This window comes from Streptomyces sp. NPDC007157 (genome assembly GCF_040634235.1).
Classification (GTDB): Bacteria; Actinomycetota; Actinomycetes; order Streptomycetales; family Streptomycetaceae; genus Streptomyces.
Map to the genome: position 1 here is coordinate 1 of NZ_JBEYFE010000002.1, position 55,888 is coordinate 55,888.

51 protein-coding genes and 3 pseudogenes (1 of these 54 cut by a window edge) are annotated in these 55,888 nt (G+C 71.2%); 19 read left to right on the forward strand and 35 right to left on the reverse strand.

Annotated elements, in window-relative coordinates; all coding sequences use genetic code 11:
• The 6 genes and pseudogenes from ABZ642_RS02900 to afsQ1 all read right to left on the reverse strand — a co-directional run.
• Positions 1-127, reverse strand: a pseudogene (locus ABZ642_RS02900) (type I methionyl aminopeptidase); the annotation flags it as partial.
• Positions 121-318 carry a PspC domain-containing protein gene (locus ABZ642_RS02905; RefSeq protein ID WP_360476099.1) on the reverse strand — a complete coding sequence of 66 codons (198 nt, stop codon included), beginning with the start codon at positions 316-318 and terminating at the stop codon, positions 121-123. The gene ABZ642_RS02905 and the pseudogene ABZ642_RS02900, both read right to left, overlap by 7 nt.
• Before the next feature lie 111 nt (positions 319-429).
• Positions 430-981, reverse strand: coding sequence for a VanZ family protein (locus tag ABZ642_RS02910; protein WP_360476102.1), 552 nt, complete (start codon positions 979-981; stop codon positions 430-432).
• A gap of 187 nt (positions 982-1,168) precedes the next feature.
• Positions 1,169-1,771 (reverse strand): hypothetical protein, encoded by a 603-nt coding sequence (locus tag ABZ642_RS02915; RefSeq protein WP_360476105.1) that lies wholly within the window; start codon positions 1,769-1,771, stop codon positions 1,169-1,171.
• Positions 1,771-3,336: a HAMP domain-containing sensor histidine kinase gene (locus ABZ642_RS02920; RefSeq protein WP_360476108.1), complete on the reverse strand. Its 1,566-nt coding sequence runs from the start codon at positions 3,334-3,336 to the stop codon at positions 1,771-1,773. Before ABZ642_RS02920 ends, ABZ642_RS02915 begins: the two co-directional genes overlap by 1 nt.
• The gene (gene afsQ1 / locus ABZ642_RS02925; RefSeq protein WP_174855921.1) at positions 3,333-4,010 is read right to left on the reverse strand and encodes a two-component system response regulator AfsQ1; all 678 of its coding nucleotides are present in this window, start codon (positions 4,008-4,010) and stop codon (positions 3,333-3,335) included. The genes ABZ642_RS02920 and afsQ1 overlap by 4 nt, the downstream gene beginning before the upstream one ends.
• A gap of 254 nt (positions 4,011-4,264) precedes the next feature.
• Here afsQ1 and ABZ642_RS02930 point away from each other — a divergent pair, with 254 nt between their 5' ends.
• Positions 4,265-5,002: a SigE family RNA polymerase sigma factor gene (locus tag ABZ642_RS02930; RefSeq protein WP_360476111.1), complete on the forward strand. Its 738-nt coding sequence runs from the start codon at positions 4,265-4,267 to the stop codon at positions 5,000-5,002.
• A gap of 221 nt (positions 5,003-5,223) precedes the next feature.
• On the opposite strand, the gene ABZ642_RS02935 is transcribed toward ABZ642_RS02930, so the two are convergent.
• The gene (locus ABZ642_RS02935; protein WP_360476114.1) at positions 5,224-5,868 is read right to left on the reverse strand and encodes a uridine kinase; all 645 of its coding nucleotides are present in this window, start codon (positions 5,866-5,868) and stop codon (positions 5,224-5,226) included.
• Positions 5,869-5,995: 127 nt separating this feature from the next.
• On the opposite strand from ABZ642_RS02935, the gene ABZ642_RS02940 reads away from it, so the two are divergent.
• Positions 5,996-6,403 carry a hypothetical protein gene (locus ABZ642_RS02940; RefSeq protein ID WP_360476117.1) on the forward strand — a complete coding sequence of 136 codons (408 nt, stop codon included), beginning with the start codon at positions 5,996-5,998 and terminating at the stop codon, positions 6,401-6,403.
• A gap of 95 nt (positions 6,404-6,498) precedes the next feature.
• Here ABZ642_RS02940 and ABZ642_RS02945 read toward each other — a convergent pair whose 3' ends face one another.
• Genes ABZ642_RS02945 through deoC form a run of 3 tightly spaced genes read right to left on the reverse strand, consistent with a single transcriptional unit; the run spans position 6,499 to position 9,819 of the window.
• The gene (locus ABZ642_RS02945; RefSeq protein WP_360476120.1) at positions 6,499-7,413 is read right to left on the reverse strand and encodes an aldehyde dehydrogenase family protein; all 915 of its coding nucleotides are present in this window, start codon (positions 7,411-7,413) and stop codon (positions 6,499-6,501) included.
• Positions 7,406-8,842 carry an aldehyde dehydrogenase family protein gene (locus ABZ642_RS02950; RefSeq protein ID WP_360476123.1) on the reverse strand — a complete coding sequence of 479 codons (1,437 nt, stop codon included), beginning with the start codon at positions 8,840-8,842 and terminating at the stop codon, positions 7,406-7,408. The genes ABZ642_RS02945 and ABZ642_RS02950 overlap by 8 nt, the downstream gene beginning before the upstream one ends.
• 20 nt (positions 8,843-8,862) lie before the next feature.
• Entirely contained in the window at positions 8,863-9,819 is a 957-nt protein-coding gene (deoC, locus tag ABZ642_RS02955; protein WP_360476126.1) for a deoxyribose-phosphate aldolase, read from the reverse strand.
• A 219-nt stretch (positions 9,820-10,038) separates the two neighbouring features.
• On the opposite strand from deoC, the gene ABZ642_RS02960 reads away from it, so the two are divergent.
• The gene (locus ABZ642_RS02960; protein WP_360476129.1) at positions 10,039-10,722 is read left to right on the forward strand and encodes a PH domain-containing protein; all 684 of its coding nucleotides are present in this window, start codon (positions 10,039-10,041) and stop codon (positions 10,720-10,722) included.
• Between the two features lie 213 nt (positions 10,723-10,935).
• On the opposite strand, the gene ABZ642_RS02965 is transcribed toward ABZ642_RS02960, so the two are convergent.
• From ABZ642_RS02965 to ABZ642_RS02980, 4 genes are all read right to left on the reverse strand, one after another.
• Positions 10,936-12,081, reverse strand: a complete 1,146-nt coding sequence (locus ABZ642_RS02965) for a hypothetical protein (RefSeq protein ID WP_360477557.1) — start codon at positions 12,079-12,081, stop codon at positions 10,936-10,938.
• Positions 12,082-12,606: 525 nt separating this feature from the next.
• The gene (locus ABZ642_RS02970) at positions 12,607-14,238 is read right to left on the reverse strand and encodes a phospho-sugar mutase (protein ID WP_360476132.1); all 1,632 of its coding nucleotides are present in this window, start codon (positions 14,236-14,238) and stop codon (positions 12,607-12,609) included.
• A gap of 647 nt (positions 14,239-14,885) precedes the next feature.
• On the reverse strand, positions 14,886-15,710 hold the full coding sequence (locus ABZ642_RS02975) for a purine-nucleoside phosphorylase (RefSeq protein WP_360476134.1): 825 nt from the start codon (positions 15,708-15,710) through the stop codon (positions 14,886-14,888).
• Positions 15,711-15,852: 142 nt separating this feature from the next.
• Positions 15,853-16,293, reverse strand: coding sequence for a gamma-glutamylcyclotransferase (locus tag ABZ642_RS02980; RefSeq protein WP_360476137.1), 441 nt, complete (start codon positions 16,291-16,293; stop codon positions 15,853-15,855).
• 97 nt (positions 16,294-16,390) lie between these two features.
• Between ABZ642_RS02980 and ABZ642_RS02985 the strand changes: the two genes are divergently transcribed.
• Both ABZ642_RS02985 and ABZ642_RS02990 read left to right on the forward strand, forming a co-directional pair.
• The gene (locus ABZ642_RS02985; RefSeq protein WP_360476140.1) at positions 16,391-17,839 is read left to right on the forward strand and encodes an NAD(P)H-quinone dehydrogenase; all 1,449 of its coding nucleotides are present in this window, start codon (positions 16,391-16,393) and stop codon (positions 17,837-17,839) included.
• A gap of 166 nt (positions 17,840-18,005) precedes the next feature.
• Positions 18,006-18,974, forward strand: coding sequence for a DeoR/GlpR family DNA-binding transcription regulator (locus ABZ642_RS02990; protein WP_360476143.1), 969 nt, complete (start codon positions 18,006-18,008; stop codon positions 18,972-18,974).
• A gap of 112 nt (positions 18,975-19,086) precedes the next feature.
• Here ABZ642_RS02990 and ABZ642_RS02995 read toward each other — a convergent pair whose 3' ends face one another.
• Entirely contained in the window at positions 19,087-19,623 is a 537-nt protein-coding gene (locus ABZ642_RS02995) for a helix-turn-helix domain-containing protein (protein ID WP_360476146.1), read from the reverse strand.
• Positions 19,624-19,697: 74 nt separating this feature from the next.
• Positions 19,698-21,470, reverse strand: a complete 1,773-nt coding sequence (locus ABZ642_RS03000; protein ID WP_360476149.1) for a biotin carboxylase N-terminal domain-containing protein — start codon at positions 21,468-21,470, stop codon at positions 19,698-19,700.
• Positions 21,471-21,845: 375 nt separating this feature from the next.
• Between ABZ642_RS03000 and ABZ642_RS03005 the strand changes: the two genes are divergently transcribed.
• On the forward strand, positions 21,846-22,385 hold the full coding sequence (locus tag ABZ642_RS03005; protein ID WP_360477560.1) for a hypothetical protein: 540 nt from the start codon (positions 21,846-21,848) through the stop codon (positions 22,383-22,385).
• On the opposite strand, the gene ABZ642_RS03010 is transcribed toward ABZ642_RS03005, so the two are convergent.
• The 4 genes from ABZ642_RS03010 to ABZ642_RS03025 form a co-directional block, all read right to left on the reverse strand.
• Positions 22,357-22,959, reverse strand: a complete 603-nt coding sequence (locus tag ABZ642_RS03010) for a nucleoside triphosphate pyrophosphatase (protein ID WP_360476152.1) — start codon at positions 22,957-22,959, stop codon at positions 22,357-22,359. The genes ABZ642_RS03005 and ABZ642_RS03010 overlap by 29 nt on opposite strands.
• Before the next feature lie 38 nt (positions 22,960-22,997).
• Complete coding sequence (locus ABZ642_RS03015) at positions 22,998-23,126, reverse strand: hypothetical protein (RefSeq protein ID WP_360476156.1); 129 nt, start codon at positions 23,124-23,126, stop codon at positions 22,998-23,000.
• Positions 23,127-23,235: 109 nt separating this feature from the next.
• Positions 23,236-23,445: an acyl-CoA carboxylase epsilon subunit gene (locus tag ABZ642_RS03020; protein ID WP_360476159.1), complete on the reverse strand. Its 210-nt coding sequence runs from the start codon at positions 23,443-23,445 to the stop codon at positions 23,236-23,238.
• Between the two features lie 9 nt (positions 23,446-23,454).
• Positions 23,455-25,050 carry an acyl-CoA carboxylase subunit beta gene (locus tag ABZ642_RS03025; protein WP_360476162.1) on the reverse strand — a complete coding sequence of 532 codons (1,596 nt, stop codon included), beginning with the start codon at positions 25,048-25,050 and terminating at the stop codon, positions 23,455-23,457.
• Between the two features lie 110 nt (positions 25,051-25,160).
• Here ABZ642_RS03025 and ABZ642_RS03030 point away from each other — a divergent pair, with 110 nt between their 5' ends.
• Both ABZ642_RS03030 and ABZ642_RS03035 read left to right on the forward strand, forming a co-directional pair.
• On the forward strand, positions 25,161-26,027 hold the full coding sequence (locus ABZ642_RS03030; RefSeq protein ID WP_360476165.1) for a biotin--[acetyl-CoA-carboxylase] ligase: 867 nt from the start codon (positions 25,161-25,163) through the stop codon (positions 26,025-26,027).
• Between the two features lie 281 nt (positions 26,028-26,308).
• Complete coding sequence (locus tag ABZ642_RS03035) at positions 26,309-27,418, forward strand: adenylate/guanylate cyclase domain-containing protein (RefSeq protein ID WP_360476168.1); 1,110 nt, start codon at positions 26,309-26,311, stop codon at positions 27,416-27,418.
• Here ABZ642_RS03035 and ABZ642_RS03040 read toward each other — a convergent pair.
• Positions 27,415-27,963, reverse strand: a complete 549-nt coding sequence (locus ABZ642_RS03040) for a hypothetical protein (RefSeq protein ID WP_360476171.1) — start codon at positions 27,961-27,963, stop codon at positions 27,415-27,417. The two genes, ABZ642_RS03035 and ABZ642_RS03040, sit on opposite strands and share 4 nt — an antisense overlap.
• Before the next feature lie 209 nt (positions 27,964-28,172).
• Between ABZ642_RS03040 and ABZ642_RS03045 the strand changes: the two genes are divergently transcribed.
• The 3 genes from ABZ642_RS03045 to hutH all read left to right on the forward strand — a co-directional run bounded on the left by ABZ642_RS03045 (position 28,173) and on the right by hutH (position 31,923).
• Positions 28,173-28,967 carry an enoyl-CoA hydratase-related protein gene (locus ABZ642_RS03045; protein ID WP_360476174.1) on the forward strand — a complete coding sequence of 265 codons (795 nt, stop codon included), beginning with the start codon at positions 28,173-28,175 and terminating at the stop codon, positions 28,965-28,967.
• A gap of 172 nt (positions 28,968-29,139) precedes the next feature.
• Positions 29,140-30,282, forward strand: a complete 1,143-nt coding sequence (locus ABZ642_RS03050) for a sensor domain-containing diguanylate cyclase (protein ID WP_360476176.1) — start codon at positions 29,140-29,142, stop codon at positions 30,280-30,282.
• 102 nt (positions 30,283-30,384) lie between these two features.
• Positions 30,385-31,923, forward strand: a complete 1,539-nt coding sequence (gene hutH, locus ABZ642_RS03055; RefSeq protein WP_360477563.1) for a histidine ammonia-lyase — start codon at positions 30,385-30,387, stop codon at positions 31,921-31,923.
• A gap of 103 nt (positions 31,924-32,026) precedes the next feature.
• Here the strand turns inward: hutH and ABZ642_RS03060 are convergent, their stop codons facing one another.
• Positions 32,027-32,809 carry a hypothetical protein gene (locus ABZ642_RS03060; RefSeq protein ID WP_360476179.1) on the reverse strand — a complete coding sequence of 261 codons (783 nt, stop codon included), beginning with the start codon at positions 32,807-32,809 and terminating at the stop codon, positions 32,027-32,029.
• 41 nt (positions 32,810-32,850) lie between these two features.
• Positions 32,851-33,168 (reverse strand): hypothetical protein, encoded by a 318-nt coding sequence (locus ABZ642_RS03065; RefSeq protein ID WP_360476182.1) that lies wholly within the window; start codon positions 33,166-33,168, stop codon positions 32,851-32,853.
• Between the two features lie 109 nt (positions 33,169-33,277).
• Between ABZ642_RS03065 and ABZ642_RS03070 the strand changes: the two genes are divergently transcribed.
• The 5 genes from ABZ642_RS03070 to ABZ642_RS03090 all read left to right on the forward strand — a co-directional run bounded on the left by ABZ642_RS03070 (position 33,278) and on the right by ABZ642_RS03090 (position 41,231).
• Positions 33,278-33,625: a hypothetical protein gene (locus ABZ642_RS03070; RefSeq protein WP_360476185.1), complete on the forward strand. Its 348-nt coding sequence runs from the start codon at positions 33,278-33,280 to the stop codon at positions 33,623-33,625.
• A 223-nt stretch (positions 33,626-33,848) separates the two neighbouring features.
• Positions 33,849-35,093, forward strand: a complete 1,245-nt coding sequence (locus tag ABZ642_RS03075; protein WP_360476188.1) for an Ig-like domain-containing protein — start codon at positions 33,849-33,851, stop codon at positions 35,091-35,093.
• 135 nt (positions 35,094-35,228) lie between these two features.
• On the forward strand, positions 35,229-36,719 hold the full coding sequence (locus ABZ642_RS03080) for an ABC transporter permease (RefSeq protein WP_360476191.1): 1,491 nt from the start codon (positions 35,229-35,231) through the stop codon (positions 36,717-36,719).
• A gap of 265 nt (positions 36,720-36,984) precedes the next feature.
• A complete protein-coding gene (locus tag ABZ642_RS03085) occupies positions 36,985-37,668 on the forward strand; it encodes an ABC transporter ATP-binding protein (RefSeq protein WP_360476194.1) in 684 nt (227 codons plus the stop codon).
• A 257-nt stretch (positions 37,669-37,925) separates the two neighbouring features.
• Positions 37,926-41,231, forward strand: a complete 3,306-nt coding sequence (locus ABZ642_RS03090) for a S8 family serine peptidase (RefSeq protein ID WP_360476197.1) — start codon at positions 37,926-37,928, stop codon at positions 41,229-41,231.
• Positions 41,232-41,360: 129 nt separating this feature from the next.
• Here ABZ642_RS03090 and ABZ642_RS03095 read toward each other — a convergent pair whose 3' ends face one another.
• Positions 41,361-42,257, reverse strand: coding sequence for a helix-turn-helix transcriptional regulator (locus ABZ642_RS03095; RefSeq protein ID WP_360476200.1), 897 nt, complete (start codon positions 42,255-42,257; stop codon positions 41,361-41,363).
• A gap of 170 nt (positions 42,258-42,427) precedes the next feature.
• Between ABZ642_RS03095 and ABZ642_RS03100 the strand changes: the two genes are divergently transcribed.
• Positions 42,428-43,471, forward strand: a complete 1,044-nt coding sequence (locus tag ABZ642_RS03100; protein ID WP_360476203.1) for an NAD(P)-dependent alcohol dehydrogenase — start codon at positions 42,428-42,430, stop codon at positions 43,469-43,471.
• A 1-nt stretch (position 43,472) separates the two neighbouring features.
• Here ABZ642_RS03100 and ABZ642_RS03105 read toward each other — a convergent pair whose 3' ends face one another.
• From ABZ642_RS03105 to ABZ642_RS03115, 3 genes are all read right to left on the reverse strand, one after another.
• Positions 43,473-44,438 (reverse strand): iron ABC transporter permease, encoded by a 966-nt coding sequence (locus ABZ642_RS03105; protein ID WP_360476206.1) that lies wholly within the window; start codon positions 44,436-44,438, stop codon positions 43,473-43,475.
• A gap of 296 nt (positions 44,439-44,734) precedes the next feature.
• A complete protein-coding gene (locus ABZ642_RS03110; protein ID WP_360476208.1) occupies positions 44,735-45,727 on the reverse strand; it encodes an iron ABC transporter permease in 993 nt (330 codons plus the stop codon).
• The gene (locus ABZ642_RS03115; RefSeq protein ID WP_360476211.1) at positions 45,728-46,786 is read right to left on the reverse strand and encodes an iron-siderophore ABC transporter substrate-binding protein; all 1,059 of its coding nucleotides are present in this window, start codon (positions 46,784-46,786) and stop codon (positions 45,728-45,730) included. It lies immediately after the preceding gene.
• Between the two features lie 82 nt (positions 46,787-46,868).
• Here ABZ642_RS03115 and ABZ642_RS03120 point away from each other — a divergent pair.
• Positions 46,869-47,247, forward strand: a pseudogene (locus tag ABZ642_RS03120) (VOC family protein).
• Here the strand turns inward: ABZ642_RS03120 and ABZ642_RS03125 are convergent.
• Together ABZ642_RS03125 and ABZ642_RS03130 are read right to left on the reverse strand one after the other, a co-directional pair.
• Positions 47,229-47,999: a hypothetical protein gene (locus tag ABZ642_RS03125; protein WP_360476214.1), complete on the reverse strand. Its 771-nt coding sequence runs from the start codon at positions 47,997-47,999 to the stop codon at positions 47,229-47,231. The pseudogene ABZ642_RS03120 and the gene ABZ642_RS03125 overlap by 19 nt on opposite strands.
• Entirely contained in the window at positions 47,996-49,102 is a 1,107-nt protein-coding gene (locus tag ABZ642_RS03130) for a serine hydrolase domain-containing protein (protein ID WP_360476217.1), read from the reverse strand. The genes ABZ642_RS03125 and ABZ642_RS03130 overlap by 4 nt, the downstream gene beginning before the upstream one ends.
• 194 nt (positions 49,103-49,296) lie before the next feature.
• Here ABZ642_RS03130 and msrA point away from each other — a divergent pair, with 194 nt between their 5' ends.
• Positions 49,297-49,809, forward strand: coding sequence for a peptide-methionine (S)-S-oxide reductase MsrA (gene msrA / locus ABZ642_RS03135; protein WP_351692951.1), 513 nt, complete (start codon positions 49,297-49,299; stop codon positions 49,807-49,809).
• Positions 49,810-49,922: 113 nt separating this feature from the next.
• On the opposite strand, the gene ABZ642_RS03140 is transcribed toward msrA, so the two are convergent.
• The 6 genes and pseudogenes from ABZ642_RS03140 to ABZ642_RS03165 all read right to left on the reverse strand — a co-directional run.
• Positions 49,923-50,855 carry a phosphotransferase gene (locus ABZ642_RS03140; RefSeq protein WP_360476220.1) on the reverse strand — a complete coding sequence of 311 codons (933 nt, stop codon included), beginning with the start codon at positions 50,853-50,855 and terminating at the stop codon, positions 49,923-49,925.
• Between the two features lie 352 nt (positions 50,856-51,207).
• Positions 51,208-51,762 (reverse strand): hypothetical protein, encoded by a 555-nt coding sequence (locus ABZ642_RS03145; RefSeq protein WP_360476223.1) that lies wholly within the window; start codon positions 51,760-51,762, stop codon positions 51,208-51,210.
• Positions 51,763-52,129: 367 nt separating this feature from the next.
• A pseudogene (locus ABZ642_RS03150) lies at positions 52,130-52,354 on the reverse strand (DUF4291 family protein); the annotation flags it as partial.
• The gene (locus ABZ642_RS03155; RefSeq protein ID WP_360476226.1) at positions 52,249-53,859 is read right to left on the reverse strand and encodes a M48 family metallopeptidase; all 1,611 of its coding nucleotides are present in this window, start codon (positions 53,857-53,859) and stop codon (positions 52,249-52,251) included. The gene ABZ642_RS03155 and the pseudogene ABZ642_RS03150, both read right to left, overlap by 106 nt.
• A 175-nt stretch (positions 53,860-54,034) precedes the next feature.
• Positions 54,035-55,432 carry an FAD-binding oxidoreductase gene (locus ABZ642_RS03160; protein ID WP_360476229.1) on the reverse strand — a complete coding sequence of 466 codons (1,398 nt, stop codon included), beginning with the start codon at positions 55,430-55,432 and terminating at the stop codon, positions 54,035-54,037.
• A 361-nt stretch (positions 55,433-55,793) separates the two neighbouring features.
• Positions 55,794-55,888, reverse strand: the 3' end of a protein-coding gene (locus tag ABZ642_RS03165; RefSeq protein WP_360476232.1) for a helix-turn-helix domain-containing protein. Its footprint extends 190 nt past the window's final position; only the last 95 of its 285 coding nucleotides appear in the window; its start codon lies beyond the right edge, outside the window; it ends in the stop codon at positions 55,794-55,796.

Below are 55,888 nucleotides of genomic sequence, written 5' to 3' on the forward strand. Positions count from 1 at the left end.
GCATCGCCTCGATGGTCTCCGGGGTCTGCACCTCGGGCCCGGTGTACGGGCTCGGCGCGGGTTTGCCGACGTACTCGGGGCGGCGCCGGTGCGCCCCGACGGCGTTGCCGTCCCCCGGTGTCACCAGGTGGTGGCCTTCTCCTGTGAGGGGAGGAGGATCCACAGCGCGATGTAGAGCAGGAACTGCGGGCCCGGCAGCAGGCAGGACAGCAGGAAGATCACCCGCATCGTGGTCGCGGAGGTGCCGAAGCGGCGGGCCAGCGCGGCGCACACTCCGCCGATCATGCGGCCATGGGTGGGGCGGGCGAGGCTGGACATCCGCGTCTCCTTCGTGAGTGTCCGGTGCGGTGGGCGACCGGTTCGAGGCGGCCCGTACGGCCCCTCATCTGCCCTCAACGGTACGGAGACGAACCGGGTCGAAGCGTCGCTCTACGGGGCGATCCCGACCCTGGGAATCGTCGGGGTACGACCCTGAGCCGCGTCCTCCTGGGGGAGGGGCGCGGGCCGCCGCCGAGCACCCCGCCGGCGCAGCCGGGAGCGGGTCGCCGGCACCACCGCCAGATGCGTGACGATCACACCGACCGTGTTCAGCAGGATCGAGTCGACGTCCACCACCCGCCCGGGCACCCCGGTCTGCAGCAGGGCTATGCCGAGCGAGATCAGGGCGCCGGTGGCGGCGGTGCCGATCAGGGAGGCGAGCGGGGAGACACGCAGCCGGCCGTGGACCAGCGGGAGCAGCACGCCCAGCGGGGCGAGCAGCGCGAGGCCCTCACCGATCCGGTGGGCCGCCTCGCGCGGGCCCAGCGCCAGGTCGGCGCGGATACCGGCGAACGGGTGCAGGTTGGCGGGCATCACCCACGGCACGTCCAGCGGCCGCAGCATCAGCCAGGCGACGAACGCGAGATGGGCGACAAGGAGGACACCCCCTGTCGCACGGACGCGGATCACGGCGCTGCCGCCGATGGAGCCTTGACGCTGCACGCCCCCGTAGACGCGCCCGCGCACACGAACGGTTCCGGATAGGTGGGTGAGGCCTCGGACACACGGCCCCTGAGGCGCGCCCCCGCAGGGGCGCGCGCCAGAGGCGCGGGGAACTGCGCGACCGGCCCCCACGGGCCGCACCCGCCGCGCAGCGCTCCCCGGCACCCCATCAGGCGTCGAACGCCCCTCAGCCGGAAGAAACCTCGGTGGACGGCGGCCGGTTCCCGCTCGGCGCGTTCCGGACCCCGTCCGTGCACTCGTACCGCAGCAGCGGCTCCCGCCCCGGCCCGCCCAGGATCACCGAACCGTCGCCCTCGGCCGCGGCCGAGTCGGAGAGCGTGCACACGATCTGGCCCAGCGCGTACGACGTCAGCTGGGCCGGCGACGTGCTCAGCCGCAGCGTGTCCTCGGGGTCCCCGGGCCGGGGCCCGACGACCGACATCCCGCCGCGCACGTACGTCGTGTAGCCCGCCGCCTTCTCGGCGGCCGTGGGCGTCTCCGCGAGCTGGTCCAGGAGCCCCTGGGCGACGATCACCCGTCGCTGCGCGTCCGCCGTGCCCTCCGGGACCCGCACCTCCCGGTCCACGGTCACCAGCGAGGAGCCGCACAGCAGGAACACCTGCACCGGCACCCCGCGCGCGGACTGCGCCGACAGATCCGGCTGGGTCATCGAGCAGGGCACCCGCGAGGGCGCCCCGCCGAAGTCGGTCGGCACCTCCGTGGCCCGGATCCCGCACCCGGAGAGCGCGAGCGCCAGCGCGGCGACGGCCAGGACTCTTCTTACGTGCATCAGGCGTCCTTCTCCCCGGCGTCCTGGCTCTCCGCGGTGAGCGTCGAGGCGTCCTGGGGCAGCCGCAGGGTGAACACCGCACCGCCCTCGGGGGAGTTGGCGGCGGTGATCGAGCCGCCGTGGATCCGGGCGTTCTCCGTCGCGATGGACAGGCCCAGGCCGCTGCCCTCGGAGCGCGGCCGGGAGGCGCTCGCCTTGTAGAACCGGTCGAAGACGTGCGGCAGGACGTCCTCCGGGATGCCCGGACCGTGGTCGCGTACGGCGATCACCAGGTCGCCGCCTTCTTCCTGGTCCATGCGCACCGACACCCGCACCGGCGAACCGCCGTGCTTGAGCGCGTTGCCGATCAGGTTGGCGAGGATGACGTCGAGGCGGCGCGGGTCGAGGCGGGCGTGGATGCCGCGCTCGGCGTCCAGCTCCACCGCGTCCAGCCAGGCCCGGGCGTCGATGCAGGCGGTGATCTGGTCGGCGATGTCGACGTCGTCGAGGACCAGCCGGGCCGTACCGGCGTCGAAGCGGGTGACCTCCATCAGGTTCTCGACGAGGTCGTTGAGGCGGCGCGTCTCGCTGACGACCAGCCGGACGGCGGGCTCGATCATCGGGTCCATCGACCCCGACTCCGCCTCCAGTTCCTCCTCCAGGATCTCGGTCACGGCGGTGATCGCGGTGAGCGGCGTACGGAGCTCATGGCTCATGTCGGCGACGAAGCGGCGCGAGGCGTCGTCGCGCGCGGCCATGTCGTCGACCCGTTTCTCCAGCGCTTCGGCCGCGTCGTTGAACGTCCGTGAGAGATCGGCGAGTTCGTCCGTGCCCGACACCCGCAGCCGGGTGTCCAGCTTGCCCTCGCCGAGTCGCCGCGCGGCGACTCCCAGCCGGTGCACGGGCTTCAGCACGGTCGTGGCGGCGGCCTGCGCGAGCAGCGCCGAGCCGATGAGTGCCAGCCCGGTGGCGATCCCCAGCGACCACGCCAGCGAGTTGAGGTCCTTCGCCTCCGGCTCCAGGGACTTCATCATGTAGCCGGACGGGCCGCCGCCGATCAGCCGGGTCCCGGCCACCAGGTACGGCGTGCCGTGGTCGACGACCCGCTGCCAGTACAGGTGGTACGCCGACTTGTTGGAGTCGGTCAGCTTCTGCTGCTTGTCGACGGCCGTGCGCAGCGACCGGGGCACGTCGCCGAGCGCGAACGCGCTCAGCCCGTCCGAACTGCCGTACACCGTCTTGCCGTTCGGGTCCTGGCCGACCAGTAACACGCTGAACCGCTGGCTGCTGCCGGCCATCTGCCCGGCCGTGCGCTGGAGTTCGTCCTGGGTGGGATGGACGGGCAGCGCTCCGGCCCGGTTCTGCATCTCCTGCTGGAAGTCGCGCAGCACCGCGTCCTGGGTACGGGTGAGCACGGCCTCGCGGTTCAGCCAGTACGCGATGCCGGACGCGGACACGGCCGCGGTCAGCGCGACGAGCCCGAAGACCACGACGAGCCGCAGCCGCAGACTGGTGAAACGCAGCCTGGACACAGCTCCCTTGCGATCCGCGGCCCAGCCGCGGAAACCCCCTTGCCGGTCCGTCACTGAGGGGCGTCCAGGCGGTAGCCGACACCACGCACGGTACGGATCAGGGTCGGGGAGGAGGGCACGTCCTCCACCTTGGCGCGCAGCCGCTGCACACAGGCGTCCACGAGCCGGGAGTCACCGAGGTAGTCGTGCTCCCAGACCAGCCGCAGCAGTTGCTGCCGGGACAGCGCCTGCCCGGGCCGCCGGCTCAGTTCGAGCAGCAGCCGCAGCTCGGTCGGTGTCAGCTGGAGGTCCTCGCCGTTCTTCGTCACGGTCATCGCGGACCGGTCGATGACGACGTTGCCGTAGGTCGCCGAGTCGCTGGACTCCCGCTCCCCGCGGCGCAGCACGGCCCGGATCCGGGCGTCGAGCACCCGGCCCTGGACGGGTTTGACGACATAGTCGTCGGCCCCGGACTCCAGCCCGACCACCACGTCGATGTCGTCGCTGCGCGCGGTCAGCAGAATGATCGGCAACTGGTCCGTGCGCCGGATCCGCCGGCACACCTCGAACCCGTCGATGCCGGGCAGCATGACGTCGAGGACGATCAGATCGGGCCGCTGCTCACGCAACAGCTTCAGACCGTCCTCACCGGTCGCAGCGGTGGCCACCCGGTGCCCCTGGCGCGTCAGTGAGAGCTCCAGGGCCGTACGGATGGCGTCGTCGTCCTCGATCAGCAACAGGGAAGGCACGGGCTCATTCTGGCCCATGCGGGGCCTGTCGTACGACCTGTGCGACCGGTAGCCGCCCGCAAACCTCCCTAGCGCCACCATCTGTGCATCTTGTGTGGACGCTCTGTGCCGAACCCCTGTGACAGGTCTGTGACAGTCGGCGGATACGGCCGTGAAGGTGGCCCGGCAGAGTTCTCGGCACAGGCAGGCGAGCGGAACGCGGCGAGCGGCCTGAGCAAGCCGAACTACCGGAAGTCCACGACGGGGGGCGCGAGATGAACACGCTGATCGGTCACAGCACCAGCGCAGTGATCACGCGTCTGCACGACGTGAACCGGGGTTCCGAGAAGTCCGGTGCCGTGAGCGGGCGGGGGTGCGCTCGCGGCGCCGGACGTCAGCACACCGCCTACATGACGGTGGTCGACGGCTTCACGGGGGACTCGCACGGGGGATCCGCATACGGGGAGGACACGGGGGAGCGGCGCTCGCTGACCGAGGCGGAGTTCACCGCCTACGTCCAGGAGCGCCGAGCCTCCCTGTACGCGACCGCCTACCACCTGACCGGTGACCGCTACGAGGCCGAGGACCTGCTGCAGAGCGCGCTGTTCTCGACGTACAAGGCGTGGGACCGGATCAGCGACAAGGCGGCCGTGGGCGGTTATCTGCGGCGGACGATGACCAACCTGCACATCAGCGCCTGGCGGCGCCGCAAGCTCAACGAGTACCCGACCGAGGAACTGCCGGAGACGCCCGGCGACACGGACGCGATGAGCGGCACCGAGCTGCGCGCGGTCCTGTGGCAGGCGCTGGCCCGGCTCCCCGAACTCCAGCGCACCATGCTGGTCCTGCGCTACTACGAGGGCCGCACGGACCCGGAGATCGCGGAGATCCTCGACATCAGTGTCGGCACGGTGAAGTCCAGCATCTGGCGGTCGCTCCGCCGGCTGCGCGAGGACGAGGTCCTCAGCTTCGGCCGTGACGAGGAGAGCGCCTTCGGGGAGCTTGTCGCCTGAAGGTAAGGGGATCCGGGGGGATCCCGACGGGGAGGGCCCGGGGGGACTCACGGGGGACGCGAGTCGGGGCCCACAGGGGAAGCGAGTCCGGGGGGACTCGCGGGGAAAGCACGGGGGAGCTCCGCCACGGGGGACACGGGGGTGTTCGGCGGAGCAACGGGGGAGCGGGACTGGAGGGCCGGGGGGTCCATCCAGTCCCGCTTTTTTTGCCTCTCGTACGGCTACGGCTGTGACGCCGGGGCCCGGTCCCGGGTGTCCCGGCCCACCGCGGCCGACGCCAGCCGGCCCAACGCCTCGTCCCGGTCGCACGGGTGTGCGCCCAGTGACACCTGGCGGGCCACGATCGTCCGCTCCGCGCGCATCAGCCGCCAGCCCCGGCGCAGCAGGAACGGCACCGACTTGCGGCCCTCCTTGAGATCGCGCAGGAAGCGCCGCCGGAAGGTCCGCATCGGGCCCCGGTTCAGGCAGAGCGCGTCGGCCAGCAGCCCCAGCTCCCGGCAGCGCTCCACTATCTCGGCGGCGAAGATGCCCTCCGCGATGAACAGCGGGGTACGGCCGATGTGCAGCGGTTCCTCGCCGGTACGGGCGCTCCGCGCGATGTCGTACACCGGCACCGGCGTCGACCCCGTGGCGCAGAGCCGGGCGATGGCCTCGACCGCGACCTCCGCGTCCCAGGACTCCGGGTGGTCCCAGTCGATGTCCGAACTCCCCGCCACCAGCGGCAGAGTCGGGTCGTCGCCCTCCTTGTAGAAGTCGTCGAGGCGCAGGACGGGCAGCCCGGAACGGGCGGCGACGAGTGACTTGCCCGAGCCCGAGGGGCCGCACAGCAGCACAACACGGGCGGGGGACGGGAGATGAAGGCTCACGGAACACCAGTTTGACGCATGGGGGGCCTGCTGCCGACCCCGCGGGTCGGCTTTGGAGCGTGAGTCACACCTCAACTACCCTGAGTGTCCACTCGATAACCCTGAGCACCCGAAGGTGGCATCAGCAATGGCCCGAACCGCGTCCTCCCCGCATCCGACCGCTCAGCGCGCCCTGGTCGCACTCGCCACGGCGGGGGTCGCGCTCGGCGCGGGCGCCACGACGGCCGCCGCGGACACCCAGCACGTCATGGACCCCCTGGCGCGGACCCGGTCCAGCTCGCTCGGTCACATCGACCCGCAGGCGGGCATGCAGGCGCTGGGGACCGTACTGCCGTATGTCACGGGGCCGGTGGCCGGGCTGAAGCCCAACCCGCTGGCGGGCACGGGTGTCGACCCGCTGGACAACGCGGTGGGGACGCGGGTGGCGGACTTCCGGCCGGTGTCGTCGAAGATGCTGACGGGGCCGGTGGCGCAGGCGTCGTCGGTCGGGGAGATTCCGGTGCTGGGACAGGCACTGGGAAACGCGGGGAGTTGAGCGCCCCGTAAGGGGCGTGGGGAACTGCGCGACCGGCCACGGCGGCCCGCAGTTCCCCACGCACGGATACGGATCAGCAGGAAGACCCTGACGCGTCAGTAGGAAGACCCTGACGCGCCCAGCGCCCCCGTCGGGTGCCAGACCGTCTTCGTCTCCAGGAACGCCGTCAGGCGGTCGAGGCACGGCGTCGCCGTCCAGTCGTCCACAGGCTGTGGACGAAGTACGCGCTTGAGGTTGTCGGCCGCCGCGATCTCCAGCTCCTTCGCCAGCGCCTCGTCGGCGCCCGCGAGGTCGATCGCGTTGACGTCCTGGTGGGCGGCGAGGGGCGCCGCGATCTCCGCCGTACGGCCGGAGAGGACGTTGACCACTCCGCCGGGTACGTCGGAGGTGGCGAGCACCTCGGCCAGGGAGAGCGCCGGGAGCGGGGACTTCTCACTGGCGACGACGACCGCGGTGTTGCCGGTCGCGATCACGGGCGCGACCACGGACACCAGGCCCAGGAACGACGACTCCTGCGGGGCCAGGACGGCCACCACACCGGTCGGCTCGGGGGAGGAGAGGTTGAAGAACGGGCCCGCGACCGGGTTGCCGCCGCCGACCACCTGGGCGATCTTGTCGGTCCAGCCCGCATACCAGACCCAGCGGTCGATGGTCGCGTCCACGACCGCGGCGGCCTTCGACTTGCCGAGGCCCTCCGCGTTCGCGACCTCGCGCACGAACTGGTCCCGGCGGCCCTCCAGCATCTCCGCGACGCGGTAGAGGACCTGACCGCGGTTGTAGGCCGTGGCCCCGGACCAGCCGCCGAACGCCTTGCGCGCGGCGACCACCGCGTCCCGGGCGTCCTTGCGGCTGGCAAGCGGTGCGTTGGCCAGCCAGTCGCCCTTCCCCGCCGCGTCAGCGGCTGATGGCTTCGTCGTCACCTCGTACACCCGGCCGCTCTCGGAACGCGGGAACTTCCCGCCGACGTACAGCTTGTAGGTCTTGAAGACGCTCAAACGGTTGTCAGACATCGAGGTACGCCTCCAGGCCGTGGCGGCCGCCCTCGCGGCCGTAACCCGACTCCTTGTAACCGCCGAACGGCGAGGTGGGGTCGAACTTGTTGAACGTGTTGGACCAGATGACGCCCGCGCGCAGCTTGGCCGCGACGGCCAGGATCCGGGACCCCTTCTCCGTCCAGATGCCGGCGGAGAGGCCGTACGGGGTGTTGTTGGCCTTCGCCACCGCCTCGTCCGGGGTGCGGAAGGTCAGGACCGACAGCACCGGGCCGAAGATCTCGTCGCGGGCGACGGTGTGCGCCTGGGTGACGTTGGTGAAGAGCGTCGGGGCGAACCAGTAGCCGGCGGACGGCATCTCACAGGCCGGGGACCAGCGCTCGGCGCCCTCCGCCTCGCCCTGCTCGACGAGCGAGGTGATGCGGGAGAGCTGCTCGGCGGAGTTGATCGCGCCGATGTCGGTGTTCTTGTCCAGCGGGTCGCCGAGGCGAAGCGTGGACAGGCGGCGCTTCAGGGAGTCGAGCAGCTCGTCGTGGATCGACTCCTGGACGAGCAGCCGGGAGCCCGCGCAGCAGACCTGGCCCTGGTTGAAGAAGATGCCGTTGACGATGCCCTCGACGGCCTGGTCGATGGGGGCGTCGTCGAAGACGATGTTCGCGCCCTTGCCGCCCAGTTCGAGGGTGAGCTTCTTGCGGCTGCCCGCGACCGTGCGCGCGATCTCCTTGCCGACGGCGGTGGAGCCGGTGAAGGCGACCTTGTTCACGTCCGGGTGGGCGACGAGCGCGGCGCCCGCGTCGCCGTAGCCGGGGAGGATGTTGACGACGCCCTTGGGCAGGCCCGCCTGGCGGCAGATGTCCGCGAAGAAGAGCGCCGACAGGGGCGTGGTCTCCGCCGGCTTGAGGACGACCGTGTTGCCGGTGGCCAGCGCCGGGGCGATCTTCCACGCCAGCATCAGCAGCGGGAAGTTCCAGGGGATGACCTGGCCGGCCACGCCGAGCGGCCGCGGGTCCGCGCCGAAGCCGGCGTGGTCGAGCTTGTCGGCCCAGCCCGCGTAGTAGAAGAAGTGCGCGGCGACCAGGGGGAGGTCGGCGTCGCGGGTCTCCTTGATGGGCTTGCCGTTGTCCAGCGTCTCCAGGACGGCCAGCTCACGGCTGCGCTCCTGGATGATGCGGGCGATGCGGAACAGGTACTTGGCGCGCTCGGAGCCCGGCAGCGCGGACCACTTCTCGAAGGCCTTGCGGGCGGCCTTGACAGCCCGCTCGACGTCCTCGGCACCCGCGCGGGCGACCTCGGAGAGGACCTCCTCGGTGCTCGGGCTGACGGTCTTGAAGACCTTGCCGTCGGCCGCGTCGGTGAACTCGCCGTCGATGAAGAGGCCGTAGGAGGGCGCGATGTCGACGACGGAGCGGGACTCGGGCGCCGGTGCGTACTCGAATGCGGTGGTCATCTTTTCCTTGGCCATGGTGATCAGTCCACCGTCACGTAGTCGGGGCCGGAGTAGCGGCCGGTGGCCAGCTTCTGACGCTGCATCAGCAGGTCGTTCAGGAGCGAGGAGGCACCGAAGCGGAACCAGTGGTTGTCCAGCCAGTCCGCGCCCGCCGTCTCGTTCACCAGGACCAGGAACTTGATCGCGTCCTTGCTGGTGCGGATGCCGCCGGCGGGCTTGACGCCGACCTGGACACCGGTCTGCGCGCGGAAGTCGCGCACGGCCTCCAGCATGAGCAGCGTGTTCGCGGGCGTCGCGTTCACCGCGACCTTGCCGGTGGACGTCTTGATGAAGTCGGCGCCGGCGAGCATGCCCAGCCAGGAGGCCCGGCGGATGTTGTCGTACGTCGACAGCTCGCCGGTCTCGAAGATGACCTTGAGCCGGGCGGCGCCCGAGGCCTCCTTCACGGCGACGATCTCCTCGTACACCTTGGCGTAGTTCCCCGCGAGGAACGCCCCGCGGTCGATGACCATGTCGATCTCGTCGGCACCCGCGGCCACGGCGTCCCGCACGTCGGCGAGCTTGACCGGCAGGGCCGCGCGGCCCGCCGGGAAGGCGGTGGCGACCGAGGCGACCTTGACGCCGGAGCCGGCGACGGCCTCCTTGGCGGTGGCCACCATGTCGGGATAGACGCAGACGGCGGCCGTGGCGGGGGTCGTACGGTCCGTCGGGTCCGGGTGGACCGCCTTGGCGCCGAGCGCCCGGACCTTGCCCGGGGTGTCCGCGCCTTCCAGCGTCGTCAGGTCGACCATCGAGATGGCGAGGTCGATGGCGTACGCCTTCGCGGTGGTCTTGATGGAACGGGTGCCGAGCGAGGCGGCACGTGCCTCCAGGCCGACCGCGTCGACGCCGGGCAGCCCGTGGAGGAAGCGGCGCAGCGTGCTGTCGGACGCGGTGACGTCAGCAAGTGCGTGGGGTGCGGTGGTGGGCATGGTCACCACCCGAGCATATCTACGCGCGTAGCGGCTGTACACCCCGAGGGAACGGTTCTTCTCGGCGCACGGGAGCGGCACCGCGTGCGGTGGGGCCCGGCCCTGTGCCGTGAGGCGTGCAGGCGGGGGTGCGGGCGGCCCGTGCGCGGGCGTGGCCGGGTCGCACGCGGTGCCCGACCGCGTCCCGGGCGGCGGCCGGGCGCATGGCTGAGGCAGAATCGGCGCATGACCTCGCCCCTCGTCAAGGACCACGCCTACCGATCGCCGCAGGCGCTGGTCGGCGGAGTATTCCTGCTCGGCATCATCGGCTGGCTCGGCTTCGACGCGCTGTTCCGGGGGCACGGCCACACGCCGTGGCTCGCGCTCGCCACGATGATCCTGGTCGTGCCGCTGGTGGTCGCCTTCACCCTGCGCCCGGCCGTGTTCGCGGGACAGGACCGGCTGCGGGTGCGCAACCCGTTCCGGGTGGTCACGATCCCGTGGGGGGAGATCGCCGGCCTGCGCTCCGGCTATTCGAACGAGGTCGTGACCAAGGACGGCGCGAAGTACCAGCTGTGGGCAGTCCCGGTGTCCCTGCGCGGCCGGAAGAAGGCGGCGCGCCGGCAGGCCAAGGTGGCGTCGGACGCGCGGCGCGGGCGCACCGGGTCCGCGGGCGGCGGGTTCGGCGGCCTCGGCGGCTTCACCACGGGCACCGGCTTCGGCGGCCTGCGGCCCCCGTCCCCCGGGGAGGGGGACGGCCCGGTGCGCGCGGAGACCGACAAGGTCATGGACGAACTGCGGGAGATGCTGGAGAACCGGGGCCAGGCCGAGTCCGCGCAGGGCGGGATCACGGTCCGCTGGGCGTACGAGGTGGCTGCCCCGGCGATCGCGGGCGCGGTACTCCTGGCGATCCTGCTGGCGATGGACTGACCGGCACGTGCACACTGCCGGGCCCCCGTGGCGGGTGGCCCGGCACCGTTGTTCAGGGGCTCACCCGGTCGGGGTCGGGGGTTGGCGGACGTCGACTGTTCAGGGGGTCACTCGGTCCGGGGTCCGGGGTAGGCGGACGTCGACGTGGTCGGACGGGGAGACCGCGGCGGCGGTCGTGGCCGAGAAGCGACCGAAGGCCCAGCTCCCCATGAATCACGGGGCGCTCGGCCACACCAGCAGCATGTACGCACCGCAGTACGCAGACCCCGCCACCGCGGCCGTCAGCGCGAGCACCCGCAACCGCAGTGAGGCGCGGGCGAGATACCCGGCGACGGGCAGCAGCAGCGGGAAGCCGGGGAGGAGGAAGCGGGCCCGCGGGAAGTAGACGCCCCCGCTGGCCACCACGATCACCAGCAGGACCGCGCCGTACACCAGCAGCGGCACCGGCTGCCGGTCCGCCACCGCGAGCCCGAACAGCACGACCGACGCGAGCATCGTCAGGCTCACCACGATCAGGAACAGCTCCGGCCGCGGGACCTGCCCGAACAGGTGCCGCAGCCAGCGCACGGTCTCCGCCCCGCCGTCCAGCTCGTTGTGCCACATCCGCTGTACGGCGAAGTAGCCGTCCCAGCGGCCGAGTCTGACGCCCACCCAGCCGACGTACGCGCACCAGCCGAGGGGGGCCGCCAGGGCCGCCGTCAGGGCGCGGGCCGAGAAGCGGCTGCGCAGGGAGAGCAGCGCGGTGACCGTCACCGCGGCGGCCACCGCGATGCCGGTCGGCCTTGTCAGCCCCGCCAGTACCGAGCCCGTCGCCGCCCACAGCCAGCGCTCAGCGAGCACCGCGTACAGCGTCCACGCGGCGAACGCCGTGAACAGCGACTCGGTGTAGCCCATCCACTGCACCAGACCCACCGGGTACGCCGCCCACAACACGGTGAGCAGCACCCCGACCCGCCGCCCGCCCAGCCGGTCGCCCACCGCGAACACGCCCCAGGCCGCGACCAGCGACGCCAGCCAGGCGAGTCCGAGCCCGGTACTGGCCCGGGTGCCCGGGGTCAGCACGGCCACGGCCTTGACCAGCAGCGGATACAGCGGGAAGAACGCCAGGTTGTTGTGGTCGTAGGCGATGCCGAGGGTGTGCGTGTACCCGTGGTCGGCGATCCCCAGATACCAGCGGGAGTCCCACTGCGTCGCCAGCATCGGCCACACGCCGTGGTGCCGCCGGTGTGCCCACACGGCGAGGAACACCAGACCGGTGAGGCGTACGGCGAGATACCCGGCGAGGGCCGGGGCCGCCCGGCGCAGCGCGTGGCGGGGGACGCCCGCGGTGGGGAGGTGGGGTCGTCGGGAGCCCGGGATGTGTCCGCTGGGGGCGGTGTCGGGGGCGGTCGAGGACACGGCGGCGGCTCCAGACTCCGGTACGACGGCGGTGGCGGGCGTTACCCGACCACCGTTTCCCGGTCACCGGGGCACGGCGTGGAGCCCGGGTCAACTACCGCCGGGAAATCACCCGATGGGGTGCTACGGACCCGTACCTGGGCCAACGAGCGTGGGCCGTCAACGAGCGTGGGTCAACGAGCGTGGGCCGCCAACGAACGTGGGTCAACGAACGTAGGCCAACGGACGTGGGTCAACGAACGTGGGCCAACGGACGTGGGTCAACGGACGTGGGCCAACGGACGTGGGCCGCGAACGAACGTAGGTCAACGAGCGTGGGTCAACGGACGTGGGCCAACAGACGTGGGTCAACGAACGTGGGCCAACAGACGTGGGTCAACGAACGTAGGTCAACGAACGTGGGCCAACGGACGTGGGCCGACGAAAAGGTCCGGTCCGTTCGCCGTTCGGCGGTGGGCCGAGGGGCGCCCGGGGGCGCCCCTCGGTTCAGATGCCGGCTGCTGCGGAGAGGTCGCGCTTGATCCCGGCCAGGATCTCGGCCGCCTTGGCCCGGGCCGCCGGGAGGTCGGCGTGCCTGGCCACCGGGACGACCACTTCCAGGTAGCACTTCAGCTTGGGCTCGGTGCCGCTGGGGCGGACGACGACCCGGGCGCCGGTGAGCGTGTAGCGCAGGCCGTCGGTGGGCGGGAGCCGGTCCGTGCCGCGGGTCAGGTCCTCCGCGTCGGTGACGGGGAGGCCGGCGAGTGCGGTCGGCGGCTGCTCGCGGAGCCTGCGCATGGCGTCGGCGATGACGGAGAGGTCCTCGACGCGGACCGAGAGCTGGTCGGTGGCGTGCAGGCCGTGCTCCACGGCGAGGTCGTCGAGGAGATCGAGGAGGGTACGGCCCTCCTCCTTGAGGACCGAGGCCAGCTCGGTGATCAGGAGCGCGGCGGTGATGCCGTCCTTGTCGCGGACGCCGTCGGGGTCGACGCAGTAGCCGAGGGCCTCCTCGTAGCCGTAGCGCAGGCCGTCGACGCGGGCGATCCACTTGAAGCCGGTGAGGGTCTCCTCGTAGGGCAGTCCCGCCTTCTCGGCGATCCGGCCGAGGAGGGAGGAGGAGACGATCGACTCGGCGAACACGCCGGTGACGCCGCGGCGGACCAGGTGGGCGGCGAGGAGGGCGCCGACCTCGTCGCCGCGCAGCATGCGCCATGCGCCGTCGTCCTTGACGGCGGCGGCGCAGCGGTCGGCGTCCGGGTCGTTGGCGATGATCAGGTCGGGGTCGGTCTCGCGGGCCTTCGCGAAGGAGAGGTCCATCGCGCCGGGCTCTTCCGGGTTGGGGAAGGCGACGGTCGGGAAGTCCGGGTCCGGGTCGGCCTGCTCCGGGACGAGGACCGGCTCGGGGAAGCCGGCGCGGGCGAAGGCGGCGAGGAGGGTGTCCTTGCCGACGCCGTGCATGGCCGTGTAGACGGTCCGCGCGGTGCGGGGGGAGCCGGGGGCCAGGACGGCGTCCGTACGGGCCAGGTAGGCGTCCAGGACGGTGTCGTCGAGGGTTTCCCAGCCGGTGTCGGGGCGGGGGACGTCGTGGAGGGTCGCGATCGCGTGGATCTCGGCGGCGATCTCCGCGTCGGCGGGCGGGACGATCTGGGAGCCGTCGCCGAGGTAGACCTTGTAGCCGTTGTCGCGGGGCGGGTTGTGGCTGGCGGTGACCTCCACACCGGCGACCGCGCCCAGGTGCCGTATGGCGAACGCCAGCACCGGGGTGGGGAGGGGGCGGGGGAGGACGACGGCGTGGAGCCCGGCGCCGGTCATGACGGCCGCGGTGTCGCGGGCGAAGTCGGCGGACTTGTGGCGGGCGTCGTAGCCGATGACGACGGTGCCGGTGCCTTGGCCGTGGTTCTTCAGGTATGCGGCGAGGCCGGCGGCGGCGCGGATGACGACGGTGCGGTTCATGCGCATCGGGCCGGCGCCGAGTTCGCCGCGGAGGCCGGCGGTGCCGAACTGGAGGGTGCCGGCGAAGCGGTCCGACAGTTCGGTGGTGTCACCGGCGTCGATCAGCTTGGCCAGCTCGTCGCGGGTGTCCGGGTCCGGGTCCTCGGCCAGCCAGGTCCTGGCCCGGGCGATGAGATCGTCTTGCACGGTCGTCGTCCAACCTCTCGTGGTGTGCCTGCGGCGCCGGTGCTGCTTCGGTGGGGGTGCGCGTAGCGCCTACGGGTGGTGGTGAGTCGGGGCCGGGGCGGGGAGTCTCCGTCCTCGGACCGGCGGTGCTGTCTCTCTTACCGCACAGGGCGACGGGCGCCGGCCGCTGCGGGCGGAAACTCCCCACCCCGTCCCCTTCCCACCGCGTGCGACCGACGGTCCGACTCCCGACGGTCCGACTCGTTCCCCCGCCGCGGGGGAGCGGCGATCGGCGGTCCGTTCCGTCCTCCCCGCCGCATGCGGCCGACGGTCTGTTCCGTTCCTGCCGGGGCGTGCGATCGGCGGTCCGTTTCGTTCCTGCCGGGGCGTTGCGATCGGCGATCCGTCTTGCCCCCTACCCGCCGCGTGCGGCCGACGGTCCGTCTCGTTCCCGCTGCCGTCTGGGATCGGTGATCCGTTGTGGGCTGCGGGCGGTCGGTGACTCGTCTTGGGTGGGGGACGCCGGTGACTCGTCGCCGTCGTCGGCCCGGCGGGCCGTTGTCGTGCCGGGTGTCCGTACCCAGGCGGGGGCGCGGGGAACTGCGCGACCGGCCACGGTGGGGCCGCACTCGCTCTGCGACCTTCCGTGGCACCCCCTGCCGCGTCTCTCAGATCCGGCCCAGTACCTGCGCGAGCAGCTCGCCCATCCGCGACGCCGAGTCGCGGCCCGCCTGGAGGACCTCCTCGTGGTTGAGGGGCTCGCCGGTCATGCCCGCCGCCAGGTTCGTCACCAGGGAGATGCCCAGGACCTCGGCGCCCGCCTCGCGCGCAGCGATCGCTTCCAGGACCGTCGACATGCCCACCAGGTCCGCGCCGATGACGCGGGCCATGCGGATCTCGGCCGGGGTCTCGTAGTGCGGGCCGGGGAACTGCGCGTAGACGCCCTCTTCGAGGGTGGGGTCGATCTCCTTGCACAGGGCGCGCAGGCGGGGCGAGTAGAGGTCCGTCAGGTCGACGAAGTTCGCGCCGACGATCGGGGAGGTCGCCGTGAGGTTGATGTGGTCGCTGATGAGGACCGGCTGGCCGGGGCGCATGCCCTCGCGCAGGCCGCCGCAGCCGTTGGTGAGGACGATGGTCTTGCAGCCGGCGGCGACGGCGGTGCGGACGCCGTGCGCGACGGCGGCGACACCGCGGCCCTCGTAATAGTGCGTGCGGCCCAGGAAGACCAGCGCGCGCTTGTCCCCGAAGGAGTACGAGCGGATCTTGCCCCCGTGCCCCTCGACGGCCGGCGGCGGGAAGCCGGGCAGCTCGGTGACCTGGAACTCGGCGTCGGGAGCGCCCAGGGCGTCGACGGCCGGAGCCCAGCCGGAGCCCATCACGAGGGCGACGTCGTGGGTCTCGGCGCCCGTGAGCTCGCGCAGGCGCGCGGCGGCCGCCCCGGCAGCGGCATGGGGGTCGCCCTGGATGTCGTCCGGAAGAAGAGATGCGTTCACGCGGATGAGAGTAGCCGGTCTGGGCCTACGCGCGTAGATGACTGAGCTCACGGGATGGCGATCGTTGTCTTGTCGTTTCCAACGAGCGGTGTGACGCAGGCAACTTTGGGCGGGCTGTGTGTGGTCTGTGTGGTTTGGAGGCTCAGCAGGGGCGCTTGCGGAGTTCCATGACGTAGTCGTGCGGGGCGCCCGCCGACTCCACCGCGTCGGCGATCTCGCCGAGGTAGCGGGCCGAGGGGAGACCGCCCTCGTAGCCGTTGAGGACGTAGAGCCAGGCGGTCTCCTCGCCCTCCAGCGTGTGCACGCGCACGCGTGCCCGGCGGTAGATGCCCATGCCGACGCCCTCCCAGCGGTCCATGGACTCCTCGTCCATCGGGGCGAGGTCGTAGAGACCGACGAAGACCTGGGCGAGGGGGTCCTCGACGATGGTCGCCAGCGAGCCCTCCCAGCCCATCTGCTCGCCGCCGAAGGTCAACCGCCATCCGTTCAGCCAGCCGGTGGCACGGAGGGGGGAGTGCGGGGCGCGGCGGGACATCAGCCGTGCGTCGAGATTGCCGGCGTACGCGGCGTAGAGCGACGACATGGAGAGAGGGTACGGCAGCCGCCACAGGTACCTCTCCAGCCCCGGAAAGCGCCGGGTGGCGCCCCCGGGGCAGTAGCACCTTGAAGGGTGCGGGACAATGGAGTACGTGACTCGGATCGTGATCATTGGTGGCGGACCCGGCGGATATGAAGCGGCCCTGGTGGCCGCGCAGCTCGGCGCGGAGGTGACCGTCGTCGACTGCGACGGTCTGGGCGGAGCGTCGGTGCTGACCGACTGCGTGCCGTCGAAGACTCTTATCGCCACGGCCGAGGTGATGACCAACTTCGACTCCTCGTACGAGGAGCTGGGGATCATCGTCGCCGACGACACCCCGCCGCTGGAGCAGGCGGCCCGGGTGGTCGGGGTCGATCTGGGCAAGGTCAACCGGCGTGTGAAGCGGCTTGCGCTCGCTCAGTCGCATGACATCACGGCCTCGGTGACGCGTGCCGGTGCCCGGGTCATGCGGGGGCGGGGCCGGCTGGAGGGCATGCAGGCCCTGGACGGGTCGCGGAAGGTCGTGGTCACGGCCGCGGACGGGAGTGAGGAGACCCTCACGGCGGACGCGGTGCTCATCGCCACCGGCGGTCACCCGCGCGAGCTGCCCGACGCCCAGCCCGACGGCGAGCGCATCCTGAACTGGACCCAGGTCTACGACCTCACCGAGCTGCCCGAGGAGCTCATCGTGGTCGGGTCGGGTGTGACCGGTGCCGAGTTCGCCGGCGCGTACCAGGCGCTGGGGTCGAGGGTCACGCTGGTGTCGTCGCGGGACCGGGTGCTGCCGGGTGAGGACCCGGACGCGGCCGCCGTTCTGGAGGACGTGTTCCGGCGCCGTGGCATGAACGTCATGGCACGGTCGCGGGCCGCCGCCGCCAAGCGGGTCGGGGACCGGGTCGAGGTGACGCTCGCGGACGGCCGGGTCATCAGCGGTTCGCACTGTCTGATGGCCGTCGGCGCGATTCCGAACAGCGCCGGTCTCGGGCTGGAGGGTGCGGGCGTCAAGCTGCGTGACTCCGGGCACATCTGGACCGACAAGGTGTCGCGGACTACGGCTCCGGGTGTGTACGCCGCCGGTGACGTGACGGGCGTGTTCGCTCTGGCGTCGGTGGCCGCCATGCAGGGGCGGATCGCGATCTACCACTTCCTGGGCGACGCGGTGGCCCCGCTGAACCTGAAGACGGTGTCGTCGAACGTCTTCACCGACCCGGAGATCGCGACGGTCGGCTACACGCAGGCGGACGTGGACGCGGGCAAGATCGACGCCCGGGTCGTGAAGCTGCCGCTGCTGCGCAACCCGCGCGCGAAGATGCAGGGCATCCGGGACGGCTTCGTGAAGATGTTCTGCCGGCCGGGCACCGGGATCGTGGTGGGCGGTGTGGTCGTGTCGCCGCGGGCGTCGGAACTCATCCATCCGATCTCGATCGCCGTCGACAACAATCTGACGGTCGAACAGATCGCGAACGCGTTCACCGTGTATCCCTCTCTTTCGGGGTCGATCGCGGAGGTCGCGCGGCAGCTGCACACGCGGAAGACCGGCAGCGAACTCTGACGGCCGGAACCGACTCCCCGCTGGTCACGGGGAGTTGTCGAGCATGCGTACGGCATAGTCGGGTGGGGTAGCTCCTATACCACTCCCGACCCTGCTGTGCGAACAACTTCTGCTATTCGGCGCAAACTGCTGAAAGCAGACGGTCGTTGGGGTTACTGTCAGTTTCGTGTTCGCTGCAGAACGTCGCCAATTGATCCTCGAAATGGTGCGCGCGAACGGGGCCGTATCGCTCCGTGAGCTCGCCCGCGTCGTCCAGACCTCAGAAGTGACCGTACGGCGGGACGTGCGCGCACTGGAGGCAGAAGGACTCCTCGACCGCCGACATGGCGGTGCGGTTTTGCCGGGCGGGTTCACGCGGGAGTCCGGCTTTCCGCAGAAGTCACATCTCGCGACCGCCGAGAAGACGGCCATCGCCGATCTCGCCGCGGGTCTCGTCGAAGAGGGCGAGGCCATCGTGGTCGGGGCGGGTACCACCACCCAGGAACTCGCGCGCCGGCTGGCGAGAGTGCCCGGACTCACCGTCGTCACCAACTCGCTGCTGGTGGCGCAGGCGTTGGCCCATGCCAACCGGGTCGAGGTCGTGATGACCGGCGGCACCCTGCGCGGCTCCAACTACGCCCTGGTCGGCTCCGGCGCGGAGCAGTCCCTGCAGGGGCTGCGGGTGTCCAAGGCCTTCCTGTCGGGCAGCGGCCTGACGGCCGAGCGGGGGCTGTCCACGTCCAACATGCTGTCGGCGTCCGTCGACCGGGCGCTGGTGCAGGCCGCCGCGGAGGTGGTCGTCCTCGCCGACCACACCAAGCTCGGTACGGACACGATGTTCCAGACCGTGCCGACGGACGTCATCACCCGGCTGGTCACGGACGAGCCGCCGGCTCACGACGACCGTGCCGCCACGGAACTCCAGGCCCTCGCCGATCAGGGGGTGCAGATCGCTGTGGCCGGAGCGTCGGGAAACCCGGGGGGTGATCAGGTCCCGGCGCGTCAGCAACAGCGTCAGCAGCGTCGGGACGTATCCCTTCCGGGGCCGCGCCGGGGTCAGGTGCCCGGGTCGGGGCTGCGGTCGGCTTCGATGATGAACGGGGAGCCGCCGGCGGGGGGCGAGCGGGGGCGGGTCGCCGATATGCGGCGGCGCTGAGGGCTTGAGTGCCCGGGCGCCGTGGGGACGGGTCTCGTGGGCGGGTGCGGGTCCGATGCGGCTGGTCGCGCCCACGCGGCGGTAGCCGCGGACCGGACGCGTCCCCGCGCCTCTAGGCAAGTCCGCGCAGCGTCAGCTGCAGCAGCCTGTCCGCCAGTTGCGGGTCTCCCGGTGACTCCTCCGCTGCCAGGGCGATGGCGTGGGTGAGTTGAAGCAGGTCGCCTATCTGTACGTCCGCCCTTACCGCGCCCGACTCCTGGGCTCGGGTCAGGAGGGCGTTCCCCGCCTCCCGCATCGGGGTGCCGCAGCGGGCCAGGGCCGAGGCCGACGACGCTGACATCAGAGCCCTCGACAGGCCCCGGTAGGCGGCCGCATGGCCGACCACCTCGTGAAGCCACGTCAGCAGGGCCCGGCACGGCTCGGGAGCCGTCAGCAACGCGCGGGCCCTGGCGAGCAGTTCGTCCACCGCGTCCTCGAAGACGGCACTCATCAGGGCGTGCCGGTTCGGGAAGTGCCGGTACAGGGTGCCGATGCCCACGCCCGCCCGGCGGGCCACGTCCTCCAGCGAGGCGTCGGTGCCGTGCTCGGCGAACACCGTACGGGCCTCGGCGAGCAGCCGGTCGTGGTTGCGGCGGGCGTCGGCGCGCATGGACCGTTCCAGAAAGTCGGGTGCCCGGCGAACGGGCGGGTGCCGTTCGCCGGGCGATGCGGTTCGAGGTCTCGTCAGTCCTTGATCTCGCAGATCACGGCGCCGGAGGTGAGGGACGCGCCGACCTCGGCGGCGAGGCCCTTGATGGTGCCGGCCTTGTGGGCGTTCAGCGGCTGCTCCATCTTCATGGCCTCCAGGACGACGACCAGGTCGCCCTCCTTGACCTCCTGGCCCTCCTCGACCGCGATCTTGACGATCGTGCCCTGCATCGGCGAGGCGAGGGTGTCACCGGAGGCGACCGGGCCGGACTTCTTGGCGGCCCGGCGCTTCGGCTTGGCGCCGGCGGCGAGGCCGGTGCGGGCCAGGGTCATGCCCAGGGACGCCGGGAGGGAGACCTCCAGACGCTTGCCGCCGACCTCGACGACGACCGTCTCACGGCCGGCGTCCTCCTCCGCCTCGGCGTCGGCCGGGGCGGCGAAGGGCTTGATCTCGTTGACGAACTCGGTCTCGATCCACCGGGTGTGGACCGTGAAGGGGTCCTCGGAGCCGGTGAGCTCGGGTGCGAACGCCGGGTCCCGGACGACGACGCGGTGGAACGGGATGGCCGTGGCCATGCCCTCGACCTGGAACTCGTCCAGGGCGCGGGCGGCCCGCTGAAGGGCCTCCTTGCGGGTCCGGCCGGTGACGATGAGCTTGGCCAGCAGGGAGTCCCAGGCCGGGCCGATCACGCTGCCCGACTCCACGCCCGCGTCCAGGCGGACACCGGGGCCGGACGGGGCGTCGAAGGTGGTGACCGTGCCCGGGGCGGGCAGGAACCCGCGGCCCGGGTCCTCGCCGTTGATCCGGAACTCGAACGAATGACCGCGCAGCTCGGGGTCGTCGTAGCCGAGTTCCTCGCCGTCGGCGATCCGGAACATCTCGCGGACCAGGTCGATGCCGGCGACCTCCTCGGTCACCGGGTGCTCGACCTGGAGGCGGGTGTTGACCTCCAGGAAGGAGATCGTGCCGTCCTGCCCGACCAGGAACTCACAGGTGCCGGCGCCCTCGTAGGAGGCCTCCTTGAGGATGGCCTTGGAGGCGCGGTACAGCTCGGCGACCTGCGCGTCGGACAGGAAGGGGGCCGGGGCCTCCTCCACGAGCTTCTGGTGGCGGCGCTGGAGCGAGCAGTCACGGGTCGACACCACGACCACGTTGCCGTGCTTGTCGGCCAGGCACTGGGTCTCCACGTGCCGCGGCCGGTCCAGGTAGCGCTCCACGAAGCACTCCCCGCGCCCGAAGGCGGCCACCGCCTCACGGACGGCGGAGTCGTACAGCTCCGGGACCTCTTCGAGGGTGCGGGCGACCTTCAGGCCGCGACCGCCGCCGCCGAAGGCGGCCTTGATGGCGATCGGCAGGCCGTGTTCCTCGGCGAACGCCACCACCTCGTCGGCGCCCGAGACCGGGTCCGGGGTACCGGCGACCAGGGGGGCGCCGGCCCGCTGGGCGATGTGCCGGGCGGCCACCTTGTCGCCGAGGTCGCGGATGGCCTGCGGCGGCGGACCGATCCAGGTCAGGCCGGCGTCCAGGACCGCCTGGGCGAACTCCGCGTTCTCGGAGAGGAAGCCGTAGCCCGGGTGGACGGCGTCGGCCCCCGCCTCGCGTGCCGCGTTCAGGACCTTGTCGATGTCCAGGTAGCTGGTTGCCGGGGTGTCACCGCCCAGGGCGAACGCCTCATCCGCGGCGCGGACATGCAGAGCGTCCCGGTCCGGGTCCGCGTAGACGGCCACGCTCGCGATCCCCGCGTCCCGGCAGGCCCGGGCCACACGGACAGCGATTTCGCCACGGTTGGCGATGAGCACCTTGCGCACGATTGAGGCTCCCTCCTTGAAACAAGCCGAGTTTAGGGAAGGCCGACACGGCACTTCGACCCGTCCCCAATGGTGAGCTTGCCCACACGGAGCGTGATGCGAGGCTCGCCCGACCCGCGAAAGCCCTTGTCGCACCAAGGTACGCAGGACTCTTTCGGAAAACCCTAGCCCCGCGATGTGCTCAAGGTCTCTGTGAGAGCGTGCCGCGCCCCACAGCGTTTCTTTGTTGAGTCCCTACGAATGGCCCAACGAATCTTTGCCGACGCCCGGCCCCTTGTCCCCCGGTTTACCCGTTAGTAGCGTTCGCGATGTCTTGAACGTACTTCAAGTAACAGCGGCTCTCGTGGGGCCGTGACCGAAAGTGGGTGGGGACCGGTGGTGCGCAGACCGGTGGCTTGGGTCGTGGCGGTCGTACTCCTCGCGGAGGCACTCGGGGTCGCCGCGCTCAACTGGTTCATGGGAGTGGTGGTCGACCGTCAGGACATGTCCCTGGCCGGGCTCGACCCCGACAACATGTCGATGACCGCGAAGATCGGCGCCGTGGTCTTCGGCCTCTACTTCGCGCTGTGCGCCCTGGTGGCCCTGCTGGTAGCGATACGCAACCGGGCGCCCGCCGGCCTCGGCCGCATCCTGCTGATCAGCGTCGCGGTCGTACACGGCCTGCTGGGCGCCGTGGCGTGGGGACTGATCGGCTGGACGGCGTTCCTGTCCATGGTGGTCGTCCTCGCCCTCGTCGTGCTGCTGTTGATGACGTACGACCGTACGGAGGGCGCGGGCGCCGGGGCGGACGCCGACGGGGGCGTGGACGGTTCCGGTCCGGCGGCCGGTGACCCGGAACCGGAACCGGAACCGGAACCGAGGAAGGACACGCCGGCCGCCGGGCCGATCACTCCGCCGGCGCCCACAACTCCGTGATGCCGATGCCGAGCTCCCCGAGCAGCCGGCGGACCAGGGGCAGGCTGATGCCGATCACGTTGCCGTGGTCGCCCTCGATGCCGTCGATGAACGGCGCGCTGCGGCCGTCCAGGGTGAACGCGCCCGCCACGTAGAGGGGTTCGCCGGAGGCGACGTACGCGGCGACCTCCGCGTCGGTGGGCTCGCCGAACCGGACGACGGTGGAGGCGGTCGCCGACACGTGCCGGTTGGTCGCCGTGTCCCACACGCAGTGCCCGGTCTGCAGGGTGCCGGCCCGGCCGCGCATCGACTTCCAGCGGGCGGTCGCCTCCTCGGCGTCCGCCGGCTTGCCGAGCGGCCGGCCGTCGAGGTCCAGCACCGAGTCGCAGCCGATCACGATCGCGCCCTGCACATCGGTGCGGGCGGCGACGACGGAAGCCTTGGCCTCCGCGAGGGCGAGGGCCAGTTCGGCCGGGGTGGGGGCGGTGACGGCGTCCTCGTCGACGCCGCTGACGATCACCTCGGGAGCGAGACCCGCCTGGCGCAGGAGGTTCAGCCGGGCGGGGGACTGGGAGGCGAGGACGAGTCTGCGCATGGCGTCAGCGTATCGGTGGGCGCCGACAGGTGTGCCGCTCACCGCACGCCCAGCACGATCATCAGCAGCAGCATGACCAGAGCCAGGAAGACGCCGAGCCGCCGGAGGGCTTTCTGCACGTCTTGCAGGTCCTTCGGCGGCTCGTCGTCAGGGTCCGACCACAGCATGGCACCAGCGTGCGGCCTGGCCGACGGGGGCGCCTGAGTAGGGGTACTCAGATTGGCGCCCGGGGTTCCTCCTGAGTGCGCGGTTCCCCGCGCCCCTCGTCTCCTGCTGCTAGCTCGGCCAGTAGGTGCGGGTCCATGCACTCGGGCTCGGCTGCGGGACCCGGTGCTGGGCGATGCGGGACGGGTCGGACCAGGCGGCCCTTGCCGTCGGGGTGCCGGACGGGGCGGTTGCCAGGGCCGCCGCCCTCGCCCTGACCACCGCCAGAGCGGCGGCCAGTTCCTCCGGGGTCGGGTTGCCCCGTATGACCTTGATCGTCACAGCGGCTCCTTAGAGGGGGATGTTGCCGTGCTTCTTCGGCGGCAGGGACTCGCGCTTGGTACGGAGCTGGCGCAGGCCCCGTACGACGTGGCGCCGCGTGTCCGACGGCATGATCACGGCGTCGATGTAACCACGTTCGGCGGCCGTGTAGGGGTTGAGGAGGTGGTCCTCGTACTCCTGGATCAGGCGGGCGCGCACGGCCTCGACGTCCTCGCCGCCGGCCGCCGCCTCGGCGATGGTGCGGCGGTGCAGGATGTTGACGGCTCCCTGGGCGCCCATGACGGCGATCTGGGCGGTCGGCCAGGCGAGGTTGAGGTCGGCACCCAGGTGCTTGGAGCCCATGACGTCGTAGGCGCCGCCGAAGGCCTTGCGGGTGATGACGGTGATCAGGGGGACCGTCGCCTCGGCGTAGGCGTAGATCAGCTTGGCGCCGCGGCGGATGATGCCGTCGTGCTCCTGGTCGACGCCGGGGAGGAAGCCCGGGACGTCGACGAAGGTGATGACCGGGACGTTGAAGGCGTCGCAGGTGCGGACGAAGCGGGCCGCCTTCTCGCTCGCCTTGATGTCGAGGCAGCCGGCGAACTGCATCGGCTGGTTGGCGACGATGCCGACCGGGTGGCCCTCGACCCGGCCGAAGCCGGTGACGATGTTCGGCGCGAACAGGGCCTGCGTCTCGAAGAACTCACCGTCGTCGAGTACGTGTTCGAGCACCGTGTGGATGTCGTACGGCTGGTTCGCGCTGTCCGGGACCAGGGTGTCCAGCTCGCGGTCCTCGTCGGTGACGGACAGGTCCGCCTCCTCGGGGAAGGCCGGGGCCTCGGTCAGGTTGTTGGACGGCAGGTACGACAGCAGTTGCTTGATGTACTCGATGGCGTCCTTCTCGTCGCCGGCCATGTGATGGGCCACGCCGGAGACCGAGTTGTGGGTGCGGGCGCCGCCCAGCTCCTCGAAGCCGACGTCCTCGCCGGTGACCGTCTTGATGACGTCCGGACCGGTGATGAACATGTGGGACGTCTGGTCGACCATGACCGTGAAGTCGGTGATGGCCGGGGAGTACACGGCGCCGCCGGCACAGGGCCCGACGACCAGTGAGATCTGCGGGATCACACCGCTCGCGTGCGTGTTGCGGCGGAAGATCTCGCCGTACGCGCCGAGCGAGGCGACCCCCTCCTGGATCCTGGCGCCGCCGGAGTCGTTGATGCCGATGACCGGGCAGCCGGTCTTCAGGGCGAAGTCCATCACCTTGACGATCTTCTGGCCGTAGACCTCGCCGAGGGCGCCGCCGAAGACGGTGAAGTCCTGGGAGAAGACGGCGATCGGACGGCCGTCCACCGTGCCGTACCCGGTGACGACGCCGTCGCCGTACGGGCGGTTGTGCTCCAGGCCGAAGTCGGTGGAGCGGTGGCGGGTGAACTCGTCCAGTTCGACGAAGGAGCCCTCGTCGAGGAGCAGCTCGATCCGCTCACGGGCCGTCAACTTGCCCTTGGCGTGCTGCTTTTCGACCGCGCGCTCCGAACCGGCGTGTGTCGCTTCATGGACACGGCGCTGGAGATCCGCGAGCTTCCCCGCGGTCGTGTGAATGTCGATCTCTTCCGGCTCGGACATCGGGATGCGGCTCCCTGCCTGCTCAAAAGGGGGGACGGTTACTCATCCGTAGCGTAGTGGGGCGCCTACCAAACGGCAGTGCGGCGTACAACACACCTAGGGTGGCTTGCATGACGCCGCGAGATGCAGCAGACGAGAACAACAATCGCTGGTCCGACCTGGACCGTCCACCGCTCGGGGCGGCGGGGCTGCGCAGGGCTCTGGTGCGGGACGGCGGCCTCTACTGCGGCATCGAGGTCGTGCAGCGCACCGGCTCCACCAATTCCGACCTGGTGGCGCGGGCCCTCGCGGGGGACGCGGACGAGGGCGCCGTGCTCGTGGCCGAGGAACAGACGTCCGGGCGGGGCCGTCTGGACCGCCGGTGGACGGCGCCGGCCCGCTCCGGCCTGTTCTTCTCGGTGCTGCTGAAGCCGGCCGAGGTGCCGGTGGCCCGCTGGGGCTGGCTGCCGCTGCTGACGGGCGTGGCGGTGGCGACGGGCCTGGCCCGGGTGGCCGGTGTCGATACGGCACTCAAGTGGCCGAACGACCTGCTGGTGACCGTCGGTGACGAGGAGCGCAAGGCCGGGGGCATTCTGGCGGAGCGGGCCGGTGAGGACGCCGTCGTGGTCGGCGTCGGTATCAACGTCACGCTGCGCGCGGAGGAGCTGCCGGTGCCGCAGGCGGGGTCGCTGGCGCTGGCCGGTGCGGTGACCACGGACCGGGATCCGCTGCTGCGGGCGGTGCTGCGGTCGCTGGAGGACTGGTACGGGCGCTGGCGCGCGGCGGGCGGCGATCCGGCGCGCAGCGGGCTCCAGGAGACGTATGCGGCGGGCTGCGCGACGTTGGGGCGGACGGTCCGGGCCGAGCTGCCGGGGGACCGGTCGCTGGTCGGGGAGGCGGTGGCCGTGGACGGAGACGGGCGACTGGTGATCGCCACGGAGGAGGGCGTGCAGGAACCGGTGGGGGCGGGCGACATCGTGCACCTGCGACCGGCGTGAGGGCGGCTCCGGGGGCGGCTGAGCCGGTGCGGGCGGGTCGGGGCTGGGCGGTGTAGCACCCTTTCAGGGGCGCGGGGAACCGCGCGATCGGCCCCCACCGGCCGGTGGGGGCCGATGCGGGCCGTCCGTCCCTGGCGCGGGGGTCTGGGGGCGCCGCCCCCGGGGAACGCCGGCCGGGGAGACCTGACATCGGCCCACCTCACGAAGTGAGCTACCGCACAGCTGCCGTAGAGTTGAGGCCGGTCGATACGTGACCGCGGCAGATCGGAAGGGCAGCAGGCGTGACCGTCGACGACACGGGCTCCGGCGAGGGCGCGGACGCCGCCGACTCCGGCGAGGACCCGCTCGCGCTGCGCCTCGAAGGCCTGATCCTCGGTGCCGAGCGCCGCTACACCCCGTTCCAGGCGGCCCGTAGCGCCGGCGTCTCCATGGAACTGGCGTCGAGGTTCTGGCGGGCCATGGGCTTCGCGGACATCGGGCAGGCCAGGGCGCTGACCGAGGCCGACGTGCTGGCACTGCGCCGGCTCGCCGGTCTCGTCGAGGCGGGCCTGCTCAGCGAGGCCATGGCCGTGCAGGTGGCCCGGTCGACCGGGCAGACCACCGCCCGTCTGGCGGAGTGGCAGATGGATTCCTTCCTGGAGGGCCTGACCGAGCCGCCCGAGCCGGGCATGACCCGCACCGAGGTCACGTACCCGATCGTCGAACTGCTCCTGCCCGAGCTGGAGGAGTTCCTGGTCTACGTCTGGCGCCGTCAGCTCGCCGCCTCGGCCGGCCGGGTCGTGCAGTCGGCCGACGACGAGGAGATGGTCGACCGGCGGCTGGCCGTCGGCTTCGCCGACCTGGTCGGGTTCACCCGGCTGACCCGCCGGATGGAGGAGGAGGAACTCGGCGAGCTGGTCGAGGCCTTCGAGACCACCGCCGCCGACCTGGTGGCGGCCCGCGGTGGCCGGCTCATCAAGACCCTCGGCGACGAGGTCCTGTACGCCGCCGACGACGCCGGCACGGCCGCCGACATCGCGCTGCGCCTGGTGGAGACCATGGGTCACGACGAGACGATGCCGGAGCTGCGTGTCGGCATGGCCTTCGGCACCGTGACCACCCGAATGGGCGATGTCTTCGGCACGACCGTGAACCTGGCCTCCCGGCTGACCTCCATAGCCCCCCGGGACGCCGTGCTCGTCGACTCGGCCTTCGCGGAGGAACTGATCCGTTCCGGCGAGGCGCCCGCCTCGGAGGCGGAGGCCGCCGAGGCCGCGGCCACCGCCGAGAAGGAGGGCGAGGAACCCCCGACGTACCGCTTCGCGCTCCAGCCGATGTGGCAGCGCCCGGTGCGTGGCCTGGGCGTGGTGGAGCCCTGGCTGCTCACCCGCCGCGACGGGGAGCCGTCCTAGCGGCGACCGGCCTGTATCAGTGGGTCCACGCACAGTCCGACGACGGGCAGGCAGACACCGCCGCCCGGCGGACGGGTACCGGGCGTGGCGGTCGGGGTGGGGGTCGCGGCCGGAGTGCCGGTCGCCGGAGCCGGCGGAGTGCCGGCCGGTCGTGCCGGACTCGTCGGGATGGTGGTCGGGACCGTGGCGCCCCTGCCGGGCAGCGCGCTGGGTGAGACCGACTCCGATACGGACGGCGTGGCGGCCGGCGTGGCCGCAGGGGTCCGGCTCGCGCCGCCCGTGACGGTGGCCGCCGAGGCGGTGGCCGTGGGGACCGTACGGAGGGTGGCGGCCGCGTTCGCCGACCGGTCCGTGGCGTCGGCGGTCGGGTCCAGCCGGGGCTCCGCCTCCGCGGTGCCGGGCGTGCCGGCACCGCCCTCCGGGACGATCCGTACGAGGCTCAGCACCCCGGCGGCCAGTACGAGCCCGCCGGTGGCGAACAGCACCTTGCGAGGCCGGGGCTTGCGATGCCGCCCCCGGCGGCCGACTGACGGCGTTCCTGTCATGACGCTCCCTCCCCGCTGCGCGCCCCCGATGCGCCGTGGCGAGCGCACGTTATGCGCTCCCATGGGGTGTGCGCCGGGAGTATCCCGTGATGTCACTCGAACGAGGGTGCCCGGAGCCGGTCGATGCCCCTTTCCCCGAGGCGGGCCCGGCTGCGATGATCGTGCGGTTAACAAGCGTTAACGCGAGCGCGAGTCGAGCGGAGGGTGCCATGAGCGAGGAGCGGTACGGGGAGTTCGTGCTGGTACGACGGCACGGTCACGTGGTGGAACTCGTACTGGACCGGCCCAAGGCCATGAACGCGGTGTCGGCGGACATGGCCCGCTCCATCGTGGCCGCGTGCGCCGCGCTGGGCGCCGACCGGGACGCCCGGGTGGTCGTGCTGACCTCCTCGCACGAGCGGGCGTTCTGCGTCGGCGCCGACCTCAAGGAGCGCAACTCCATGACCGACGCGGAGCTGGTCCGGGCGCGGCCGCTGTCGCGCGGGGCGTACACCGGCGTACTGGAGCTGCCGATGCCGACGATCGCCGCCGTGCACGGCTACGCGCTCGGCGGGGGCTTCGAGCTGGCGCTGTCCTGCGACGTGATCGTGGCCGACGGCACGGCCGTGGTGGGCCTGCCCGAGGTGTCGGTGGGCGTGATTCCGGGCGGCGGCGGTACGCAGCTGCTGCCCCGCCGGGTGGGCGCGGCCCGCGCGGCCGAGCTGATCTTCTCGGCGCGCCGGGTGGAGGCGCCGGAGGCGCATGAGCTGGGCCTGGTCGACCAGCTCGTGGAGACCGGCCAGGACCGGGACGCGGCGCTGGCGCTGGCGGCGCGGATGGCGGCGAACTCGCCGGTGGGGCTGCGGGCGGCGAAGCGGGCGCTGCGGCTCGGGCACGGGCTGGACCTGCGGTCCGGGCTGGAGGTCGAGGACGCGGCATGGCGGTCGGTGGCGTTCTCGGGGGACCGCGCGGAGGGTGTCGCGGCGTTCAACGAGAAGCGGAAGCCGCAGTGGCCGGGGGAGTGAGAAGCGGGTGGGCGGCGCCCCGTCAGGGGCGCGGGGCCGTACCGACCTGCGGCTCCGCCGCGGGGCGCGACCAGCCCGCACCGGGCCGTGGTCCGCGACGAAGCGGGCCGTCGCAACACCTGTTCGCCGCACCAACGTCCCAAATGCATCAAATCCTCCCTAGCCTGGAGTAATGGGTGAGGACATCCGGCTCGCCGCCGTCGTGGCGCTGGCTCAGGGCATGGCTGCGGCTCACACCCCACACGAGTGCTGGCGCGCCGCCGCGGCCGGCGCCTGCCGTGCTCTGGACGGCAGCTTCGCCGCGCTCTCCGTCTGGGAGCGCGACCTCGGCCGGCTGCGGGTCCTCGTGAACGTCGGGGAGCGCGCCCCGGACGAGGAGGAGTTCCCGGAGGCCGAGGCCTACCCGGTGCACCAGTTCCCCGAGATCACCGAGTTCCTCCACGAGCGCTGGGCGGGCGGCGGCGGCCCCAACGCCTGGGTGGAGACGGCCGAGGGTCCCGCCGCCGGCCGCCCCGGCTACTCGCACCGGCGGGTCGACGCCCTGCGCCGCAGGGGCCGCGGCTGCTGCCTGGTCGCGCCGATCCTGCTGCACGGCAGGGCGTGGGGCGAGCTGTACGTCGCCCGCGCCGTCCAGGCCGCCGTCTTCGGCCGTGGCGACGCCGACTTCGCCACCGTCCTGGCCTCCGTCGTCGCCGCCGGGATGGCCCAGACCGAGCGTCTCGAGGAGGCCCGCCGGCTGGCGTACACCGACGCGCTCACCGGGCTCGCCAACCGCCGCGCCGTCGACGTACGCCTCGACGAGGCGATCGACCGGCACCGCACGGACGACGCCGTGGTCAGTCTGGTCGTCTGCGACCTCAACGGGCTCAAGCGGGTCAACGACACCCAGGGGCACGCCGTCGGCGACCGTCTCCTCGAACGTTTCGGCTCGGTCCTGTCCTTGTGCGGGGCGATGCTCCCGGGGGCCCTGGCCGCGCGGCTCGGCGGGGACGAGTTCTGTCTGCTGGCGGTCGGCCCGCCGGCCGACGAGGTGGTCAAGGCGGCCGACGAACTCTGCCGCCGGGCCGGGGAGCTGGAGCTGGGGGAGGGGGTCGCGTGCGGGGTCGCCTCGACCGCCGACCCGATCGGGCCGGTGCGCTCGGCCCGCCGCCTGTTCCGGCTCGCCGACGCGGCGCAGTACCGCGCCAAGGCGCTGCGCGCGGAGCGGCCGGTGGTGGCCGGGCGGGAGGGACCGGACGATCCCGTCGTACGACTGGCCGACGCGCCCCCGCCGGAACGGGCCGAGCGGCGCAGCTTCCGGGGCCGGCGGTCCTGACCGCAGGGCTGTCCACGCGGAAGTGACATAGAAGTAAGGGGCAACCAGGTACCCCACTAGTGACAGCAGCCGCATTCACTGCGTACGCTCCTGAATATGGATATGCACACTGTGGTGGTGGGGACGTCCGGTGTCACCGCGTCCGACGTCCTCGCCGTGGCGCGCGGCGGCGCCCGCGTCGAACTGTCGGCGGAGGCGGTCGCGGCGCTGGCGGCGGCCCGGGAGATCGTGGACGCGCTGGCGGCCAAGCCGGAGCCGGTCTACGGCGTCAGCACCGGCTTCGGCGCCCTCGCGACCCGGCACATCAGCCCGGAGCTGCGGGCCCAGTTGCAGCGCAACATCGTGCGCTCGCACGCGGCCGGCATGGGGCCGAGGGTGGAGCGCGAGGTCGTACGGGCCCTGATGTTCCTGCGGCTGAAGACCGTCTGCTCCGGACACACCGGTGTGCGTCCCGAGGTCGCCCAGACCATGGCCGACGTGCTGAACGCCGGTATCACCCCGGTCGTGCACGAGTACGGCTCGCTCGGCTGCTCCGGCGACCTGGCCCCGCTGTCCCACTGCGCGCTCACACTGATGGGCGAGGGGGACGCGGAGGGCCCGGACGGCGTCCTCCGCCCCGCCGGTGAGCTGCTCGCCGAGCACGGGATCGCGCCCGTCGAACTGCGCGAGAAGGAGGGGCTCGCGCTCCTCAACGGCACCGACGGCATGCTCGGCATGCTGGTCATGGCCCTCGCCGACCTGGACATGCTCTACAAGTCCGCCGATGTCACGGCCGCGTTGAGCCTGGAGGCGCTGCTCGGCACGGACAGGGTGCTCGCGCCCGAGCTGCACGCGATCCGCCCGCACCCCGGGCAGGGCGACAGCGCTGCCAACATGCTCGCCGTGCTCAAGGGCTCCCAGCTCACCGGGCACCACCAGGACGACGCGCCGCGCGTCCAGGACGCGTACTCGGTGCGGTGCGCTCCGCAGGTCGCCGGGGCCGGGCGGGACACGCTCGCGCACGCGCGCCTCGTCGCCGAGCGGGAGCTGGCGTCGGCCGTCGACAACCCGGTCGTGCTGCCCGACGGCCGGGTCGAGTCCAACGGCAACTTCCATGGCGCGCCGGTCGCCTACGTCCTCGACTTCCTCGCCATCGCGGTCGCCGACCTCGGGTCCATCGCCGAGCGGCGGACCGACCGGCTGCTGGACAAGAACCGCAGCCACGGGCTGCCGCCGTTCCTGGCGGACGACGCGGGCGTCGACTCGGGCCTGATGATCGCCCAGTACACGCAGGCGGCGCTGGTCAGCGAGCTGAAGCGGCTCGCCGTGCCGGCGTCGGCCGACTCGATCCCCTCCTCCGCGATGCAGGAGGACCATGTCTCCATGGGGTGGTCGGCGGCGCGCAAGCTGCGGACGGCCGTGGGCAACCTGGCGCGGGTCATCGCCGTCGAGCTGTACGCGGCGACCCGGGCGATCGAGCTGCGGGAAGGGCTGACGGCGGCGCCGGCTTCGCTGGCCGTGATCGAGGCGGCGCGCTCCGCGGGTGTGCAGGGGGTCGGGCCGGACCGGTACCTGGCGCCCGACCTCGCCGCGGCGGAGGAGTTCGTGCGGGGCGGAGCGCTTGTGGAGGCCGCCGAGAAGGTGACCGGGGCGCTGCGGTAGGTCGTCCGCCGCGGGTGCGTGGGGGCTGATCGCGCAGTTCCCCGCGCCCCCAGGACGCGCAGTTCCCCGCGGGCCCTGTCAAGAGGCCGCGGGGAACTGCGTGTTACTTCAGCTTCGCCGACTGGGCCTTGATCACCGGGGTCGGTACCGTGTAGGTCTTTCCGGTCATCATCGCCCCGATGTTCATCGTGAAGTACGTCGCGAGCGTGTTGCCGTGGCGTACCACCTCCGCGTGCAGGGGGCCCTTGTCGCCGTCCATGTCGGTGACCGCCGTGAACGCCACCGACTCGTCGCCGGTGCCCGAGGGCTTGGTCGCCGTGACCTTCGTGACCTTCTGCTCGTCGCCGGCCGCGCCGCCCGTGAAGCCGCTCGCGCAGTCCTTGACCGCCGTCGAGAGGGCCTTCAGGGCCTGCTGCGCGCCGTTCCCGTCGTACGACGACAGGTCGAGGGACGTGACGTCCAGGTTCAGCGAGTCCTTGAGCGCGTCCTCGAACTTTCCGTCGGCCATGTCGTCGAGGGAGGTCGCGTCGTCGGTCGGGTCCTTCTTGTCCTCGCGGACCGTGCGGCCGATCTCCGCGGGCGCGTCGGCCGGTGCGAGGCCGGTGAGGACGAAGGCCAGCGGGCGGCACTTCTCGTCGCTCGCCTTGATCTTGCTCCGGGTCGGCGCGGCCGCGCCGACCGCGTTGACCTTGTAGCCGTCCACCTCGCCCTGCGCGAGGATCCGCTGCTTCAACTCCGCGGTGCTCGACGCCTTGACGGTGGAGGCGGAGTCCGTGGTGGCGGACGGGTCCTTCGAACTCCCGTCGGAGCAGCCCGTGATGAGGGCGAGGGACAGCGCCCCGCCGGCGGCGAGGGTGCACATCCGCACGCCCGATGATCTCTTCATGAGAGGACTGTGAGTCCTCGGTCAAGGATCGGTCAAGTTGTTTAAAATTCCAGCCGTTCCCGGCGGACCGAATACACCACGAACCCGGCGCCGACGGCGAGGAAAAGGGTGCCGCCGATGACGTACGGCGTGGTGTCCGGGCTTCCGGTGTCGGCGAGTTGACCGGCGTCCCCGGTCGCCTCGGAGGTCGCCTCGGACAGCGCCTTGGCCTGCTGGGTGACCTGTGTCGCCGCACTCTCCGACGTACCGGTTCTCGCCGGCGTGTCCTGGGACGCGTTGGCGGACGGAACGAACCACAGCGCGCACAGGAGCGTGCCTGCGGCGGTGGCGGTCAGCAACGGGCGGCGAACGGATGACACGGAATATCGATCCCCTTGTGACGCTGGCGAATTGGCCGTGTGGGGCGATGTTAGTGAAAATCGCGGGTCACGGGAAAGTCACAGGAGGTTTCGGTCGTACGCTCCCGGCATGAGCACTCCAGAGACATCACGTTTTGTACGACTTCGAGTGGAGCTGGTCCTCGAAGTCGAGGACGCCGGCGAGGTCACCAAGGCCGCGCTGCAGCGGATCGCCGAGGACCCCGAGCTGCCCGGCGAGGAGCGTGCCCACGCCGAGACCGCTGTGACGGAGGACACCGCCGAGGCCCTCGCCTATCTCGTCGACCCCTTCGACCTGGTCAGCGAAGTGCCCGGAGTCGAGCTCCAGCAGGCCTCCTGGTCCAGCGAGCAGGTCTCCTACGATCCCGATTCGCCGGACTGGGACCTCGACGAGGATGATGTCGAGGGCGACGACGAAGAAGATGACGGCATCGGCTGAGCGTTCCGGGGCACCAGTGACCCCGGACGGCAACCGCCGTCCGGGGTTTCGTCGTCTGAGACAGCGCACGGACCGACCCCTGCCGCCCCGCCCGCCCCGGCGGACGTGGTGTGCCCCACACCTCACAGGAATGTGGAACGGGACGAAGCGGCCGTAGCGTTGAAGGTTCTTGACGGGGACTCTCGGTGTGTTCGCGGACTCGGCAACGATGGAGAAGCGTGTGATGACGGACAGTAAGCGGCGCAAGGGCCTGATGGCCGCGTCCGCACTGCTCGGCGGTGTGCTGGTGCTCACGGCGTGTTCCGGAAGCGACGACAAGGCGTCCGGCAGCGGTGAGAGCTCGCAGGCCCAGTCGGACCAGGCGGCGGCGAAGAAGTCGTCCCGGGCCGACATCACGATCACGCCCAAGGACGGCTCCGACAACGCGTCCATCAACAACTCCGCGGCCGTCACCGTCAGCAAGGGCACGCTCACCAACGTGACCATGACGACGGCCGACGGCACCGCGGTCGCCGGCGCCCTGTCCGCCGACAAGACGACCTGGAAGCCCTCCGCCCAGCTGGAGCGGTCCACCACCTACAAGGTCGCCGCCGAGGCCAAGGACTCCGCCGGCCTGGTCGCCCACGAGAACGCCTCCTTCACCACGGTCTCCCCGGCCAACAGCTTCATAGGCACCTTCACGCCGGAGGACGGCTCGACCGTCGGCGTCGGCATGCCCGTGTCGATCAACTTCGACAAGCAGATCACCGACAAGGCCGCCGTCCAGAAGGGCATCACGGTCACCTCCAGCAGCGGCCAGGAAGTCGCCTGCCACTGGTTCTCCACCCAGCGCATGGACTGCCGTCCCGAGGACTACTGGAAGGAGAACTCCACCGTCACGCTGAAGCTGGCGCTCGACGGTGTGCAGGGCGCCTCCGGTGTCTACGGCGTCCAGCAGAAGACGGTCACCTTCCACATAGGCCGCAACCAGGTCTCCTACGTCGACGCCAAGACGAAGGAGATGAAGATCACCCAGGACGGCAAGACCGTCAAGACCATCCCGATCTCGGCGGGTTCGCCGGAGAACAAGACGTACAACGGCGTCATGGTGATGTCCGAGAAGTTCAAGGAGACGCGCATGAACGGCGCGACCGTGGGCTTCACCGACAGCGACGGCAAGGGCGAGTACGACATCAAGGACGTGCCGCACGCCATCCGCCTCACCAGCTCCGGCACCTTCCTGCACGGCAACTACTGGGGCGCCAAGTCCATCTTCGGCGCCGTGAACACCAGCCACGGCTGCGTCGGCCTGTCCGACACCAAGGGCGCCAACGACACCAGCACGCCCGCCTACTGGGTGTACAGCCACTCGATCGTCGGTGACGTGGTGGTCATCTCCAACACCGGCGACAAGACCGTGGCCCCCGACAACGGCCTCAACGGCTGGAACCTGAACTGGACCGCCTGGAAGGCCGGTTCGGCCGTCTGACGCACAGCCGCCACACAGCTCGACGATGCCGCCCTCAGGGGCGGCATCGACATTTCTGGGGCTCGCCACAGCCTTCTCATGCTTCTCTTATTTCGGCCTTATCGAGCCATCACGGTGCGTCCCTACCTTGCGGTCATGTTCTTCACCTACCTGAGGCGCGAACTGCGCCGCCGCAGAAAGGCGGCTCTCGTCGTCGCCTCCGGCCTCGCGCTGGGCATCGCACTGGTCATCGTGGTCAACTCCGTGTCCAACGGCATGGGGAAGGCGCAGGACAAGGTCCTCCAGTCGCTGTACGGCCTGGGTACGGACATGACCGTCACCAAGGCCGCGTCGGCGTCCACGGGCGCCTCCCAGCGGCCCCGCTTCAACTTCGACGCGCAGAACAACGGCTCGTCGAGCACGCAGAGCAGTGACCGCGTCATGGTGCAGGGTTTCACCACCCTCGCCTCCACCACCGTCACCAAGGTCGGCGGCCAGAAGGGCGTCGCGACCGCGGTCGGCGGGCTGAACCTCAACGTGGTCAAGATCAGCGGCCAGTTCACCCGGGGTCAGTTCCAGCAGAACCAGGGCTCCGGCGGCGACCAGCAGGGCGGCCGGGGCCAGGGCAGCGGCGGCGGCAGCGGCGCCCCGCAGGGTGAGGTCCGGGGCGGCGGCGCCAACTTCGACGTCAACTCGTACACGGTCTACGGCACCGACGTCACCCAGACCGAGGTCGGCCCGCTGACCTCGTCGAAGATCACCAGCGGTCGTACCTTCAAGACGACCGAGACCGATGCCAAGGTCCTGGTCGCCGACTCGGCGTTCGCCAAGGAGAAGAAGTACAAGGTCGGTTCGACCGTCACCATCAACAAGGTCAAGTACACGATCATCGGCATCGCGACGGCCGACAGCGGTGACGCGGCGGCCAACCTGTACATGCCGCTGAAGCAGGCGCAGACGCTGGCCGACGAGAAGAACAAGGTCACCACGATCTACGTCAAGGCGACCGACTCCAAGCAGATCTCGGCCGTCAAGTCGACCATCCAGAAGAACGTCTCGGGTACGACGGTCACCACCTCCGCCGACCTCGCGGACACCGTCTCCGGCTCCCTCTCCACGGCGTCCTCGCTCGCCACCAACGTCGGCAAGTGGCTGTCCATCGCGGTGCTCGTGGCCGCGTTCCTGGTCGCCGGACTGCTGACCTCCTCGGCGGTCTCCCGCCGGGTCCGCGAGTTCGGCACGCTCAAGGCGCTGGGCTGGAAGTCCCGCCGGGTCACCGGGCAGGTCATCGGTGAGGCCATGGTCAACGGCCTGGTCGGCGGCGCGCTCGGTATCGCGCTCGGTCTGGCGGGCGCGTACGTCGTCACCGAGATCAGCCCGACCCTGGACGCATCCCTCGGCGGCGGTGGCGGTGGCGGTGGCGGCAACGCCGGCGGCGGGGGTGGCTTCGGCGGTGGTGGCGGTGGCTTCGGCGGTGGGCGGCAGACCGCGAAGACGCTGGAGGTCGCCCTGACGGCACCGGTCAGCGTGACGACGATCGCGGTCGCGGTGGGGCTGGCGGTGGCCGGCGGCCTGATCGCGGGTGCGTTCGGCGGCTGGCGGGCGTCGAGGCTGCGGCCCGCGGACGCGCTGCGGCGCGTGGAGTAGGCACCGTTCGCTGGGGCTGGGCGGGGGTGGGGACGCTTACCGGCGCTCGCAGGGTGCCGCCGCGCCCGCCCTCCCCCACTCTCGGCTTCGCTCGAGCGGGGGGACCCCCATCGCCCCAGCGGCACGACTGCTCGCGGCTGGGTAGCCCCGTGGGGGGCGCGGGGCCCCAGCCGATACGCGGCTCCGCCGCGCGGGCGCGACCAGCCCCCACCCACCCGCGGCCGACAACGCACCCGCCCACCCCAAAACCCTTTCAGGAGCCACCATGTACGAACTCAGAAGCGTCACCAAGCTCTACGCCCGCGGCAAGGACACCGTCCGCGCCCTCGACGGCATCGACCTCACCATCTCCGACGGCGACCGTCTGGTCATCCAGGGCCCCACCGGCGGCGGCAAGTCCACCCTCCTGCAGATGCTCGGCGGCCTGGACCGGCCGACCTCCGGCGAAATCGTCCTGGACGGCACCGACCTGGCCAAGCTCTCCGAGACCAAGCTGACCCGGGTCCGCAGCGAGAACATCGGTTTCGTGTTCCAGTCCTTCAACCTGATCCCGACGCTCACCGCCCAGGAGAACGTCGAGACCGCCCTCGTCCCGCTCGGCGTCAAGGCCAGGGAACGGCGGGAACGCGCCGCCGAGGCGCTGACGTCGGTCGGTCTCGGCGAGCGCCTCGGCCACCTCCCCGGCGAGATGTCCGGCGGCCAGCAACAGCGTGTGGCCATCGCCAGGGCCCTCGTCAAGCAGCCCAAGGTGCTGCTCGCCGACGAGCCCACCGGCAACCTCGACGAGGGCATGCGCGACGAGATCATGGACGTACTGGAGCGCATGTGGAAGGAGCACGGGCTGACCTTCATCATGGTCACCCACGACTCCGCGATCGCGAAGAAGGCCCCCCGGCTGGCCACCATCCGCAAGGGCAAGATCACCGTCAAGGAGAACGCGGGCGCGTGAAATGCGTCACGGGGTTGCGGCATCTAACACCGAACTCCCGCGCACAACCGCGCAGTTGGGTAACAGTGTCCGCCCCGGCGCGTAACAGTTCCTCCGTACCTCTCTTACCGGTCTCTCATCTCTTGAGGCCGCTGATCACCCCCCGGCATACTCCGTATTCCGGGGGGTTGACGTATACACGTACGGGACTGCCCTCGGCCGGGTGAACGGGGATTCGCCCGGGACACCGTCTCCCAGGGGGAGTCTTGCGCAGACAAGTGAAAAGAGCTGCCGCGGCCACCGTGGCCACGGCGGCAGCCGTCGCTCTCGCCGCAGGCATGACCAGCCCGGCGTCGGCGAAGCCGGAGCAGCGCGCCGCCGCGGCCGCCGCGGCCGCTTCATCGGTCGCCGGCAGGCACCACGTCACCCTGATCACCGGCGACCGGGTCGCCCTCGACGCCAAGGGCCGGGTCGTCGGCCTGGAGCGGGCCGAGGGACGCGAGCACATACCCTTCCAGATCCGCAAGGCCGACGGGCACACCCTCGTCGTCCCCGGTGACGCCGTCCGGCTGGTCGCCTCCGGCAAGCTGGACCAGCGGCTCTTCGACGTCACCGAGTTGGACAAGGCCGCGACCCGCAAGGCGCAGAAGAACGGCCTGAAGGTCATCGTCGGCTACCAGGGCGCGGCCGGTGCCGCCAAGGCCGACGTCCGTGACGCCGGCACCCTGCGACACAGCCTCAAGACGCTCAACGCCGACGCCGTGCAGACCCCGGTCAAGGACACGCCGGAGCTGTGGGACGCGGTCACCAACGGGGACAAGGCCGCCTCCGGCATCGCGCACGTCTGGCTCGACGGCGTCCGCAAGGCCAGCCTCGACAAGTCCGTGCCGCAGATCGGCGCGCCCAAGGCGTGGGCGGCCGGCTACAACGGCAAGGGCGTCAAGATCGCCGTCCTGGACACCGGTGTCGACACGACCCACCCGGACCTCAAGGACCAGGTGATCGAGTCCAAGAACTTCACCACGGCCGCCGACGCCTCGGACCACTTCGGCCACGGCACGCACGTCGCGTCCATCGCGGCGGGCACCGGTGCCAAGTCGCACGGCAAGTACACCGGTGTCGCACCCGGTGCGAAGATCCTCAACGGCAAGGTCCTGGACGACACCGGCTCCGGTGACGACTCCGGCATCCTGGCCGGCATGGAGTGGGCGGCGGCGGAGGGCGCCGATGTCGTCAACCTCAGCCTGGGCGGCTACGACACCCCGGAGATCGACCCGCTCGAAGCCGAGGTCAACAAGCTCTCCAACGAGAAGGGCATCCTGTTCGCGATCGCCGCGGGCAACGAGGGCCCCGAGTCGATCGGTTCGCCGGGCAGCGCGGACGCCGCGCTCACCGTCGGCGCCGTCGACGGCAACGACAAGCTCGCCGACTTCTCCTCCACCGGCCCCAGCGCCGAGGGCACCATCAAGCCGGACGTCACCGCCCCCGGCGTCGACATCACCGCGGCCGCGGCCAAGGGCAGTGTCATCGACCAGGAGGTCGGCGAGAACCCGCCCGGCTACCTGACCATCTCCGGTACGTCGATGGCGACCCCGCATGTCGCCGGCGCCGCCGCGATCCTGAAGCAGGAGCACCCCGACTGGGGGTACCAGCAGCTGAAGGCCGCGCTGACCGGTTCCGCCAAGGGCGGCAAGTACACGCCGTTCGAGCAGGGTTCGGGCCGGATCGCCGTCGACAAGGCCATCAAGCAGACCGTGGTCGCCGACCCGGTGTCGGTGAACTTCGGTGTGCAGCAGTGGCCGCACACCGACGACACCCCGGTCACCAAGCAGCTCACCTACCGCAACCTCGGCACCAAGGACGTCACCCTCAGCCTCTCGGCGAGCGGTACCGACCCCAAGGGCGCGGCGGCCCCGGCCGGCTTCTTCAAGCTGGGCGCGACCAAGGTGACCGTCCCGGCGGGCGGCACGGCCGCCGTCGACGTCACCGTCGACACCAAGCTGGGCGGCACCCTCGACGGCGCCTACTCGGCGTACGTCACGGCGACCGGCGACGGCCAGAGTGTCCGCACGGCGGCCGCGGTGCAGCGTGAGGTGCAGTCGTACAGCGTCACCGTCAAGCACATCGGGCGGGACGGTAGCCCGAGCGGTGTCTACAGCACCGACCTGGTGGGCTACTCGGGCCTCGGCCAGGACCGTGACTTCGTCGTGCCGGCAGACAACTCCGGCACCGCCACGATCCGGGTGCCGAAGGGCACGTATCTGCTCGACGCCCTGATCGCGAAGGACTTCACCAACTTCGACGGCGGTGTCGACTGGCTGGTCCAGCCGAAGCTCAGTGTCACCAAGGACCTCACGCTCACCATCGACGCCCGCACCACCAAGGCGGCCGACATCACCGTGCCGGACGCCCAGGCGAAGCCGGGCTTCGCGACGATCGACTACATGTACGACCCGGGCGGCGTCGGGTTCGGGGTCGGCTTCGACACCTTCGACAAGATCCGGATGGCCCCGCTGGGCGGCGAGGTCGCGAGCGGCCTGACCCAGACCTGGAGCGGCCAGTTCTTCAAGGGCGACCACGAGGAGTACGACGTCGCCACCAGCGCCCAGGTCAAGAAGATCCAGGGTGACAAGGTCCGGCACTTCAAGGCCGGCGAGTTCGCCACGGTCAACAACAGCCTCGGCGCCGCCGCTTCCGGCAAGACCGGCTCGGTCGGCGCGTGGGGCATCGTCGGCGAGGACGCGGTGATGGGCGCTGTCACGGAGCAGAAGCTGCCCGGCACCCGGACCGTCCATGTCTCCACCGTCGACGGCGCCCTGTGGGGCTTCGACTTCACCCAGGTCAGCGGCCATGACGCCCAGGGCCTGCCGGTCGCCGACGCCTTCTACACGAGCGACCCGCAGCAGTACAAGGCAGGCAAGAGCTACCAGAACACCTTCAACAGGGCGATCTTCGGTCCGCATCTGACCAGCGATTTCGGTCTGTACCGCGACGGGAACCAGATCTACGGCATCGTCCCGCTGTTCTCGGACAGCGCCAAGCACGCCGGGTCCTCCGACTTCCTGTCGGTGAACACCACCCTGTACCGCAACGGCACCAAGGTGGGCTCCAACAAGGACCCGCTGTTCGGCGAAGGCGCCTTCACCGTGCCGTCCGCCGACGCCGAGTACAAGCTGACCACCTCGGTCATCCGCTCGGTCAAGGTCGCCGCCGCCTCCACCCGGATCGACGCGAGCTGGACCTTCCACTCGAAGAAGTCGGCCGCCGGGCCGCCGGCCAAGCTCCCTGCCTCCACCGTCCACTTCGGCGCCAACACCGGGTCGGACAGCCGCGTCGAGGCGGGCAAGAAGGTCACCTTCCCGGTCACCGTCGAGGGCTCGGCCGCCGGCCGCAACCTGAAGTCGCTCTCGGTCTACGTGTCGTACGACTACGGCAAGACCTGGAAGAAGCTGACGGTCAGCCACGGCAAGATCACCGTCAAGAACCCGGCCAAGGGCAAGGCCATCTCGTTCCACGCCAAGATCGCCGACAAGAAGGGCAACAAGTCGACGATCTCGATCTACAACGCGTACTACGCCAAGTGAGCCGTAGCCGCTCGGCGGCCGGTCCCCGAGCGGACTGCTGCCGAGCGGCCGGCCGCTGAGTGGATCCACAGCGAGCGGCCCGTCGGAAGCGCGGCTTCCGGCGGGCCGTTCCCCATGCCCGGGACCGGGTCAGGGGGCGGGGGCGACCCGGGTCGCGTCCGTGCCCCAGCTGGCCAGCAGCCGCAGCGCCTCCGCCGACGCCGAGCCCGGCTCCGCGTGGTACGTGACCAGGGACTGGTCCGGGTCGTCCGGCATCCGGAACGACTCGTAGCTGAGGGACAGCTCGCCCACCAGGGGGTGGTGCAGCCGCTTCACCCCGTGGCTCTTCTCCTTGACGTCGTGCGTCGCCCACAGCCGGCGGAACTCCTCGCTCTTCACCGAGAGCTCGCCGACCAGCGCGGACAGCCGGGTGTCGTCGGGAAAGCAGCCCGCGTCCATGCGCAGCAAGCAGACGATGTCGATCGCCTTCTGCTCCCACTCGACGAAGAGATCGCGGTACTCCGGCCGCAGGAACACCAGCCGCGCCCAGTTGCGCTCCGTGACCGGCAGCTCCGACCAGTCACCGAAGACCGCGGCCGCCATCCCGTTCCACGCCAGGATGTCCGAACGGCGCCCCCCGACGTACGCGGGCACGCCGTCCATCGCCTCCAGCAGCTGACCCAGCGCCGGACGCACCTGCTGCGGCCGCGCCGACGCCTTCTTCTTGTGCTGCTTGCCCTTGGCCAGGTGCATCAGATGCGCGTGCTCGGCGTCGGAGAGCCGCAGCGCGCGGGCGATCGCGTCCAGCACCTCCGCCGATACGTTCCGCCCGTTGCCCTGTTCGAGACGCGTGTAGTACGCCACCGAGACCCCGGCCAGCTGGGCCAGCTCCTCGCGCCGCAGCCCCGGCACCCTGCGGTGCCGCCCGAAGTCCGGTAGCCCCACGTCGCCGGGGAGCAGCCGGGCCCGCCGGGTGCGCAGGAACTCGCTGAGCTCGGCACGCCGGTCCAGGGGCGGGGAGGGGGAGGTCGGGGGCTGCTCTTCCATACGTCCAGTATTCACGGTCGTACGCACGGGAACCTGACCCCGCCGGTGGTAGGCACGCCAGACGTACGCAGAGGCGGGGGCTGGGTGGCGGACGTAGCGTGGAGGAACCTGGATGTGTGCCCGGGAAGAAGGCGACCGGGTACGAACACACCCCTAGGAGAACCCCCCTCATGACCACTGTTGCTGCTTACGCCGCGCCCGCCGCGAAGGCCCCGCTGGAGCGGACCACGATCGAGCGGCGCGCGGTCGGTGAATTCGACGTCCTCATCGACATCGAGTTCGCCGGTATCTGTCACTCCGACATCCACCAGGCCCGCGAGGGCTGGGGTACGGCGATCTTCCCGATGGTGCCCGGTCATGAGATCGCGGGCGTCGTCTCCGAGGTCGGTCCGGGTGTCACCCGGTACGCGGTGGGGGACCGGGTGGGCGTCGGCTGCATGGTCGACTCCTGCCGTGAGTGCGACAACTGCAAGGCCGGTCTCCAGCAGTACTGCACCGGCGGCGGTCCGACCTGGACGTACAACTCCGTCGGCAAGGACGGGCAGCCGACCTACGGCGGCTACTCGCAGAAGATCGTCGTCGACGAGAACTACGTCGTCCGCATCCCCGACGGCCTCTCCCTCGACGTCGCCGCCCCGCTGCTGTGCGCCGGCATCACCACGTACTCCCCGCTGAAGCACTGGAACGCGGGTCCCGGCAAGAAGGTCGCGGTCGTCGGCCTCGGCGGCCTGGGCCACATGGGCGTCAAGATCGCCGCCGCCCTCGGCGCGGAGGTCACCGTCCTGTCCCAGTCGCTCCGCAAGAAGGACGACGGCCTGAAGCTGGGCGCCACGGACTACCGGGCGACCAGTGACCCGGAGACCTTCGAGGACCTCAAGGGCACGTTCGACATCATCCTCAACACGGTGTCGGCGCCGCTCGACTTCGACGCGTACCTGTCGCTGCTGCGCACCGACGGCGCGATGGTGAACGTCGGCATCCCGGAGGAGCCGGTGCACATCCTGCTCTCCTCCGTCTTCGGCAACCGTCGCGTCCTGAGCAGCTCCGGCATCGGCGGCATCCAGGAGACCCAGGAGATGCTGGACTTCTGCGCCGAGCACAACCTGGGCGCGGAGATCGAACTGATCAACGCGGACCAGGTCAACGAGGCGTACGAGCGGGTCGTCAACAGCGACGTCCGCTACCGCTTCGTGATCGACACGGCGACGATCTGAGTCACCGCTTCTGCTTCCGGCCGAGGAGCCAGAGCAGATAGGGACCGCCGACCAGGGAGGTGAGCGCACCCACCGGGATCTCCAGCGGAGGTACCAGGGTGCGCGCCACCAGGTCGGCGGTCACCAGCACCAGGCCGCCCGTCAACGCCGAGCAGACCAGCGGCAGCTGAGGCGTGCGGGTGAGCCGCCGGGCCAGTTGCGGCGCGGTCAGCGCGACGAACCCGATCGGCCCGGCGGCCCCGGTGGCGGTGGCGGCCAGCACCACGCCGAGGAGCGTGAGGCCGAGGCGGGCCCGGTCGACGGGGAGGCCGAGGGCGGCGGCGGTGTCGGGGTCGAGCCCGAGGGGCCGCGCGGCCCTGCTCGCCCACACCAGCCCCGGCAGGGCGACCAGCAGGACGACGCCGAGCGGCCCGGCCTGCTCCCACCCCCGGCCGTTCAGACTGCCGGTCAGCCAGAGCTTGACCTGCTCGGCCGCGTTCAGCTCGCTGTCGGTGAGATACAGCTGGACGACGGCGGACAGCGCCACGCCGATGCCCACGCCGGTGAGCACGAAGCGGCTGGGCTGCATGCCGTGCCGCCAGGCGAGGGCGTACACGAGAGCGGCGGCGGCCAGTCCGCCGCCGACGGCGACGAGCGGCATCGCGCCGGGCGAGGCGACGGTTCCGGTGGCCAGCGCGAGCACGGTCGCGGCGGCGGCGCCGTGCCCGACACCGATGACGTCCGGGCTGGCGAGCGGGTTCCGGGTGACGGTCTGCACGAGCGCACCGGCGAGCCCCAGGCAGGCGCCGACGAGGGCGCCGAGCACGATCCGGGGGACACGCAGCTCGTTGACGACCAGGTCGTAGGGGGTGTGGTCACCGCGCAGGGTGCGCCAGACGTCGGTGGGGGAGATGAAGGTCTGGCCGAGGCAGGCGGAGGCGGCCATCGCGAGGAGGAGGCCGAGGAGCAGGGCGAGGGCGACGATCATCGACCGCCGGTGGAGGAGGAGGGAGAAACGGGGGTTCGGCCGTAGCACTATGACCGCGGGCCGGTGGGGGCTGGTCGCGCCCCGCGGCGGAGCCGCAGATCGGTACAGCCCCGCGCCCCTTACGGGCCGCTGTAGCTGCGGGCGTCTTGTCAGCTCACCCGGCTGCGGGCAGTCGTGCCGCTGGGGCGATGGGGGGCCCCCCGCTCGAGCGAAGCCGAGAGTGGGGGAGGGTGGGCGCGGCGGCACCCTGCCGGCGCCGGTAAGTGAAACCTCCCGCCTCCGACCCCGGGCCCACTTCATGCCACGGCCCCTTTCCTCCGTACCAGACCCACCAGTACCGGCACCCCCACCAGCGCCGTCATCACCCCGGCCGGGACCTCCGCAGGAGCCCGTACCACCCGGCCCAGTACATCCGCGGCGAGCAACAGCCCCGCCCCCAGCAGCGCCGACAGCGGCAGCACGCGCGCGTACCCGCCGCCCCGCACCACCCGCCGAGCCAGATGCGGCACCACCAGCCCCACGAACGCGATCGGCCCGGCCGCCGCCACCGCGGAAGCGGTCAGCAGCGTGGCTCCCAGCGCCGCGCACCCCCGTACGACATGCACCCGATGCCCCAGCGCCCGAGCCGCCTCGTCGCCCAGCGCCAGCGCGTCGAGCCCCCTGGCGCAGGCCAGCACCAGCCCCGCCCCCACTGCCAGAAACGGCAGCATCCGTGCGACCGTCCCGGCGTCACGCCCGCTGAGCGCCCCCACCTGCCAGAACCGGAACTCGTCCAGCGTGGCGGAGCTGGAGGTGAGGACGACCGTCGTGGCCCCCGCGGTCATCGCGGACAGGGCCGTACCGGCCAGCGCCAGTTTCACCGGGGACGCCCCGCCCCGCCCGCGCGAGGCGATCCCGTACACCAGGCAGGCGGCGAGAACGGCGCCGGTGAAGGCGTACCAGACGTACGCCCCGAAGCCGTACGCGGAGCCGCCGAGGACGATGGCGAGCACGACCCCGGCCGCCGCGCCCTGGCTCAGCCCGAGGATCCCGGGGTCGGCGAGCGGGTTGCGGGTGACCGCCTGGAGCGCGGCGCCGGCGAGGCCGAGCGCGGCGCCCGCGGTGAGGCCGATCTCGGTGCGGGGCAGCCGCAGGGAGCGCACCACGAGCGCGTCGGGCGAGTTCCCGCCGTGCAGCAGGGCGTCGAACACCGTCGCCGGCGGTACGGCACGGGTGCCGACGGCGAGGCTGAGTACGGCGACGACGGCCACCACGAGCGCGGCCGTCGGCCAGACGAGGGCGCGGCGCACTTACCGGAGGCGCTCGGCGAGCTGTCGTACGACCAGACGCGCGGCGGTGGGACCGGCGTTGAGGTACCAGGGGTCGTCGTCGACCTGCACGGTGTGTCCGGCCCTGACCGCCTTCATGGACTTCCACAGCGGCCCGGCCAGGGTGCTCGCCGCGTCGGTCTCGGCGGCGTCGCCCTGCACGGAGTAGAAGATCCAGTCGCCGTCGGCGACATCGACCTTCTCGGCGCTGATGTCCTGCGAAATGGCGTTGAACCGCTGGGACTTGGGGCGGGAGAGGCCCATGTCGACGGCTATCGAGCCGGTGAAGGAGGAGACGCCGAACATCCGGGTGCGGTCGGGCGTGAAGCGGACCATGGACACGGTGGTGGACGGGTCGAGAGCGGTGCCGCTCTTCTTCGCGTTGTCGACGATGTCGTCGAGGAGTTCCCGCGCCTCCTGCCCCTTGCCGACGGCGTCCCCGACCAGCAGCAGGTCGCGCTTCCAGTTGATGCCCTGGCCGGCGGTGACCACGGTGGGCGCGATCTTCGACAGCTGCGGGTAGAAGTCGCCGAGCGAGTCGTTGACCAGGATCAGGTCGGGCTTGGCGGCCGCCAGCGACTCCAGGTTGGGCGCGTTGCGGGTGCCCGCGTCGGTCATCGCGGCGAGCTTCTTCTTGTCCTGCGGGAAGGCGTCGGCCAGGTAGTCGGGGACGAGCCCGGCGTTCTCGGCGCGGGTGCCGGCGGTCGGGACGATGCCGAGGGTGAGCAGGTCGTCGAGCTGCCCGGTGGAGAGCACCGCGATCCGCTTCGGCTGGGACTTGATGGTGGTCCGGCCCTCGAAGTGGGTGACCGTGCGCGGGAAGAGGCCGTCGGTCTCGTTGTCCGAGCCCATGCCGTCGGCGAGTGCGCTCGGCGCGGCGGCGGGGCCCTCGGAGGCACCGGCGACCTTGTTGACGGTTCCGTCGGCGTGCGACGCCCCGGCATCGTCGTCGGAGGCGGAGGAGCCGCAGCCGGCCAGCAGGCCGCCCACCACGGACACGGCGGACACGGCCAGGACGGCCTTCATTCTCGACGCACGCACAACCAGGTCTCCCGATCAATGGCTAAGGCAAGCCTTACCTTAACCGGTGCCGGGGGTACGTTGGACAGGAGGAGGTCCCACGATGACCGTGAACCTGAACCACACCATCGTCGCCGCACACGACAAGCACGCGTCGGCGCGGTTCCTGGCCGACATCCTCGGTCTTGAAGTCAGCCCGGAATACGGCCCGTTCGTCCCGGTCGCCCTGCCGAACGGCGTCACCCTCGACTACCTGGAGAGCCCCGGGGACATCCCGCCGCAGCACTACGCCTTCCTGGTCTCCGAGGACGACTTCGACGAGATCTTCACCCGCGTCCGGGACACCGGCCTCACCTGCCGACCCGCACCACAGCCGCCCCGGCGAGATCAACACCAACGACGGCGGCCGCGGCACCTACTTCGACGACCCCAACGGCCACCGCCTGGAAATCCTCACCCGGCCCTACGGCAGCGGCGGCTGACCCAGCGGCACGGACTCCCCGGGCGCGTACGACCGCAGGACCGCACCCGCCCCGTCACCAGCGGACGGCCGTACGACATGCACGCGCCCACGCCCGCCGACCAGCCCCCGCTCGTCCGCCACCGTCAGCACGGTGTTCTCGTCGACCGCGACGCCGTACGGCACCCAGCCCTGCGCCACGGCCGCGACCAGCCGGCCCAGCGTGCCCCACTGCGCCGCGTGCACCTCCACCGCGAAGGGCACCAGGCCGAGGCCCGGCCGGACCTCGACCTCGTCCAGGTCCTCCGCGGTGTCCGGCGGACAGACCGGCACACCGTCCACCAGCCAGCCGCCGACCACGGCCCGCCGGGCGGCGAGAACGGCGCCCGCGGAGAACCCGGCGTACGGGATGCCCTGCTCGGCGAGCGCCTCGGGCAGCAGTTCCAGACAGCCCGAGAACGCGTCCTGGTAGGCGGGCGTGAGCCCACCGCACACCAGCACCCCGTCCAGCCCGTCCTGCAACGACCCGGGTTCGAACCGCCCGCCGACCGGCACCGGAACGCACTCCCCGGCGGCCCGCAACGCCCCCGCGTACCGCCCGAACTGCTCCGCCCCGTCCCCCTCGTCGACGATCACACACCCGATACGACGGCTGCCCGCACCCGCGGCCCGCAGCAGCGGCCCGTACACCTCGGGAGCGTCCCAGCCCCCACCGACGAGAAAGATCCCGCTGCCCGGTGCCCCGAGCTCGCCGCCACGGTGTCGGGCGCTCACCCCCGCAGGCCCTTGATCCCGTCCTGCGCCGCCATGACCAGCTCGATGGCCCGGTTGTCGGTCGCCGGTTCACGCATCTGGTTCGTCACGTAGGCGATCGCCATCCGCTCGTCCGGGTCGACCCAGACCAGCGCGCCGCCCCAGCCGCCCCAGCCGAGGGCGCTGCCGAAGAGGCCGTAGCCCAGGCCGTAACGGGAGGGCATGCCCAGGACCCGGTCGTCACCGTCGAACTGCACCTCCCGGGCCCGTTCGCACCCCGCCGGCGACAGCACTCGCACCCCGCCGACGGTTCCGCCGCAGGCGAGCAGGGACTGCACGAGGGCGATGGCGCGGGCGTTGCCGAAGCCGCTGGCCGCGGGGATCTGGGCGCGCCGCCAGGCGACGCTGTTGCCGTCCCGGACGCGCAGGGTGGCGACGCCGGGCCGCTTCGCGTCGCTGTCCCGCGCGCCGGCCGCGTACTCCTCGTCCCTGCCCGGCGGCGGCACGGTGAGCGCCACCCGCCGGTCGTGCTCGGCGCCCAGCCCGATATGGAAGTCCGCGCCCAGCGGGCCTGCCACCTCGGCGGCGAAGAACTCGCCCAGGCTCCGCCCGGTGATCCGGCGCACCACCTCACCGACGAGGAACCCCTGGGTGAGCGAGTGGTACCCGGCCGCCGTCCCCGGCTCCCACTGCGGAGCCTGCCCGGCGAGCCGGGCCGTGGCCGTCGTCCAGTCGTACAGCTCCTCCGTCGGCCCTTCCCAGTCGGGCAGCCCGGCGGTGTGCGAGAGCAGGTGCCGTACCAGCACGCCCTCCTTGCCCGCCGCGCCGAACTCGGGCCAGTACCGGGTCACCGGCGCGTCCGGATCCAGCTCACCCCGGTCGATCAGAACGAGCGCGCACAGGGCGGTCATCGTCTTGGTCACGGAGAACACGTTCACGATCGTGTCCCGCTCCCACGGAGCCTTCCGCTCCGCGTCGGCGAACCCGCCCCACACGTCGACCACCGGCTCCCCGTCCACGAAGACGGCGACGGCACCTCCCACATCCCCCTCGTCCAGCAGTCCGGAGAGCATGGTGGGCACAGCGGCGAACAGCTCGTCGTAGGAGCCATGAATGTCGGCCATACGGGCCATTCAGCCCGCCGCCGCACGACGACGCAACCCAATTCCCGGCACCGATCCCGGGCGGCTGCGGCCGGTCGGGCGGGTGCGGAATCGCGCGGGCTCCTCGCGCGTTGTGGGGAGTGGGCGCGGGACGCCGGTGATGTGCGAGCCGAACAGCCCGAGTGAACGAGCTGACAGGAATTGGAGGGTCCGTAATGGCTGCGCAGACGCAGAGGGCCGTGCTGGCGGGCGGATGCTTCTGGGGGATGCAGGACCTGATCCGCCGGCTCCCGGGCGTGACCGGGACCCGGGTCGGATACACCGGGGGTGACGTGCCCAACGCGACGTACCGTAACCACGGCACGCACGCGGAGGCCATAGAGATCCTCTTCGACCCCGAGAAGACCGACTACCGCGCGATCCTGGAGTTCTTCTTCCAGATCCACGACCCGAGCACCAAGAACCGCCAGGGCAACGACATCGGCCTCAGCTACCGCTCGGCGATCTACTACGTGGACGACGAGCAGAAGCGGATCGCCGAGGACACGATCGCGGACGTGGACGCCTCCGGACTCTGGCCGGGCAAGGTCGTCACCGAGGTGGAGCCGGTCGGTCCGTTCTGGGAGGCCGAGCCCGAGCACCAGGACTACCTGGAGCGTTACCCGGACGGCTACACCTGCCACTTCCCGCGCCCGGGCTGGCGACTGCCGGCCCGCGCGGAGGGCTGACGGGGGCCGGCCCGTACGGAGGGCTGACCGGGGGCCGGCCCAATCGGAGGGGCCCCCGGGTCCTGGGGGCTGTGGCGCCGTGTGGCCCGTCGGCCGTCGCTTACCGTCCGGTGTCACGGCCTCGCCGGAGTGACCCCGTTCCAGGGACCGGGCGGGAACAGCCATTCCATCGCGGCAAGGCTCTTTTCGACGTAGTCGCTCTGTTCCGTCTCGATGCCGTGTGCCAGGTCCTCGAAGACACTGCACCTGGCATAGAAGACGGCGCGCTCGCCGAGAGCCGCGAGGTCGTTGGCGTCGGTCCGGTAGCTGCTGATGGCGGCGCGGGTGGCGGCAGGGCCGAGATCGCGGTGGAGCAGCCCGAAGTCGTAGGCCGGATCGACGACGGCCGCATCGCTCCAGTCGATGACGCCGGTCACCGTCCATGCGACCGGGTCGATGAGAACGTGTTCGATCCCCAGATCGTTGTGGGAGAACGTCGGGGTGTATCCCTCCTCCGGTGGTGCGGCGTCCAAGAACGCCTCGACGGGTCGGCGGTGCGCCGCCGGTATCTGCCCGGCCACCGTCACGTACTTCTCCGTGGCCTCATGTCGCCACTCGGCCAGCGGCTGGTGGTCCACGTCCACCAGACCGGCCAGCCGTTCGACCGGAACGGCATGCAGCGCGGTGAGCAACTCGCCGAGCGTGGCGGCGATCGACGTGCCGTGGGCCGATCGCTGGTGCCGCGGCATATCCGACAGCGGTACGCCGACGAGCTTGCGGTAGGCCAGACATCCCTGCTCCGGGACCGTGAACGTCGGTTCGGGGACGGGCAGCGGCGAGATTTCGGCGACGGCCGCAAGTACGCGGGCCTCGTGGCCCACCAGGGCGGTCCGCCGTACCGGGTCGGGCTCCTTGCTGAAGCGCACGACCAGCTCACCGTTGACCTCGTACGCCAGGTTGTCCAGGCCCTCGCCGAGCGGCACAACGGACTCGATCCGATAGCCGGGCATGTGCGTCACCACGACGCTGTGGACGTCTGCGACGCGGTCGCGGCCGCGACTGGTCATTGGCCGACCATATCAACCGATCGCGTGAGGCCGGCGGCGGTAATCGGGTGGCCACGCGGTCGCCGACCGGCCCCGCAAAGACGCGGATGGCATCCCTTCGGGCACGGACTTTCAGGCACGAACTTTCAGGCACGGCGCTTCAGGCACGGAATAGGGGGCTGTGAACGCGGCTTGACGGCCCATGTCATCTTCTCGCGCTTCCACACGCCGGGGGCAGCGGCGGCGGTTCGGAGACCGGCCGACGGTCGTCGCTCGGCCGGTCTCCGAACCGCCACCGCCGCCCCCGGTACTGAGCGAGCTCGCGCGTCGCAACTCGCGGGGCCGGTGTGCCTGCCGGGTTACAGGCCGGGCGTCAGGCTTTCAGCCGCGCCCGGTCTCCCATCACCACGACCGGGTGAAGCCGGGGATCCAGGGAGTGCAGCAGGGTCTTCATGCCGGACTCGGGAAGGGTGACACAGGCAGACGTGCCGTCGCCGTGGTCCAGGTGCAGCCATATGCCGCCGCCCTTCTCCACTCCCTGGGGACGGTTCCAGTCGAACGGCGGGACACCCTTGACCCGGTTGTAGTCGATGGCGATGACGTAGTCGAAGTCGTGGGCGTGTTCATCGCCGTCCTCGACCATGGACGCGAAGGCGTTGTCGTCGTACCAGTAGTGCAGGCGACTGCCCGGATCCTCGAGGGACCCGCCCGCGTCCGTCAGGGAGAACGCGCCGACGGGACTGCGCTCGTCGTCCATGCGATGGTCGGTCGTCCAGCCCAGCCTGCCGTTGTGCGCGGGCCAACTGCCCTTGGTCTTCCAGGCCGTGCCCTGTTTCTCGTAGAGCACGACGGTGCTCTCGGCCGAGTCCGGGCTGTCGCCGTAGACGACCACGGCCTGGCGGGCGTTGGCCGGTACGTGTTTCCACATACGGCTTCCGACGCCCGGAACCGGCGGCCCCGCGTCCGGGCCGGGGGAGCCGGGCCCAGCCGGGTTGTTGACGCCCGGGGCACCGACATGAGTCCGGTGCCCGTCGGATCCGGAACACGCCGCGGTGCCGGCCAGCAGGGCACCGCAGGCAAGCGCCGCGGATATGGCATGACGTGCGCCGCCGCGCCGCGCCAGCAGAGGACGGGGTCGTATGACAGTAGATGTCCGCATGACCAGGATCCTGTGGCGGAATGACCGAGGCACGCATCCCGGAGACGGCATCCGGCCTAGTGGCCACGCCGAGCCGGGCACCTTCGGCACCGGGTGACGTGCCGACCACGACGCCGGGCCCGCCACCGGCCTCGCAGCGGTACATCATCCACAGGAACGACGGTTTGATCCAGGTCAAGCAGCGTTCCCGAACCTTTTGTCGAGTTGAAGCGGACTGGGATCGTGCCGTCGAGGGACAACCCGGCCGCACACCGGCTACGCGGACACGCAGTCGTGGCCGGTGAGCAGGGCACGCAGCGGGGCGGTGTCGGGTGTGTCGGCGACGGCCGCGTCGATGGCGTCGTCCATGCCCTTCTCCCACGACTCGGGCAGGAAGAGTCCAGGCTGCCCCGACCAGGCGATGTCCGGTCTGGCGTGTCCCGACTCGACGAGTCGCAGGTGGACCATGCCCGCGAGCCCGTCGAAGATCTTGGGCCGAATGAAGTTGCGGGCGGACGGCCCTGTCAGTCGTGACGCCTGATACGGCTTGGGTATGCGGTCGGCGACCGCCGTCCACAGCAGGCCGCGGTCGATCGCGTCGAGTGTCTCCTCCAAGCCGGGCAAGAGGTCGTTCGCCGCCACCTCGGCTGTGGCATCTCGGCGTACGGGCAGCGTTCCCTCGGCACCTTGCGCCGATGAGCGAAGCGCCCTGGCCACGGCGACCCGCAGCGGCCGTGACCAGCCGTCGGCGTCCTCGACCGCGCGGGCCATGACGAGGTCGTCCCAACTCCTCCGCCGCAGGAGCGCCGTCTCCTTTGACAGCGTGCGTTCCTCCAGTGCGGCGAACACCCGGTCCGTGTCCTGCAGCAGGGTCAGCGCGGCCGACCCATCGGCCGGCTCGGAGGGCCGGTCGTCGGTGGGCAGCTTCTCTATCAGGGCGATCCGTTCGGCTGTCGGCGGGTGCGAATCGTACGGATGTGGCCGCGGCGGACGCTGCCCGGCGGAGAGCTCGGCGAGCCGCTCCCCGGCACGGGCGGCGAGCAACCGACGGAAACCGCCGTGCACCTCGCCCACAGGCGGTAGCGCTCCCTGCGACCTGCCCATCCCGGCGTACGTCTCCAGGTAGTGGGCGTACGCGCCATCGAGTATCGGAATGATGCGCAGGGCGGCGGCCGTCGTGTCACGCCCCGCGTACCGGGCGGCCATCTTGTCGGCGGCGAACTCCTGGTGGCGGGCGACGGACTGCGAGGTACGCAGGAACAACCGGGCGTAACCGACGTACAGGGCGCCGATCACGAAGTGCAGCCTGGTTCCGCCCTGCTGGAAGGCCTCCACCGTGTGCACTACTGCATTCCGGCCGCGCATCGTGACACCGCCGAGCCGGGTGTCGAGGTTTGCGTAGTGGCCGAACTCGTGGGCGAGGACGGCGCGCAACTGCGGGACGGTCAGCCCGGCGAGCAGCGGCAGACCGAGGTGCATACGGCGGCGTCCGGGCAGCAGCCCCAGCAGGCGGCTGTGTTCGGCGACTCCCGCGTTGACCTCGGCGACCAGGTAGAGCTCATCCGGCGGCCGCTGCCCCGTCGCTTCGGCGGCGATTCGTATCTGTTCCCACAGCTTGGGCTGGTCCTCAGGAGTGACCGGAACCGCGTCTGGCACCGGGCCGAGACGCCCGGCCCGCAGAAAGGCGAACATGCCCCGCACAATCGCCGCCGCCAGCAGAACGGTGACGGTCAGAACCACGCCTTCCAACCAGGCCGCCTGCGCGGTGAACAGGCTTGTCATCAGCAGCCAGTCGAGCACCGCCATGGCCGACAGCAGGACCCCGCCCATCAGAAAGAAGCCGACCAGCAGAGCGAACGCGCGGACAGCGCGCAGTCGAAACGTCATCGAGGAATCTCCCACCCACCTGGTACAGCACCCTGAGGAGGCCAAAGCGCTCGCGGATATTACCCGCAGTTTCCCGAACGGGTCCGTCGCTCCCTGAGGCGTCGAGTCGTCGCACTCGGATGTCGGACGAGAGCGTCTCGCTCGTGCCAGGTCCAGCGTTCCGGAGTCGGGCCGCTCACGAGGTGGCGGGTGGGATGTTCTGGTTGGCGTGGAAGAAGTTGTCGGGGTCGTAAGTGTGCTTGATCGCGGCGAGCCGGTCGTAGTGTTCACGGTACGTACCCCGGACCCGGTCGGCGCTTTCCTCCTCGCCAAGGAAGTTGATGTAGGCGCCGCCCATGGAATAGGGGTGCAGATCACTCCAGTAGTCGATGCACCACTGGCGGACCGGGCCGGCGTTGGCGGGCTCGGGGTCGATGCCCGCGATGACACCGGACCACGTGGCATGTCGATAGGCCCAGGCCGTTTCGTCGGCACCGACCCGGCGGGTGGCCCCGTCGATCGGGTACAGGTGCATCGTGGACAGGCCGGTTGGGAGGTTCTGGCCGTACGTCTCGTGTACGGCGATGGCGTCGTCGGGGACCGCGTCGAAGAAATCGCCGCGCCAGTACCACTGCAGCCCCTTCGGCATCAGCCCGTCAAACATGCTCTGCAGCGCGGGGTAGGGCACGGGAGTGGTGAAGTGGAACACCGGCGGCCCGGGCACGTTCACGACGGCCAATGCCTTCTCCAAGCGATCCCCTTCCAGGTCACCTGTGTAGCACCACACCACGCCACACACCTTCCGTCCGTGGATCGGCTCGGGGAAGGGCGGCCCGGGCGGAACCGTCAAGAGGGCGAAGAAGCCGCTGAGCTCCTCGGGCGCACCGGGCAGGAACTCCCGGTACCACTGGAGCACTTCACGGGTGCGGTCGACGGGCCAGACGGTCACCGCGAGGCCGACGGTGTCCACGGGGTGCAGCCGGAAGGTGAACGACGTGACCACACCGAAGTTGCCGCCGCCGCCCCGCAGCGCCCAGAACAGGTCCGGGTGGTCGTTCTCCGACGCGGTGACGAACGTGCCGTCGGCGAGGACCACGTCGGCGGACAGCAGGTTGTCGATGGTCAGGCCGTACCTGCGGGTCAGATGCCCGTGCCCACCGCCGAGGGTGAGACCGCCGACTCCGGTGGTCGACACGATCCCGGCCGGAGTGGCCAGGCCGAACGTGTGGGTCGCGTGGTCGAGGTCGCCCCACTGGCTTCCGCCGCCCACGCGGGCGGTCCTCGTCTGCGGGTCGACGTCCACCCAGCGCATCGGCGTCAGGTCGAGCATCAGCGCGTCGTCGACCACACACAGCCCCGGACCGCTGTGCCCGCCGCCACGCACTGTCAGCTCCAGCCCGGTCTCCTGGGCGAACGAGAGCGCCGTCCGTACGTCCGCCACGTCGACGCACCCCGCGATCACCGCCGGACGCCGGTCGATCATGGCGTTGTAGATGCTGCGGGCCTCGTCATAGCCCGCTTCTCCCGGCGCGAGGACGGGTCCCCGCAGTGCCTCACGCAGACCCTCAAGAGCCGGTCCGTTGATGCCGCCCATGCTCGAGCACCCTTCTGCTCACGCGCGCGGAGCGCTGACCGGGAGGGCTGCGAGGGGCGTACGACGCAGATCCGTGTGACCCTGCGACGAGGACCAGCAGCAGGGTTCAAGCACCCCGCACCAATATTGTCCGGCTGCCCGCCGAGTCCCGCACGTCGGCCGTCGGCCCGAACGACGCGCAGTCCGCCAGAGCCCGCACGGACGCCGGCCTGGCGTGCTGTCCTGAGCCTTGGCGCCGCACCGCTCTGCCGTTGAGCGGCACAGGTCCGTCTTCGAACGGATCTCGCGCGGAGCAGGGTTCCACTGTCCTCAACGCCAAAGACGACCTGAGCGCGCCTTGATGACCCAGGTCAAGGCCCGCTCACAGACCTTTTGCCGAACTGCTCTCCTGCGCTTCGAGAAGTTCGTCGCCGTGCTCGACGGCCCAGCGTCCGAGCGCCGTCATCGGGCCGTCGA

Excerpts from the sequence above, each read along its gene's own strand:
- ABZ642_RS02905 (WP_360476099.1), bottom strand. The coding sequence starts at position 318 with ATGTCCAGCCTCGCCCGCCCCACCCATGGCCGCATGATCGGCGGAGTG.
- ABZ642_RS02915 (WP_360476105.1), bottom strand. The coding sequence starts at position 1,771 with ATGCACGTAAGAAGAGTCCTGGCCGTCGCCGCGCTGGCGCTCGCGCTC.
- ABZ642_RS02930 (WP_360476111.1), top strand. The coding sequence starts at position 4,265 with ATGAACACGCTGATCGGTCACAGCACCAGCGCAGTGATCACGCGTCTG.
- ABZ642_RS02940 (WP_360476117.1), top strand. The coding sequence starts at position 5,996 with ATGGCCCGAACCGCGTCCTCCCCGCATCCGACCGCTCAGCGCGCCCTG.
- ABZ642_RS02945 (WP_360476120.1), bottom strand. The coding sequence starts at position 7,413 with ATGTCTGACAACCGTTTGAGCGTCTTCAAGACCTACAAGCTGTACGTC.
- ABZ642_RS02950 (WP_360476123.1), bottom strand. The coding sequence starts at position 8,842 with ATGACCACCGCATTCGAGTACGCACCGGCGCCCGAGTCCCGCTCCGTC.
- ABZ642_RS02960 (WP_360476129.1), top strand. The coding sequence starts at position 10,039 with ATGACCTCGCCCCTCGTCAAGGACCACGCCTACCGATCGCCGCAGGCG.
- ABZ642_RS02980 (WP_360476137.1), bottom strand. The coding sequence starts at position 16,293 with ATGTCGTCGCTCTACGCCGCGTACGCCGGCAATCTCGACGCACGGCTG.
- ABZ642_RS02985 (WP_360476140.1), top strand. The coding sequence starts at position 16,391 with ATGGAGTACGTGACTCGGATCGTGATCATTGGTGGCGGACCCGGCGGA.
- ABZ642_RS02995 (WP_360476146.1), bottom strand. The coding sequence starts at position 19,623 with ATGCGCGCCGACGCCCGCCGCAACCACGACCGGCTGCTCGCCGAGGCC.
- ABZ642_RS03010 (WP_360476152.1), bottom strand. The coding sequence starts at position 22,959 with ATGCGCAGACTCGTCCTCGCCTCCCAGTCCCCCGCCCGGCTGAACCTC.
- ABZ642_RS03015 (WP_360476156.1), bottom strand. The coding sequence starts at position 23,126 with ATGCTGTGGTCGGACCCTGACGACGAGCCGCCGAAGGACCTGCAAGAC.
- ABZ642_RS03025 (WP_360476162.1), bottom strand. The coding sequence starts at position 25,050 with ATGTCCGAGCCGGAAGAGATCGACATTCACACGACCGCGGGGAAGCTC.
- ABZ642_RS03030 (WP_360476165.1), top strand. The coding sequence starts at position 25,161 with ATGACGCCGCGAGATGCAGCAGACGAGAACAACAATCGCTGGTCCGAC.
- ABZ642_RS03040 (WP_360476171.1), bottom strand. The coding sequence starts at position 27,963 with ATGACAGGAACGCCGTCAGTCGGCCGCCGGGGGCGGCATCGCAAGCCC.
- ABZ642_RS03045 (WP_360476174.1), top strand. The coding sequence starts at position 28,173 with ATGAGCGAGGAGCGGTACGGGGAGTTCGTGCTGGTACGACGGCACGGT.
- ABZ642_RS03050 (WP_360476176.1), top strand. The coding sequence starts at position 29,140 with ATGGGTGAGGACATCCGGCTCGCCGCCGTCGTGGCGCTGGCTCAGGGC.
- hutH (WP_360477563.1), top strand. The coding sequence starts at position 30,385 with ATGCACACTGTGGTGGTGGGGACGTCCGGTGTCACCGCGTCCGACGTC.
- ABZ642_RS03060 (WP_360476179.1), bottom strand. The coding sequence starts at position 32,809 with ATGAAGAGATCATCGGGCGTGCGGATGTGCACCCTCGCCGCCGGCGGG.
- ABZ642_RS03070 (WP_360476185.1), top strand. The coding sequence starts at position 33,278 with ATGAGCACTCCAGAGACATCACGTTTTGTACGACTTCGAGTGGAGCTG.
- ABZ642_RS03075 (WP_360476188.1), top strand. The coding sequence starts at position 33,849 with ATGACGGACAGTAAGCGGCGCAAGGGCCTGATGGCCGCGTCCGCACTG.
- ABZ642_RS03080 (WP_360476191.1), top strand. The coding sequence starts at position 35,229 with ATGTTCTTCACCTACCTGAGGCGCGAACTGCGCCGCCGCAGAAAGGCG.
- ABZ642_RS03085 (WP_360476194.1), top strand. The coding sequence starts at position 36,985 with ATGTACGAACTCAGAAGCGTCACCAAGCTCTACGCCCGCGGCAAGGAC.
- ABZ642_RS03095 (WP_360476200.1), bottom strand. The coding sequence starts at position 42,257 with ATGGAAGAGCAGCCCCCGACCTCCCCCTCCCCGCCCCTGGACCGGCGT.
- ABZ642_RS03100 (WP_360476203.1), top strand. The coding sequence starts at position 42,428 with ATGACCACTGTTGCTGCTTACGCCGCGCCCGCCGCGAAGGCCCCGCTG.
- ABZ642_RS03105 (WP_360476206.1), bottom strand. The coding sequence starts at position 44,438 with ATGATCGTCGCCCTCGCCCTGCTCCTCGGCCTCCTCCTCGCGATGGCC.
- ABZ642_RS03130 (WP_360476217.1), bottom strand. The coding sequence starts at position 49,102 with ATGGCCGACATTCATGGCTCCTACGACGAGCTGTTCGCCGCTGTGCCC.
- msrA (WP_351692951.1), top strand. The coding sequence starts at position 49,297 with ATGGCTGCGCAGACGCAGAGGGCCGTGCTGGCGGGCGGATGCTTCTGG.
- ABZ642_RS03140 (WP_360476220.1), bottom strand. The coding sequence starts at position 50,855 with ATGACCAGTCGCGGCCGCGACCGCGTCGCAGACGTCCACAGCGTCGTG.
- ABZ642_RS03145 (WP_360476223.1), bottom strand. The coding sequence starts at position 51,762 with ATGTGGAAACACGTACCGGCCAACGCCCGCCAGGCCGTGGTCGTCTAC.
- ABZ642_RS03155 (WP_360476226.1), bottom strand. The coding sequence starts at position 53,859 with ATGACGTTTCGACTGCGCGCTGTCCGCGCGTTCGCTCTGCTGGTCGGC.
- ABZ642_RS03160 (WP_360476229.1), bottom strand. The coding sequence starts at position 55,432 with ATGGGCGGCATCAACGGACCGGCTCTTGAGGGTCTGCGTGAGGCACTG.